Source organism: Bacteroides gallinarum DSM 18171 = JCM 13658 (assembly GCF_000374365.1).
GTDB lineage: Bacteria > Bacteroidota > Bacteroidia > Bacteroidales > Bacteroidaceae > Bacteroides > Bacteroides gallinarum.
In genome coordinates this window covers 341,993-399,663 of sequence record NZ_KB894115.1, presented here as the reverse complement: position 1 = coordinate 399,663, position 57,671 = coordinate 341,993, and the positions used below count along the sequence as shown (strand labels likewise).

Annotated in this window: 55 protein-coding genes and 1 tRNA gene (2 of these 56 running past the window's edge); 32 read left to right on the top strand and 24 right to left on the bottom strand. The window is 47.1% G+C overall.

The features are described 5' to 3' along the window. The 3 genes from C233_RS0101990 to C233_RS0101980 form a co-directional block, all read left to right on the top strand. On the top strand, window positions 1-188 hold the 3' portion of the coding sequence (locus C233_RS0101990; protein ID WP_018665805.1) for a glycosyltransferase family protein. The gene continues 2,323 nt to the left of window position 1, outside the view; only the last 188 of its 2,511 coding nucleotides appear in the window; the start codon falls outside the window, past its left edge; the stop codon is at window positions 186-188. Between the two features lie 577 nt (window positions 189-765). Continuing rightward, the gene (rbfA, locus tag C233_RS0101985) at window positions 766-1,098 is read left to right on the top strand and encodes a 30S ribosome-binding factor RbfA (protein ID WP_018665804.1); all 333 of its coding nucleotides are present in this window, start codon (window positions 766-768) and stop codon (window positions 1,096-1,098) included. 237 nt (window positions 1,099-1,335) lie between these two features. Next, entirely contained in the window at window positions 1,336-2,568 is a 1,233-nt protein-coding gene (locus C233_RS0101980) for an FtsX-like permease family protein (protein WP_018665803.1), read from the top strand. Between the two features lie 83 nt (window positions 2,569-2,651). Here C233_RS0101980 and C233_RS0101975 read toward each other — a convergent pair whose 3' ends face one another. The 3 genes from C233_RS0101975 to aroQ form a co-directional block, all read right to left on the bottom strand. Continuing rightward, complete coding sequence (locus C233_RS0101975) at window positions 2,652-3,284, bottom strand: O-methyltransferase (RefSeq protein ID WP_018665802.1); 633 nt, start codon at window positions 3,282-3,284, stop codon at window positions 2,652-2,654. 75 nt (window positions 3,285-3,359) lie between these two features. Then, complete coding sequence (gene pyk, locus C233_RS0101970) at window positions 3,360-4,817, bottom strand: pyruvate kinase (protein WP_018665801.1); 1,458 nt, start codon at window positions 4,815-4,817, stop codon at window positions 3,360-3,362. 123 nt (window positions 4,818-4,940) lie between these two features. Continuing rightward, window positions 4,941-5,360, bottom strand: coding sequence for a type II 3-dehydroquinate dehydratase (gene aroQ, locus C233_RS0101965; protein ID WP_018665800.1), 420 nt, complete (start codon window positions 5,358-5,360; stop codon window positions 4,941-4,943). 66 nt (window positions 5,361-5,426) lie between these two features. Here aroQ and xerD point away from each other — a divergent pair, with 66 nt between their 5' ends. The 4 genes from xerD to C233_RS0101940 all read left to right on the top strand — a co-directional run bounded on the left by xerD (window position 5,427) and on the right by C233_RS0101940 (window position 10,945). After that, the gene (gene xerD, locus C233_RS0101960; RefSeq protein WP_018665799.1) at window positions 5,427-6,377 is read left to right on the top strand and encodes a site-specific tyrosine recombinase XerD; all 951 of its coding nucleotides are present in this window, start codon (window positions 5,427-5,429) and stop codon (window positions 6,375-6,377) included. Window positions 6,378-6,512: 135 nt separating this feature from the next. Further along, on the top strand, window positions 6,513-8,204 hold the full coding sequence (locus C233_RS0101955) for a tetratricopeptide repeat protein (RefSeq protein WP_025068553.1): 1,692 nt from the start codon (window positions 6,513-6,515) through the stop codon (window positions 8,202-8,204). A gap of 114 nt (window positions 8,205-8,318) precedes the next feature. Continuing rightward, window positions 8,319-9,359, top strand: coding sequence for a TlpA disulfide reductase family protein (locus tag C233_RS0101945; protein WP_018665796.1), 1,041 nt, complete (start codon window positions 8,319-8,321; stop codon window positions 9,357-9,359). Window positions 9,360-9,406: 47 nt separating this feature from the next. Beyond that, on the top strand, window positions 9,407-10,945 hold the full coding sequence (locus tag C233_RS0101940; protein ID WP_018665795.1) for a YifB family Mg chelatase-like AAA ATPase: 1,539 nt from the start codon (window positions 9,407-9,409) through the stop codon (window positions 10,943-10,945). Between the two features lie 43 nt (window positions 10,946-10,988). Here C233_RS0101940 and C233_RS0101935 read toward each other — a convergent pair whose 3' ends face one another. From C233_RS0101935 to C233_RS0101925, 3 genes are all read right to left on the bottom strand, one after another. Then, window positions 10,989-12,059: a TIGR04133 family radical SAM/SPASM protein gene (locus C233_RS0101935; RefSeq protein ID WP_018665794.1), complete on the bottom strand. Its 1,071-nt coding sequence runs from the start codon at window positions 12,057-12,059 to the stop codon at window positions 10,989-10,991. 7 nt (window positions 12,060-12,066) lie between these two features. Next, on the bottom strand, window positions 12,067-12,522 hold the full coding sequence (locus C233_RS0101930) for a radical SAM-associated putative lipoprotein (RefSeq protein WP_025068552.1): 456 nt from the start codon (window positions 12,520-12,522) through the stop codon (window positions 12,067-12,069). Between the two features lie 83 nt (window positions 12,523-12,605). Then, window positions 12,606-14,669: an acetate--CoA ligase family protein gene (locus tag C233_RS0101925; RefSeq protein WP_018665792.1), complete on the bottom strand. Its 2,064-nt coding sequence runs from the start codon at window positions 14,667-14,669 to the stop codon at window positions 12,606-12,608. Window positions 14,670-15,016: 347 nt separating this feature from the next. On the opposite strand from C233_RS0101925, the gene metG reads away from it, so the two are divergent. The 3 genes from metG (at window position 15,017) to C233_RS0101910 (ending at window position 19,580) form a co-directional block, all read left to right on the top strand. Continuing rightward, complete coding sequence (gene metG, locus C233_RS0101920) at window positions 15,017-17,059, top strand: methionine--tRNA ligase (protein WP_018665791.1); 2,043 nt, start codon at window positions 15,017-15,019, stop codon at window positions 17,057-17,059. A 72-nt stretch (window positions 17,060-17,131) separates the two neighbouring features. Beyond that, entirely contained in the window at window positions 17,132-18,583 is a 1,452-nt protein-coding gene (locus tag C233_RS0101915; protein WP_018665790.1) for a lipopolysaccharide biosynthesis protein, read from the top strand. Next, complete coding sequence (locus tag C233_RS0101910; protein WP_018665789.1) at window positions 18,573-19,580, top strand: glycosyltransferase; 1,008 nt, start codon at window positions 18,573-18,575, stop codon at window positions 19,578-19,580. The genes C233_RS0101915 and C233_RS0101910 overlap by 11 nt, the downstream gene beginning before the upstream one ends. A gap of 35 nt (window positions 19,581-19,615) precedes the next feature. On the opposite strand, the gene C233_RS0101905 is transcribed toward C233_RS0101910, so the two are convergent. The 5 genes from C233_RS0101905 to C233_RS0101885 form a co-directional block, all read right to left on the bottom strand. Next, window positions 19,616-20,113, bottom strand: a complete 498-nt coding sequence (locus tag C233_RS0101905; protein ID WP_025068551.1) for a KdsC family phosphatase — start codon at window positions 20,111-20,113, stop codon at window positions 19,616-19,618. Window positions 20,114-20,148: 35 nt separating this feature from the next. Continuing rightward, the gene (locus C233_RS0101900) at window positions 20,149-21,012 is read right to left on the bottom strand and encodes a glycosyltransferase family protein (protein ID WP_018665787.1); all 864 of its coding nucleotides are present in this window, start codon (window positions 21,010-21,012) and stop codon (window positions 20,149-20,151) included. Beyond that, window positions 21,012-22,052 (bottom strand): N-acetylneuraminate synthase family protein, encoded by a 1,041-nt coding sequence (locus C233_RS0101895; RefSeq protein WP_018665786.1) that lies wholly within the window; start codon window positions 22,050-22,052, stop codon window positions 21,012-21,014. Before C233_RS0101895 ends, C233_RS0101900 begins: the two co-directional genes overlap by 1 nt. 186 nt (window positions 22,053-22,238) lie before the next feature. Continuing rightward, on the bottom strand, window positions 22,239-22,991 hold the full coding sequence (locus tag C233_RS0101890; RefSeq protein WP_018665785.1) for a cytidylyltransferase domain-containing protein: 753 nt from the start codon (window positions 22,989-22,991) through the stop codon (window positions 22,239-22,241). After that, window positions 22,988-23,839, bottom strand: coding sequence for a hypothetical protein (locus C233_RS0101885; RefSeq protein WP_018665784.1), 852 nt, complete (start codon window positions 23,837-23,839; stop codon window positions 22,988-22,990). The genes C233_RS0101890 and C233_RS0101885 overlap by 4 nt, the downstream gene beginning before the upstream one ends. A 202-nt stretch (window positions 23,840-24,041) precedes the next feature. Between C233_RS0101885 and C233_RS0101880 the strand changes: the two genes are divergently transcribed. Together C233_RS0101880 and C233_RS0101875 are read left to right on the top strand one after the other, a co-directional pair. Next, a complete protein-coding gene (locus C233_RS0101880) occupies window positions 24,042-25,307 on the top strand; it encodes a glycosyltransferase family 4 protein (protein ID WP_018665783.1) in 1,266 nt (421 codons plus the stop codon). Then, the gene (locus C233_RS0101875; RefSeq protein ID WP_018665782.1) at window positions 25,300-26,046 is read left to right on the top strand and encodes a glycosyltransferase family 2 protein; all 747 of its coding nucleotides are present in this window, start codon (window positions 25,300-25,302) and stop codon (window positions 26,044-26,046) included. The genes C233_RS0101880 and C233_RS0101875 overlap by 8 nt, the downstream gene beginning before the upstream one ends. A 77-nt stretch (window positions 26,047-26,123) precedes the next feature. Here the strand turns inward: C233_RS0101875 and C233_RS0101870 are convergent, their stop codons facing one another. Then, the gene (locus C233_RS0101870; protein ID WP_025068550.1) at window positions 26,124-26,822 is read right to left on the bottom strand and encodes an SIR2 family NAD-dependent protein deacylase; all 699 of its coding nucleotides are present in this window, start codon (window positions 26,820-26,822) and stop codon (window positions 26,124-26,126) included. Window positions 26,823-27,018: 196 nt separating this feature from the next. Here C233_RS0101870 and bamJ (C233_RS0101865) point away from each other — a divergent pair, with 196 nt between their 5' ends. The 5 genes from bamJ (C233_RS0101865) to C233_RS0101845 all read left to right on the top strand — a co-directional run bounded on the left by bamJ (C233_RS0101865) (window position 27,019) and on the right by C233_RS0101845 (window position 29,855). Continuing rightward, window positions 27,019-27,612: a BamJ family beta-barrel-assembly machinery protein gene (gene bamJ / locus C233_RS0101865; protein ID WP_018665780.1), complete on the top strand. Its 594-nt coding sequence runs from the start codon at window positions 27,019-27,021 to the stop codon at window positions 27,610-27,612. Window positions 27,613-27,625: 13 nt separating this feature from the next. After that, entirely contained in the window at window positions 27,626-28,489 is an 864-nt protein-coding gene (gene bamJ, locus C233_RS0101860) for a BamJ family beta-barrel-assembly machinery protein (RefSeq protein ID WP_018665779.1), read from the top strand. Between the two features lie 230 nt (window positions 28,490-28,719). Continuing rightward, window positions 28,720-29,184 (top strand): Lrp/AsnC family transcriptional regulator, encoded by a 465-nt coding sequence (locus C233_RS0101855; RefSeq protein ID WP_004291634.1) that lies wholly within the window; start codon window positions 28,720-28,722, stop codon window positions 29,182-29,184. A 194-nt stretch (window positions 29,185-29,378) separates the two neighbouring features. Next, the gene (locus C233_RS0101850) at window positions 29,379-29,690 is read left to right on the top strand and encodes a DUF4491 family protein (protein ID WP_018665778.1); all 312 of its coding nucleotides are present in this window, start codon (window positions 29,379-29,381) and stop codon (window positions 29,688-29,690) included. A 91-nt stretch (window positions 29,691-29,781) separates the two neighbouring features. Continuing rightward, window positions 29,782-29,855 (top strand) — tRNA-Ile (locus C233_RS0101845). 357 nt (window positions 29,856-30,212) lie between these two features. On the opposite strand, the gene C233_RS0101840 is transcribed toward C233_RS0101845, so the two are convergent. From C233_RS0101840 to C233_RS22120, 3 genes are read right to left on the bottom strand one after another with little or no spacing between them, the layout of a single operon-like run. After that, the gene (locus tag C233_RS0101840; protein WP_018665777.1) at window positions 30,213-31,130 is read right to left on the bottom strand and encodes a BT4734/BF3469 family protein; all 918 of its coding nucleotides are present in this window, start codon (window positions 31,128-31,130) and stop codon (window positions 30,213-30,215) included. After that, window positions 31,117-32,736, bottom strand: a complete 1,620-nt coding sequence (locus C233_RS23180; protein WP_018665776.1) for a DNA primase family protein — start codon at window positions 32,734-32,736, stop codon at window positions 31,117-31,119. Before C233_RS23180 ends, C233_RS0101840 begins: the two co-directional genes overlap by 14 nt. Continuing rightward, a complete protein-coding gene (locus C233_RS22120; RefSeq protein WP_025068549.1) occupies window positions 32,723-33,076 on the bottom strand; it encodes a helix-turn-helix domain-containing protein in 354 nt (117 codons plus the stop codon). The genes C233_RS23180 and C233_RS22120 overlap by 14 nt, the downstream gene beginning before the upstream one ends. Before the next feature lie 137 nt (window positions 33,077-33,213). Here C233_RS22120 and C233_RS0101825 point away from each other — a divergent pair, with 137 nt between their 5' ends. Next, a complete protein-coding gene (locus tag C233_RS0101825; protein WP_018665774.1) occupies window positions 33,214-33,888 on the top strand; it encodes a hypothetical protein in 675 nt (224 codons plus the stop codon). A 349-nt stretch (window positions 33,889-34,237) separates the two neighbouring features. Here C233_RS0101825 and C233_RS0101820 read toward each other — a convergent pair whose 3' ends face one another. The 8 genes from C233_RS0101820 to C233_RS0101775 all read right to left on the bottom strand — a co-directional run bounded on the left by C233_RS0101820 (window position 34,238) and on the right by C233_RS0101775 (window position 40,653). Next, window positions 34,238-34,840: a hypothetical protein gene (locus tag C233_RS0101820; RefSeq protein WP_018665773.1), complete on the bottom strand. Its 603-nt coding sequence runs from the start codon at window positions 34,838-34,840 to the stop codon at window positions 34,238-34,240. Between the two features lie 58 nt (window positions 34,841-34,898). Continuing rightward, entirely contained in the window at window positions 34,899-35,345 is a 447-nt protein-coding gene (locus C233_RS0101815; RefSeq protein ID WP_018665772.1) for a hypothetical protein, read from the bottom strand. 235 nt (window positions 35,346-35,580) lie between these two features. Then, window positions 35,581-36,279 carry a hypothetical protein gene (locus tag C233_RS0101805; protein WP_018665770.1) on the bottom strand — a complete coding sequence of 233 codons (699 nt, stop codon included), beginning with the start codon at window positions 36,277-36,279 and terminating at the stop codon, window positions 35,581-35,583. Window positions 36,280-36,348: 69 nt separating this feature from the next. Next, window positions 36,349-36,723, bottom strand: coding sequence for a hypothetical protein (locus tag C233_RS0101800; RefSeq protein ID WP_018665769.1), 375 nt, complete (start codon window positions 36,721-36,723; stop codon window positions 36,349-36,351). A gap of 7 nt (window positions 36,724-36,730) precedes the next feature. Continuing rightward, window positions 36,731-37,744, bottom strand: a complete 1,014-nt coding sequence (locus C233_RS0101795; protein ID WP_018665768.1) for a tellurite resistance TerB family protein — start codon at window positions 37,742-37,744, stop codon at window positions 36,731-36,733. Then, on the bottom strand, window positions 37,741-38,457 hold the full coding sequence (locus C233_RS0101790) for a hypothetical protein (protein WP_018665767.1): 717 nt from the start codon (window positions 38,455-38,457) through the stop codon (window positions 37,741-37,743). The genes C233_RS0101795 and C233_RS0101790 overlap by 4 nt, the downstream gene beginning before the upstream one ends. 343 nt (window positions 38,458-38,800) lie before the next feature. Next, complete coding sequence (locus C233_RS0101780; RefSeq protein WP_018665766.1) at window positions 38,801-39,214, bottom strand: hypothetical protein; 414 nt, start codon at window positions 39,212-39,214, stop codon at window positions 38,801-38,803. Window positions 39,215-39,429: 215 nt separating this feature from the next. Beyond that, a complete protein-coding gene (locus C233_RS0101775) occupies window positions 39,430-40,653 on the bottom strand; it encodes a tyrosine-type recombinase/integrase (RefSeq protein WP_018665765.1) in 1,224 nt (407 codons plus the stop codon). A gap of 278 nt (window positions 40,654-40,931) precedes the next feature. On the opposite strand from C233_RS0101775, the gene C233_RS0101770 reads away from it, so the two are divergent. The 14 genes from C233_RS0101770 (at window position 40,932) to C233_RS0101705 (ending at window position 57,460) form a co-directional block, all read left to right on the top strand. After that, window positions 40,932-41,285 (top strand): helix-turn-helix domain-containing protein, encoded by a 354-nt coding sequence (locus C233_RS0101770; protein WP_018665764.1) that lies wholly within the window; start codon window positions 40,932-40,934, stop codon window positions 41,283-41,285. After that, window positions 41,272-42,006 carry an ImmA/IrrE family metallo-endopeptidase gene (locus tag C233_RS0101765; RefSeq protein ID WP_018665763.1) on the top strand — a complete coding sequence of 245 codons (735 nt, stop codon included), beginning with the start codon at window positions 41,272-41,274 and terminating at the stop codon, window positions 42,004-42,006. The genes C233_RS0101770 and C233_RS0101765 overlap by 14 nt, the downstream gene beginning before the upstream one ends. After that, window positions 41,969-42,493, top strand: a complete 525-nt coding sequence (locus tag C233_RS0101760) for a hypothetical protein (RefSeq protein ID WP_018665762.1) — start codon at window positions 41,969-41,971, stop codon at window positions 42,491-42,493. The genes C233_RS0101765 and C233_RS0101760 overlap by 38 nt, the downstream gene beginning before the upstream one ends. 821 nt (window positions 42,494-43,314) lie before the next feature. Next, entirely contained in the window at window positions 43,315-43,740 is a 426-nt protein-coding gene (locus tag C233_RS0101755) for a hypothetical protein (RefSeq protein WP_018665761.1), read from the top strand. 160 nt (window positions 43,741-43,900) lie between these two features. After that, the gene (locus tag C233_RS0101750) at window positions 43,901-44,677 is read left to right on the top strand and encodes a LiaF transmembrane domain-containing protein (protein ID WP_018665759.1); all 777 of its coding nucleotides are present in this window, start codon (window positions 43,901-43,903) and stop codon (window positions 44,675-44,677) included. A 3-nt stretch (window positions 44,678-44,680) separates the two neighbouring features. After that, window positions 44,681-45,490 (top strand): LytTR family DNA-binding domain-containing protein, encoded by an 810-nt coding sequence (locus C233_RS0101745; protein WP_026314692.1) that lies wholly within the window; start codon window positions 44,681-44,683, stop codon window positions 45,488-45,490. Between the two features lie 178 nt (window positions 45,491-45,668). Beyond that, on the top strand, window positions 45,669-46,463 hold the full coding sequence (locus C233_RS0101740; protein ID WP_026314691.1) for a M15 family metallopeptidase: 795 nt from the start codon (window positions 45,669-45,671) through the stop codon (window positions 46,461-46,463). Window positions 46,464-46,504: 41 nt separating this feature from the next. Next, on the top strand, window positions 46,505-47,728 hold the full coding sequence (locus tag C233_RS0101735; protein WP_018665756.1) for a THUMP-like domain-containing protein: 1,224 nt from the start codon (window positions 46,505-46,507) through the stop codon (window positions 47,726-47,728). Between the two features lie 234 nt (window positions 47,729-47,962). Further along, entirely contained in the window at window positions 47,963-50,731 is a 2,769-nt protein-coding gene (locus tag C233_RS0101730; RefSeq protein ID WP_018665755.1) for a TonB-dependent receptor, read from the top strand. 42 nt (window positions 50,732-50,773) lie between these two features. Then, on the top strand, window positions 50,774-51,706 hold the full coding sequence (locus C233_RS0101725) for a metallophosphoesterase (RefSeq protein ID WP_018665754.1): 933 nt from the start codon (window positions 50,774-50,776) through the stop codon (window positions 51,704-51,706). A 251-nt stretch (window positions 51,707-51,957) separates the two neighbouring features. Then, window positions 51,958-53,091: a hypothetical protein gene (locus C233_RS0101720; RefSeq protein ID WP_018665753.1), complete on the top strand. Its 1,134-nt coding sequence runs from the start codon at window positions 51,958-51,960 to the stop codon at window positions 53,089-53,091. Window positions 53,092-53,371: 280 nt separating this feature from the next. Continuing rightward, window positions 53,372-55,297 (top strand): DNA topoisomerase IV subunit B, encoded by a 1,926-nt coding sequence (locus C233_RS0101715; RefSeq protein ID WP_018665752.1) that lies wholly within the window; start codon window positions 53,372-53,374, stop codon window positions 55,295-55,297. After that, a complete protein-coding gene (coaD, locus tag C233_RS0101710) occupies window positions 55,294-55,746 on the top strand; it encodes a pantetheine-phosphate adenylyltransferase (RefSeq protein WP_018665751.1) in 453 nt (150 codons plus the stop codon). The genes C233_RS0101715 and coaD overlap by 4 nt, the downstream gene beginning before the upstream one ends. Window positions 55,747-55,846: 100 nt before the next feature. After that, window positions 55,847-57,460, top strand: coding sequence for a S41 family peptidase (locus C233_RS0101705; RefSeq protein WP_018665750.1), 1,614 nt, complete (start codon window positions 55,847-55,849; stop codon window positions 57,458-57,460). A gap of 52 nt (window positions 57,461-57,512) precedes the next feature. On the opposite strand, the gene C233_RS0101700 is transcribed toward C233_RS0101705, so the two are convergent. Next, window positions 57,513-57,671: the end of a phosphatase PAP2 family protein gene (locus C233_RS0101700; RefSeq protein ID WP_025068545.1), read on the bottom strand. 447 nt of this gene lie beyond the right edge of the window; 159 of the gene's 606 nt are visible here — the last part of the coding sequence; the start codon falls outside the window, past its right edge — the gene reads right to left on this strand; its stop codon occupies window positions 57,513-57,515.

Here is a 57,671-nt window from a genome sequence, read left to right as displayed (position 1 = left end):
CCGCCGAACTGGGACGCGCGGATTACATACTGCGCACCATGTACGTCCCTGCCGGCAAGCACACTATCGAAATGCGCTTCGACCCTACAAGCCTGCATGTTACGGAAGGCATCGCCTACGGAGCACTGGCGCTGCTGGTTATCGGAGTGGCGGTTATCGTACTGATAGCCCGGAAAAAAGTCGCATAGCGGATACGGAACCGGGGATAAACGAGTGGATACAAAAACCGCCTCTGCCCTCGCAGGTAAAGGCGGTCTAAAGTCAATAATACATGAAAAAACGCTATTTAGAGAGAGTCTCTACATTTTAGAGTTCACAACAAAGGTAGGGTATAGCGATAACAACGGCAAATAAAATCTACGAAATAACCAATCTCGCCGACAAAACAGGGCGATATGCTTAATTCTCCCTATGGCAAAACCGCATTCTTCCCCGTGTATCTTCTTCATAAGCAACGGAGAAAAACCGGTTTCACCGTAGGGAGAATTATTTTTTCCTACGGTATAAACAGGATGTCGACTGCTGTCGACAGGGCTGTTGACTGCTGTCACTCAATCAAACGACTATTGCCAACCGGTCTGTTGACAACTGTCAACATCCGGTTTTCTCACGCCCGAGGGCGGTGAAGCACAGGGTAAAATACCGCCGCACAACGTTACCTGCCAAGTTCTACCATAAGGAAAAGAATGAAAAAAAAGGTATAAATAACCGGCAGAACGATATATTTCAGTAACTTTGCTTTTCAAATCAAAAAAACGATATAGTATGGAAACTACCAGACAAAACAAAATAGCCCGCCTGCTCCAAAAGGAACTGAGCGACATCTTCCTGTTGCAGACCAAATCGATGCCCGGCATACTGATTTCGGTAAGCGCCGTACGTATCAGTCCCGATATGAGTGTGGCACGCGCCTACCTCAGCGTTTTTCCTTCGGACAAGAGCGAGGAAATCATCAAGAACGTCAATGCCAACATGAAGTCTATCCGCTTTGAGCTGGGAACCCGCGTACGCCACCAGTTGCGCATCATTCCCGAACTGAAATTCTTTGTGGACGACTCGCTGGACTACCTGGAAAGAATAGACGAATTGTTGAAATAATGTTTAGCGATTAACGGTTGGTGATTAGTATTTAGTGATTAATGATTAGTAATTAGTATTTAGTGATTAGTGATTAATGGCAAATGAGTGGCTTTATCACTAAACACTAAACACTAAGCACTAAATACTAAATATACTATAAATACTAAATATGCTAAATACTAAATGCTAAATACTAAATACTAAGCACTAACCGCTAAACACTAATCACTAATCACTAAACACTAACCGCTAAACATGAGCCTTCCCTTCTTCATAGCCCGCCGCTACCTCTTCTCCAAGAAAAAGCACAATGCTATCAACATCATTTCCGGCATCTCGGTATGCGGGGTGGCGCTGGCTACATTGGCGTTGGTGTGTACCCTGTCCGTATTCAACGGCTTCCAGGATATGGTGGCGGGGTTCTTTACGGCTTTCGACCCGGAGCTGAAAATTACCGTCCGCGAAGGAAAGGTTTTCGACCCGCTCGACCCGCGCATACAGCAGGTACGTGCCCTGCCCGAGATAGATGTATGGACAGAGACGCTGGAAGAGAATGCAATGGTGCAGTACAAAGACCGCCAGGCAATGGCGGTTATCAAAGGGGTAGAGAACAACTTCGGGCAACTGACGTCCATAGACAGCCTGCTGTACGGTGCGGGTGAATTCGTACTGAACGACTCTGTGGTGGATTATGGCTTCATGGGTGTGGAGCTGGTATCCGAGCTCGGCACGGGCATCCAGTTCGTTGACCCGCTGCGGGTGTATGCGCCCAAGAGGAATGTGCGTGTCAACGTAGCCAATCCGTCGGCAGCCTTCAATCAGGATTATCTGTTCTCGCCGGGTGCGGTGTTCGTTGTCAACCAGCAGAAGTACGACGCACGTTATATCCTTGCCCCGCTGAGCTTTGCGCGGCGGTTGTTCGATTACGATACGGAAGTGTCGGCTATCGAGCTGAAACTGAAACCGGGTAGCAACACCGATGCCATACAAAAGAAAATGGAACGCATCCTGGGCGACGGCTTTGCGGTGCAAAACCGTTATGAGCAGCAGGCGGACGTGTTCCGTATCATGGAAATCGAGAAGCTCATCTCTTACCTGTTCCTTACCTTTATCCTTACGGTTGCCTGCTTCAATGTTATCGGCTCGCTGTCCATGCTGATACTGGATAAGCGCGAGGATACGGAGACGCTGCGCAACCTGGGTGCCGACGACCGGCTGATTGCCCGCATCTTCCTTTTCGAGGGGAGGATGATTTCGGTATCCGGAGCGACTGTCGGGATTGTCCTGGGATTGTTGCTGTGTTTCTTGCAGCAGCGTTTCGGGCTGATATCGCTGGGAGGAGGCAACGGGAGTTTCGTTGTGGATGCTTATCCGGTGAGCGTGCATGCAACGGACATTATCGTGGTATTCGTAACGGTTATCGCCGTAGGCTTTCTTTCCGTATGGTATCCGGTGAGGTATCTGAGCAAGCGGCTGCTTAAGAAATAGGCTTTTCCGCCTCCCCTCACACGCAGGTTCCTATGGATAGGACGATGCCGGGGGCTTATGAAAGGAAAGGGGGAGATGCCGGTTTATTGTTTCTTACGGATAATCGTCAGCCCGTCCCGCAACGGGAGTATCACTTTCTCCACGCGGTTGTCCGCAGCTACCCGGTCGTTGAAGGCTTTTATCCCGATTGTCTGCAAATCCGTGCGGTGCGGATGTTCTTCGAGCACGTGCCCGTCCCACAAAGTGTTGTCGGCTATGATATAGCCGCCTTCCGAGAGGCGTGCCAACACCATTTCATAATAATCGATGTAACGGCGCTTGTCACCGTCGATGAAAGCGAGGTCGAAGGTTATGCCCAACTGCGGTACGAGCTCCAGCGCATTGCCTATATAGAATTTTATCTTATCCGCATAGGGCGAGTTCTCCAGCCACGGACGGGTAAAGTCCTCCTGCTCGTCATTGATTTCAAAGGTATGCAGCATTCCGTCTTCCGGCAGCCCTTCTGCCATGCAAAGGGCGGAATATCCGCTGTATGTACCTATTTCCAATACCTGGCGGGGACGTATCATCCTGACAAACATTTTGAGCATACGCCCCTGCAAATGCCCCGAAGCCATGCGGGGATAGAGCAGCTTGAGGTGCGTATCGCGGTAGAGCGCTTTCAGGTAGTCGCCCTCGTCGTCGATGTGTTGCAGGATGTACTCGTCCAATGTCATATAAACCGGGAATCGGGAATTAAAAGGCAGATGCCTGTTGGCAGGCTGTTATCTTTTAATTCCCAATTTATAATTTTACAGGTATCTGTTGCTGTTAGGCAGCACGCTATCCTGGGCATGCTTCAAGGCGTCTTCCACTACGTTGATTTCGAGGAAGGAGGTTTGCGTACCGGCTTTACCGCTGCTCAGGTAGCCCACCATGTCGGTAGGTTGCAAGCGGCCTTCATGGAGCAGGCGGCGGAGAGCGGCAAAGTAATATTCCTGCCCGTTGGCAAGCTCCGGCATATAGATAGCTTCCACGCCGTAGGACAGAGCCAGGTGGCGCATCGTCTTTTCCTTATAGCAAATAGCGAGTACCGGGTATTTGCCGCGGAAAGCGGCGAGGTTGCGTGCCGTGCGTCCGCTATAACTGTCGGTAATGATAGCGCGGATTTTCAGTTTCGTAGTGGCCTTTACCGCCTGCTTGGCGAGGAATGCTGTTACGTCGTTGCTGTTCTCGTCCAGGGGAATGCGGATGTCGTTGTCTGCCAGCTTGTCTTTTTCTGCCTGGGCAGCCACTTTCGTCATAGTCTTGACGGCTTCTACGGGGTATTTGCCGTAAGCTGTTTCGCCACTCAGCATCAGGGCGTCCGTACGGTAATAGATTGCGTTGGCGATGTCCGTGACTTCCGCACGGGTAGGACGCGGGTTGGAAATCATGGTATGGAGCATCTGCGTGGCAACAATCACCGGCTTCTTGGCAAGGATGCACTTGCGGATAAGCAGGCGCTGGATACCCGGGATTCGTTCCTGCGGTACTTCGATGCCCAGGTCGCCGCGGGCTATCATGACGCCGTCGGCTACTTCGAGAATTTCGTCGATGTTGTCCACGCCTTCCTGGTTCTCTATCTTGGCGATAATCCGGATGTCGCTGTTGTGGGCATCGAGGATTGCTTTTATATCGAGCACATCTTGCCTGTTGCGCACGAAAGAGTGTGCTATGAAGTCGATGTCTTTCTCGATAGCGTAAAGGATGTTGTTGCGGTCTTTCTCTGTCAGCGAGGGCAGGTTGATGCGTACTCCCGGCACGTTGACGCTCTTGCGGTTGCCCAGGGTGGCTTCGTTCTGTACTTCGCAAAGCAAATGGTCGGCGTTCTTTTCTACCACCACCAGTTCCAAATCGCCGTCGTCGATAAGGATGTGGCCGCCTACATTCAGGTCGTGCACAAAGCTGGGGTAGGAAACGGAGATGCATTCGCGGGTAGTCTGCCGGTCGGGGTCGCCCACTACTTTTACCCGGTCGCCCACTTTAAAGGGAATAGGCTCGGCAAGCACGGTGGTACGCACCTCGGGGCCTTTGGTATCCATAAGGATAGCGATGCGGTTGGACACCGTACGCACATTGGCTATCAGTTTCTCGAACCCTTCGCGGCCTGCATGGGCAGTATTCATACGTACTACGTTCAGACCTGCGTCGAACAATTGTTTTATAAAATCGACATCGCAACGTTGGTCGGAAATCGTTGCAACGATTTTTGTCTGTTTCAATAGCATAATCTTATACCTTATTTAATGGTGAGCCAAGAACGAAGAACCGTACACTTGCCTGCGGGCAGGTTTCCGGCCTGGCATTCATAACTCATAATTTACAATTCATAATTCTCTCAATGCTTCCAGTCATGATTCTTTCAACGCTTCCAGCGCCAGGCGGTAAGAGTCCAGCCCAAAGCCGCAGATTACGCCCCGGCAGGCACAGGCTATCATTGATATATGGCGGAACGCCTCGCGGGAATGCACATTGGAGATATGCACCTCGATTACCGGAGCGGTGACCGACCGGATTGCGTCCTGCAGGGCAATGGACGTATGGGTGTAAGCACCCGCATTCAGGATGATGCCGTCTACCTCGAAACCTGCCTGTTGTATCTTGTCTATCAACTCTCCCTCGATATTGGACTGGAAATATTCTATCTGCACATCCGCATACCTTTCACGCAGCCCGGCAAGGTAATCTTCAAAAGTAACACTGCCGTAAATGGAAGGTTCGCGCTTTCCCAACAGATTTATATTGGGACCGTTAATAATTTGTATCCTCATAACACAATTTTTTATACCTTTGTCCACAGAGAACATTCTTTCAAGGTGCAAAGATACGAAAAAGTAATGAAAGTAGAAGGAAATTCAACGAATAAGGAAAAAGAAGCGTTGATAATCAGAAAGTATCAGCAATATCTCAAGTTGGAAAAGTCGCTTTCGCCCAACACGTTCGACGCCTATATGACAGACTTACAGAAGCTTCTGCACTTCCTGAAAGGAGAGGACAAGATGATGCTGGACACTACGCTGGAGGATTTGGAGCACTTTGCCGCAGGGCTCCACGACATCGGTATCCACCCGCGTTCGCAGGCACGCATACTTTCCGGCATAAAGTCGTTTTTTCATTTCCTCGTTGTCGCCGACTACCTGGAGGCCGACCCGAGCGAGCTACTGGAAGGCCCCAAGATAGGGTTCAAGATTCCGGAGGTTCTTACCGTAGAAGAAATCGACAGGATTATCTCTGCCGTAGACATGGACAAGAAAGAGGGACAGCGCAACCGGGCTATCCTGGAAACCTTGTACAGTTGCGGGCTGCGTGTGTCCGAGTTATGCAGCCTGAAACTGTCCGACCTCTATTTCGACGAAGGGTTTATCAAGGTGGAGGGCAAAGGCAGCAAGCAACGCCTGGTTCCTATTTCACCCCGCGCAATCAAGGAAATAAAGTACTGGTTTACAGACCGCAACCTGGGCAAGATAAAGAAGGGGCACGAGGACTATGTATTCCTGGCACGCTGGGGGAACAGGATTTCCCGCATTATGGTGTTCCACATGATTAAAGAGCTGGCACAGAAAGCCGGCATAACCAAGAACATCAGCCCGCACACGTTCCGCCACTCCTTCGCCACCCATTTGCTGGAAGGGGGTGCCAATTTGCGCGCCATTCAATGTATGCTGGGGCACGAATCGATTGCCACTACGGAAATTTATACGCACATAGACCGGAATGTGTTGCGAAGCGAAATTATCGAGCATCATCCGCGTAATATCAAGTATCGGAAAGAGCACGGAGTTTATTAAATTATAATAAATGTGATAGTATTATTAACAAATTGCCAAGAGAATTAATATCTTTGCAAAGCTATATATATAGGAGTATAGCAACCGATTGCGAATAGACAAATTTCAATTACAAACAATTAATTTATATCTAAAATGACTAAAAAATTGTATCTGCCTTTGTTAGTGGCACTTGTTGCTGTTTTGACATCATGCAGCAGCAAAATGGGTGAACTGTCTTCTGACTATTTCACAGTGACTCCGCAAGTATTGGAAGCCGTGGGTGGCAAGGTACCTGCTACGATTAACGGTAAATTCCCTGAAAAGTATTTCAAGAAAAATGCTGTAGTAGAGGTTACTCCGGTTTTGAAATGGGAAGGTGGCGAAGCTAAAGGTCAGCCGGCCGTATTCCAAGGCGAAAAAGTCGAAGGCAACGACCAGACTATCTCTTACAAGACTGGCGGTAGCTACACGATGAAAACATCTTTCGACTATGTTCCCGAAATGGCAAAATCCGAACTCTACCTGGAATTCAAAGCCAAGGTCGGAAAGAAAGAAGTTACTATCCCTGCCGTAAAAGTAGCCGACGGTGTTATCTCTACTTCCGAACTGGTAGGCCAGACTTTGGGCAGCGCCAATCTTGCTAACGGCAACGATGCTTTCCAACGCGTAATCAAAGAAAAATATGATGCCAACATCATGTTCCTGATTCAGCAGGCTAACGTTCGCGCAAGCGAATTGAAAACTGCCAAGGCATTCAACGAGGAAGTTAAGAATGTAAACGAGGCAGCCAACAAGAAAATCAGCAACATCGAGATTTCCGCATATGCTTCTCCGGACGGTGGCGTTAAGTTGAACACCGGTCTGGCTGAAAACCGTCAGGACAACACTGCCAAGATTATCAACAGAGACTTGAAGAAGGGTAAAATCGAAGCTGCCGTAGATACTAAATATACTGCACAGGACTGGGAAGGTTTCCAGGAACTGGTAAGCAAATCCAATATCCAGGACAAAGAATTGATTCTCCGCGTATTGTCGATGTACTCCGACCCCGAACAAAGAGAACAGGAAATCAAGAACATCTCTTCCGTATACAAGACGCTGGCTGACGAAATCCTTCCGCAACTGCGCCGTTCACGTCTGACATTGAACTACGACGTAATCGGTAAGTCCGACGAAGAAATCGCATCCTTGGCCGACAGCGATGCCAAGCAACTGAACGTTGAAGAACTGCTGTATGCAGCTACCCTGACCAACGACCCTGCCAAGCAGGAAGCTATCTTCACCAAAGCTACCCAGCTCTATCCGAACGATTACCGTGCATACAACAACCTTGGTAAGCTGGCTTACCAAGCAGGTAACCTCGACAAAGCCGAAGGTTATCTCAAGAAGTCCCTCTCTATCAAGGATTCTGCCGAGGCCAACATGAACATGGGTCTTATCGCTTTGAGCAAGGGTGACAAGGCTGCTGCCGAATCTTACCTGGGCAAAGCTTCCGGTACGAAGGAACTGAACGAGGCTCTGGGTAACCTGTACATCTCTCAAGGTCAGTACGACAAAGCGGTTAACGCATTCGGCGATACCAAGACTAACAGCGCAGCCCTGGCACAAATCCTGGCTAAGGATTACAACAAGGCTAAGAGCACACTGTCAAGCATCGCTAAACCGGACGCTTACACCGACTACCTGATGGCTGTCGTAGGTGCAAGAACCAACAACACTTCTATGGTAACTGAGAACCTTAAGAAAGCTGTTGCCAAAGATTCTTCATTAGCTAAGAAAGCTGCTTCCGACCTGGAATTCTCCAAATACTTCACGAATGCAGACTTTATGAATATCATCAAATAATAAAGGTTATAAGATGAAAGAGATGCCCGATATAGAAATATGTCGGGCATTTTTTTTTATTCACGGCAAAAAGAACTACTTTCGCAGCAACAATGTATCAGAAGAAGAATCCGTATGAAGAATATTTATCTTGTATATTTCCTGCTTATCATCATACTGTCTGCCTGCGGCGACACGAAATCCGATACAGTCAGCCTGGACGGAGAAATCAAGGGATTGGGAAATGACACCATTTATATTTATGGCGCAGACGCGATGTACGACCGCATGGATACTCTGCCCGTTAAAGACGGTAAGTTCTCGGCAACCCTCTCTCCGGATACTTTGGTAGCCGCCTGGCTGCTGTTCAGCGACGGCATCCGGTATCCTATCTTTATGGATAAGGGGAATAAGATACAGATAAAAGGTTCTGCCGCCGAGCTCAACAGCCTGGAAATAACGGGGAATACTCCCAATGAGGAGTTAAGTGCTTTCCAGAAAGAACTGAAAGGATTGGGAATACCCTCCGAAAAGGTGTTAGAGGAGAAAGCCGGTAAATTCATCAATACGCATCACTCCTCCTTAGCCAGCATCTATTTGCTGGACAAATACTTCGTACAGAAAGAAAAGCCGGACTATACCCAAATCGGAAAACTGACCGAACATATGACGGGAGAGCTGAAAGACCGCCCCTACATCGATGAACTGCTCGACCGTATCCAGGAAGAGGAGAAAACCGCTGTCGGGAAAACCGCCACCTACTTCCGCCTGCCCGATAGCACGGGGAAGCAGATAAGCCGCTCGGACTTCAAAGACCAATATTTGCTGGTACATTTTTGGGCTTCGTGGGATACGGTAAGCCGGGACAGCAATGCCGTGTACCGCAGAATCTATAAGAAAGGTCGGAAAAACAAGAAGTTTGCCCTTTTGGGAATTTCCTTAGATATAAATAAGGAGAACTGGCTAAAAGCGATAGAGGCGGATACCCTGAAATGGAAACAGGCATGCGACCTCTCCGGCTGGAATACAGAAATCGTAAAACAGCTTGCTATAAAGAGTTTACCGGCCAATGTGCTGCTCACCCCTTCCGGAAGAATAGAAGGCAAGAATATGAGTGAAGAAGCTATCGGCAAGAAGCTGAAAGAGATAGAGGAAAAAGAAAAGCGAAAACGGTAGGAATACCGGTCGTATCCCCCGAATCATTTAACCAACTATAAATTAACGTGCTCATCAAAGTTTTTGGAGCGGCTGTTCAAGGTATTGATGCAACCCTCATCACTATCGAAGTTAACAGCTCCAGAGGCTGTATGTTCTATCTTGTAGGCCTACCGGACTCCGCCGTCAAGGAAAGCCACCAGCGTATCATCTCCGCACTGCAAGTAAACGGCTACCGGATGCCGACCAGCAATATCGTTATCAATATGGCCCCGGCGGATATCCGTAAAGAAGGTTCCGCCTACGATTTGCCATTAGCTATCGGCATGTTGGGAGCCAGCGAAGTTATCCGCCCGGACAAATTACACCGTTACCTGCTAATGGGAGAACTCAGCCTGGACGGAACCCTGCAACCCATTAAAGGCGCACTGCCCATTGCTATAAAAGCCAGGGAACTCGGTTTCGAGGGGCTCATCCTCCCCAAACAGAATACACGGGAAGCCGCCGTAGTAAATAGTTTACAGGTTTATGGAGCGGAAAACCTGAAGGAGGTCATCGAATTCTTCAACGGCAAACTGGAATTAGAGCAGATACAGGTCGATACCCGTAAAGAGTTTTATATCCGGCAGAGCAGTTTCGACCAGGACTTCTCCGATGTAAAAGGCCAGGAGAACGTGAAACGCGCATTGGAAGTAGCCGCCGCAGGCGGACACAATATCCTTTTAGTAGGTGCTCCAGGCAGCGGGAAGTCCATGCTTGCCAAACGCCTCCCTTCTATCCTCCCGCCATTGTCATTAGGCGAAAGCCTCGAAACGACTAAAATACATTCCATTGCAGGAAAGTTGGGGCAGGAAGGCGGTCTTATCTCCCGGCGTCCATTCCGTGCTCCCCACCACACAATCTCTACAACTGCCATGACTGGCGGCGGTAGCTTTCCGCAACCGGGAGAAATCAGCCTGGCGCATAACGGTGTTTTATTTCTCGACGAACTGCCGGAATTCAACCGGAATGTGCTCGAAGTATTACGGCAACCCCTGGAAGACCGGAAAATTACGATTTCCCGTGTAAAATGCAATGTGGAATATCCTGCCAGCTTCACACTCGCAGCATCCATGAATCCCTGTCCCTGCGGGTACTACAACCACCCCACCAAAGCTTGCGTATGCAGCCCCGGACAGGTACAGAAGTATCTTAACCGCATTTCAGGACCTTTACTCGACCGCATCGACCTGCAAATCGAAGTTATCCCCGTCCCTTTCGAGAAGATGTCGGATGCCCGTCCCGGTGAATCGAGCGCCGATATCCGCGAACGCGTCGTACGTGCCCGTCAGGTTCAATCCGAGAGATATGCCGAAATTCCCGGCATATATTGCAATGCACAGATGAATAGCAAATTACTCGCCCGCTACGCCCGCCCCGACGACCGGGGGCTTACCCTGTTAAAGACTGCCATGAACCGCTTCAACCTTTCGGCACGCGCCTATGACCGTATTCTAAAGGTTTCGCGCACTATCGCCGACCTCGAAGGTTGTGAATCTATACAGCCTTCACACTTGGCAGAGGCAATCGGGTACAGAAATCTGGATAGGGAGGATTGGGCAGGATAAAGACCGTAGAAACAACCGGGAACAATAAACAGAAATATCAAAGTCAAGGATGAAGCCTGTCCAAATGACAGAAAAGCAACTCTCCCTTATCATCGCGCAAATGGATGCCGTTACCCTCGCAATAACGGAAAAAGCTGCAATCGGCGCACATGCCCTTCCTCATCCACTCCCGGTTACGGAAAGGCTGGAAACGGTTTTCCCATACATCCATAAAATCATCGCAATAAATATTTCCCTGATGAAAGCCGCTACGGATACTGGGGCAAGCAGATATGGAGCCGTCCGCCAAGACAGAGCCGACGCTGATTCCGGCATTACAAGCAAAAAAGCCGTCGCGCACCTCGCCCTCATAACCGCCCAGAAAGCCCTCACAACCGTAGTCCACATGTATCTTGCCCTCTTTGCGGGTACGCTTGATGTATTCCATTACACCTGCAAATTCCTCGTTACCCAACTGAAGCTCCGGATGTAATGCGGCACGCCCCATTGGAAAGATAGTGAACAAGCGCCACCGCCGGACGCCGATATGATAAAGCGAAGTTTTCAACTCGTCCAGGTACGGATAGTTGCGGCGGTTGACACAAGTCACTACATCCCATACCAATTCGGGCTCATGCACCAGCATCTTTATCGCTCCCATAGCCTTTTCGTAACTCTCCGGATGACCGCGCAACCAGTTATGCTCCTGCTCGAAACCGTCCAGGCTGACGGTAACGGAATGCAAGCCCGCAGCCATTAGCCGTTCCAGCCGTTTAGCAGTGAGATAAAGACCATTGGAAACAAGACCCCAGGGATAACCGCGTTTGTAGAATTCCAGCCCCACTTCTTCCAAATCCTCCCTCATCAATGGTTCTCCCCCGGTCATGATAACGCTCACCTCATTCGGATTTACATGCGGAGTAATGGAGTCGATGACCCGTAAGAAATCGGCAGCCGGCATATCCTCGGTATCCGGCATCCGCTTGCAGTCGCTACCGCAATGCCTGCAATGCAAGTTGCAACGCAGGGTACACTCCCAAAAGAGCTGCCTCAACGGATGCAGTTCCTTCAGGTTATTGCGCATTTTACGCGCAATCTCCAATGCCAGACGTTTACGAACAGAAAGGATTCCCACCGGTCTATTATTCTTTCTTTTTCAATTCAAAATTTACCTCTTTATTATCCTTGCCTTCATACCAACCGCTTCCACCTGTCGGATTCATCTTTACATTCATGGAATCGGCCTTGTATGTTCCGGTAAGGTCTTCGCAAATAACACGGAAGTCCTGATATCCGGTTATGGTGTTCTGATAAAGATACTCACCGTTCTCCTTCGTATAGACCGTATCGGACGAAATGGCACGGGCGTGCGAATCGCCAGGAGCCATATTCTTCACAAGAATCCTGGCATCGGATACCGTTTGCCCGTACTCGCCCGTCACCTTCCCCTTGATTTCGTATTTGGCGTAAGGAGTGCCGTACTCGCACCTCCCCGTTCCCGTACCATTCTCGTCACATGATGTAAAACCCAATAGAACCAATGCACCGGACATCATTCCATTACAAACACGGAGCCATTGTTTTTTCCCTTTCTTCATAGCGCGTTACAGTCTAAGTTACATCCCTATAAACGCCGGCCAGAACAAAATACTGCACAAAAGCCCCTACTTTTAACAAAAAGTTATTTCTTTTCTATTCTGATGCGGGCATCCACCGCTATCACATACTTCTCGGTTGCCAGCAACGGATTGATATCCATCTCCTTAATCTCCGTAGCAAAACGTAATAAGGTAGACAAGCGGACGATGATTTCGGCAAACTTATCCTCATTCACCCCCTTCTGCCCGCGCGTACCCTTTATAATCTTATAAGCACGCAGCGAATGAATCATGGAGTAAGCCTCCTCGTAAGACAAAGGAGCCAAGCCGGAGGACACATCCTTCAGCACCTCCACGAAGATACCGCCCAAGCCGCAAAGCACTACATGCCCGAACTTCTCCTCGTACTTCGCACCTACGAACAATTCCGTCCCCTTCAACATAGGCTGTACCATGATACCCGTAACCTCCGGAATCTGCATCATACGTTCGAACTCCAGGGCAAGATGCTGTTCACCCTTTATATTCAATACCACACCGCCCACATCGGACTTATGCACAGGCCCCACCACCTTCGCCACTACCGGGAAACCGGCGCGGCGGGCAAAAGCAAGCACCTCCTCCTTATTGGCGGACACGAATTCCTCCACCACCGGGATACCCGCAGAATGAAGCAAAGCCTGTACATAATGTGGTTCTATATACCCGTCCTCCGGAATGGAATCGATGATGCGGCGGATACGCGGTACATCCACCCCGAAAAGCTCTATCTCATTATTGGCAGGTTTCGACGCATTCATAATACGCGAAAGAGCCGTACCCAACGTCACCTCATCGGCAAAGTTCACATGCCCTTTGGCAAGAAAAGCGGCAACTTCGGCTCCCGCAGTATTTATAGAAGGAAGAATCGGAAAAATCGGTTTCTTGCAAGTCTGCATCTTCTCATGCAGCACATCGTACATCTCGAACATCGTAACCAGTCCCGGCGTACCGAAAATAGCCATTACCGCATCCACATTATCGAACTTCTCCTCGCAATATTCCAGGCAAAGGCGCAGATGTCCGGGCGTACCCGTAGCCAGGATATCTATCGGATTTCCCACGGCAGCCCCCGGATAAAGCTGGCTTTTCAGTTCCTCGGCAAGCGCCCCTTCCAGCTTCGGCACATTCAGCCCGCCCTTGCTCAAGGCATCGGTCAGCATCACCCCCGGCCCTCCCGCATGGGTAATAATGGCGAAATTCTTCCCCCTCAGCTCGGGCAAGGTAAAGATACACCCCACCGTAGTCAACTCCTCCCGCGAATGGCAGCGTACGATACCCGCCTTACGGAATAAAGCCTCCACCGCCGAATCGGAGCTGGCAATAGCCCCCGTATGCGAGGAAGCGGCGCGGCTGCCGCTCTCGCTGCTGCCAGACTTGATAGCCGCAATCTTACACCCCTTCTTTATCAGCGAAGAAGCATGGAACAACAGCCTGTCGGGGTCGCCGATACTCTCTATATAAAGCAGCTTTATCCTGGAATCCTTCTCAGGGTCAAAACGCTCGTCCATATATTGCAGCACATCCTCCACCCCTATCTGCTTGGCATTGCCCACAGACCATACAGAGTTGAACTGCAACCCTTTGGTAACCGCACTCTCCAGAATAAACACCGCAGTCGCCCCGGAGCTGGATATCAGGTCGACCCCCTGCGGATGCAGATTGGGAATAGGCTGGCTGAATACACTATGATGCCACGTATTCATCAGCCCGATACAGTTGGGACCTATCAACGAAGCGCCGTACCTGTTCACCGTTTCCAGGATACGGTCTTCCAACAGCGCACCCTCGTACGTCTCCTCGCCAAAACCGGCGGACAGGATGATGAACGCGCGCACCTGCTTCTCAGAGGCAAGCAACTCCACCGTATCGGGACAAAGAGCGGCAGGAATGGCAAGGACGGCAAGGTCTGTATCGGGAATATCCTTCACATCGGCATAAGCCTGTACACCCTGCACCTCGGTTTCCTTAGGATTCACCGCACGCAACTCCCCGGCATAACCACCGTTAATCAGATTTTTCAGGATAGCCCCGCCCGGTTTATGTACATTACTGGAAGCTCCCACCACTACGATACTGGCAGGATGCAGCAATTGACTTGTTATCATAGGCTGTTCATATTAGATTCATATAATGTACAAATATACGTTTTATATACGATAAACCAAGATTTATCGGCTTTTTATACGGCACAAGGCAAAGAAACCACGACACCGGTTTCAACGGCACTTCCACCAAAAGCCGCGAAACAGCAATCGGCAACGGCTACTGCGGCCGTTTTTCGAAGAACCCTTACGCACAGATATCCGAAAAAACAACTGTCCCGGCATTCCGGCAGGCAGACCATACCCCGGCAATACAAAAATTCCAGTAAAGTTGATTTTGTATTACACTCATTTTACGTTATCTTTGCACATCCTAAAAGCGTTCATAACAAAAGAGATACATATACACAATGGAAAAGAAATTCAAACGTACCACCGTGACATCGGCGCTGCCCTATGCCAACGGCCCTGTTCATATCGGACACCTGGCAGGGGTTTATGTGCCTGCCGACATCTACGTGCGCTACCTGAGACTGAAAAAGGAAGAGGTAGTATTTATCGGCGGCTCCGACGAGCACGGAGTACCTATCACTATCCGCGCCAAGAAAGAAGGCGTTACGCCGCAGGATGTGGTAGACCGCTACCATACACTTATCAAACAATCCTTCGAAGAATTCGGCATCTCGTTCGACATATACAGCCGCACGACCTCGAAGACACACCACGACACAGCCTCCGAATTCTTCCGCAAGCTGTACGACAAAGGCGAATTCGTCGAAAAGACCAGCATGCAGTACTACGACGAGGAAGCCAAGACATTCCTTGCCGACCGCTACATCACCGGCGAATGCCCCCACTGCCATGCGGAAGGCGCCTACGGCGACCAATGCGAAAAATGCGGCACGAGCCTCAGCCCTACCGACCTGATTAACCCCAAAAGCGCTATCAGCGGCAGCCAGCCCGTAATGCGCGAGACAAAACACTGGTATCTGCCGCTCGACAAGCACGAGGCATGGCTGCGCCAGTGGATACTGGAAGACCATAAAGAATGGCGTCCCAACGTATACGGCCAATGCAAAAGCTGGCTCGACATGGGGTTGCAGCCGCGTGCCGTGAGCCGCGACCTGGACTGGGGTATCCCCGTCCCCGTAGAAGGCGCCGAAGGCAAAGTGCTCTACGTATGGTTCGATGCACCTATCGGCTACATCAGCAATACCAAAGAGCTGCTGCCCGACTCCTGGGAGAAATGGTGGAAAGACCCCGAAACACGCCTGGTACACTTCATCGGAAAAGACAACATCGTATTCCACTGCATCGTATTCCCCGCCATGCTGAAAGCCGAAGGCAGCTATATCCTGCCGGACAACGTACCCGGCAACGAGTTCCTGAATCTGGAAGGCGACAAGATTTCCACTTCCCGCAACTGGGCAGTATGGTTGCACGAATACCTGCAAGACTTTCCCGGCAAGCAGGACGTACTGCGTTATGTACTCACCGCCAATGCCCCGGAGACGAAAGACAACGACTTCACCTGGAAAGACTTTCAGGCGCGCAACAACAACGAACTGGTAGCCGTATACGGCAACTTCGTAAACCGCGCCCTGCAACTCACCAAGAAATACTTCGACAGCGTAGTGCCCGCCGCAGGCGAGCTGAACGACTACGACCGCGAAACGCTGAAAGAGTTTGCCGACGTCAAAGAAGAAGTAGAGAAACTGCTCGACGTATTCAAATTCCGCGATGCACAGAAAGAAGCCATGAACCTGGCACGCATCGGCAACAAATACCTGGCAGACACCGAACCGTGGAAACTCGCCAAGACAGACATGCCGCGTGTAGCCACTATCCTGAACATCTCCCTGCAACTGGTTGCCAACCTCGCCATAGCCTTCGAACCGTTCCTGCCGTTCAGCAGCGAGAAGCTCCGCAAGATGCTGAACATGGAAAGCTTCGACTGGGCGGAACTCGGACATACCGACCTGCTGCCCGCCGGACACCGGCTGGCAACTCCCGAACTGCTGTTCGAGAAAATTGAGGACGATGTTATCCAGGCACAGGTAGACAAGCTGCTTGCCACCAAGAAAGCCAACGAAGCAGCCAGCTACAAGGCCAACCCCATAAAGCCCGTCATCTCCTTCGAAGAGTTCGAGAAGCTGGACATCCGCGTAGGAACCGTATTGGAGTGCGAAGCCGTGCCCAAGATGAAGAAACTGCTGAAATTCAAGATAGCCGACGGACTGGAAAACCGCACTATTGTCAGCGGCATCGCCCAGCATTACCGGCCGGAAGAGCTGGTAGGCAAGCAAGTGCTGTTCATAGCCAACCTGGCTCCGCGCCAGTTCAAGAACGGGCTGGTGAGCGAAGGCATGATACTCTCTGCCGAGAACTACGACGGCGCACTGGCTGTAACCTCCCTGCTGCGCGAAGTAAAGCCGGGCAGTGAAGTAAAATAAACGGCGAAGCAAAACAAGCGGTGAAGTACCGCTGGGACCTCCCTTGCGGGAAAGCGGGAAAATACGAACGTCATGAATGAACCGTCACTGAAACAGAAAACAATAGGAGCATTGCTCTGGAACTTGCTGGACCGTATGGGCCAGCAAGTTCTGTTGTTTATAGTCGGCATCCTCGTAGCCAACATCCTCTCCGTAGAGGACTACGCACTGGTAGGGATGCTCGCTATTTTCAGCGCGGTTGCCAATATCGTGCTGGACAGCGGGTTCAGCGCCGCCCTGATACAGAAAAAAGAGACTACGGAAGAAGAATTCAGCTCCGTATTCTGGTTCAACCTGGGCATGAGCATATTACTTTACGGGACACTGCTCGGATGCTCTCCGCTAATCGCCCGCTTCTTCAACCAACCCCGGCTGGTAGAGCTATCCGCAATCATATTCCTGGCACTTCCCGTTAACTCGTTGACGATAATACAAACCACCCTGCTGAACAAGCAAGTCCGTTTCAGGCAACTCACACGGATAAACCTGCTCTCCATGCTCTTTTCGGGAATCGCCTCGCTACTCATGGCAGTGGCGGGCTGCGGCGTATGGACGCTGGCATTCCAGCCGGTAATACTGGCCGGCGTACGCGCCCTGCTGCTGTGGAGCAGGGAAAGCTGGCGTCCGCAACCGGTATTCCGCCCCGCCCTTATACGGTCATTGTTCGGCTTTGCATCGAGCCTATTGGTGGCAAGCCTCATCAACACTTGTTTCCTGAATATCTACTCGGTAATCATCGGAAAACTGTTCCCGCAAAAACAACTGGGCTACTATACACAAGGCAATAAAATGTGCGACATGGGAGTGAGCCTGCTGTACGGAAGCATACAAAACGCCACATTCCCTATATTCAGCACCATACAAGACGAGCGTGAAAGACTGATAAGAGCCTACCGCAAAACGATACGCTTCACGGCATTCATCACCTTGCCCGTCATGGCAGGCCTGGCCGTTACGGCACGTCCTATCATCCAACTGCTGCTGAAAGAGGAATGGTGGCCTTCCATTCCCTTCTTCCAGTTGCTATGCATCGGCGGGAGCTTCACCATACTGACAGCCGTCAACAATAACTTCATCAAAGTAAGCGGACGCTCGGACGGCATCCTGAAAATGGAATATTACAAAATCGTCCTCACAGCCGCCGTTGTCCTGCTGACCTACCGGGAAGACGTACTGACTATGGTAGCGGGGCTGGTAGCCACCCGCCTGCTGATTTATATCATCAACATGCTATACACCGCACACTATACGGGCTACCGCTTTTTCATGCAGTTTACCGACGTGCTTCCCTACGCAGGCTTAAGCATACTGATGACTTTGCTAATCTTGCCCGTAGGCGGCTGGATAGAAAACAACTTCATGCTGCTCGTCGTGCAAACCCTTGCCGGCATGGGCATCTACCTCGGAACCGCCTATATCACCGGTTCCAGGATACTGAAAGAGTCCATAAAACTCATACGAAAGAAAAAAGAACATGGAGAATGATACGCATATCAAGGTCAGCGTCCTAATGCTCACCTACAACCAGGAGCGCTATATCGACGAGGCAATCCGCAGCGTCATGTTGCAGGAAACCGACTTTCCTTTCGAACTGGTCATAGGGAACGACGCCAGCAGCGACCGCACCGGCAAACTATGCGAAGCCTGGCAAAAGAAATACCCGCAGCAAATCGTCCTCCTCAACCGGAAAGAGAACTTAGGACTCCAGCAGAATTTCATCCAGACCTATGCCCGCTGCCGGGGAACATACATCGCCATTTGCGAAGGAGACGACTACTGGACGGACAAGTACAAACTCCAACTCCAGGCAGACTTCCTGGACAGTCATCCCGACTACTCCACCTGCTTCCACAGGGTAATCAACTACTACGAAGGCAAAGGAACGAAAAGCCTCAGCAACGGCGGTCAGAAAACCATAACTGACATATCAGACCTTGCCCGCAGCAACTACATATCCAACGTATCCGCCCTGTTCCGCCGGGGGCTATTCGGCACACTGCCCGAATGGTTCGCCCGCGTCAGCACCTACGACTACGCTATCCACCTGCTCAACGCGCAATATGGAAAGATATACTACATGAAACGCCCCATGGCGGTATACCGGCAGCACAGCAATGCAATCTGGAGCAAAGCCGGCATGGATAAAAAGTACAATATCTCGCTCGTTGTAAGGGAACTGCTTATGGACTACTTCAAAGACAAGCGCACGGACGTGTACGACGGGCTCCGGCAGACGTACACCGATATATGCCTGAATTTAATCCGTTACTACAACGCCTCCGGACAGACGGGACAAGCGGAAGAAACGGAAAGGCGCCTGCTGAAATACCAGCCGCAATGGACACCGGACGACGTGAAACAGCAGGCAACACCACCCCCGCCGCCAATCGGGGAAATGATAAAAATACAAATCAGGAAAATACTGACATGGGGCAGGGAAACCGTTTCGCGGTACATCCCCCTCCCCCGTATCGACAGTTGAAAACGGCACAGGGCGGCATCACGCACCCGCCCTGCCTATAAGAAACGCTCTATAACCGGCTGTAGCATCCCGTTATCCGCCAGCAACTTCTCCACAAACTCGCGGAAAGCCCCGTAACCGCCGTGTGCGGTCGTAACATACCCCACCTCGCGCTTTATGTACTCGGGCGTATTGGCGGGAGAAGCGCTGTACCCTACCAAGCGCAGCAGCGGCAAGTCGTTCAAGTCGTCGCCGATAAAAGCCGCCTCGCCCAGCGAGATACCCAGCTCGCGGCAAAGCTCCTGCGCCTGCGCCACCTTATCCCCCACTCCCAGGTAGCAATACCTGATTTTCAGCTTATCGGCACGCTTCCGGACAATCTCCGTATTCTCCCCGGTCATAATGGCTACGGGAATACCCAGCTCACGCAGGAAAATCACCCCCCAGCCGTCTTTTACGGAGAAACGTTTCATCACATCCCCCTCGGTAGTATAATACATCCCGCCGTCAGTCCATACACCATCGATATCGGTAATCACTAATTTAGGTAACATACTTATTCTTTTTTAAATTAAGAAACAGAAAATATCTATCGCCCGCGCTCGCCCAACCTGCCGCGCTTTCCGTCGCGATAACCGTCCCAAAGCGCCTGCCATTTGGCAACCTTCTGCTTTTCGTACAAAAGCACGAAAACAATCCGCTTGTACAAGTGGTAACGCAGGTGGGCTTTCAGGTTCAGGCATTCGGGATAGAGCTTATGAAGCACCATACCGTTCCGCACATTATAATAGGTACGCGCCGGAGGATACTCATTGGGAAAAACCTCCTTACCCAGCAGACGGTGCTTCCGCCTCTGATACCCCAAATCGTGCTGCAACAGAATATCCTTGAAACAAACGGTAGCCACCCCCCTCCGCGCCGCACGCCAGCAATATTCGCAATCGATACCCCATACGAACAGCTCCTCCATGAAACCGCCCAACTCCCCGAACAGCCCCACCGGGTAAACAGTGCCCGATGTCATGGCGGAAGATACCTCGTCCACCGTATCGGCAACGGGATAAAGAGGCGCCTGCCAGGACTTTATAAAATAATTCACGGAGAAAATAACCTGCCTGTCCTCTCCGTAATCCCGAATGGCAGCCAGGTAACGCCGGAAGTCGCCCTTCAGGAAATAGCTGTCCTGGTCTAATGTCAGCAGATGCGTATATCCATGCTCGCGGGCATAAGCCACGGCATCGTTCAGGGCGGCGCCGATACCCGTATTCCGCCCGCATCCCCTGTACTCCAGGCGCTCCGGGTGGCTTACGCCCGATAAAGGCAACCGCTCCCGCCCGCCTCCGGGCGTATTGTCCCACAGCAACAACTTATCTGTCTCCGGCAGATAACTCTCGATATTCCCCGCCAAATCCTTGCCGGGATAGTAGAGAACGACAACAGCAAGCAGCCTCATTACTCAATCAGTGAAGGGTAAATAATCTCGTTGCGGGGTATCTCCTTCCGTACCCGGCGGCCTATCACCTCGCCGCGTTCCGCCCACTTGAAGCCGTCGCCCGGGCTAAGCAGATGAATATCCTCCTCCGTAACGACATCTCCGGGGTGCAGCACCTTGTTCGTTGCAATGGAACGCTCCAACTTCACTTTAGCGGCAGAGACGGCAGGGTCGATATACAGCTCTTCCCGCCCCAGCCAATGCTCGGCGATGCGGATGTCGCGAATCATGCGGTTCACGCCGTCCGGCCCCAAAGAGCCTTGCTGGTCTGTGCCCTTCATACGGCGGTCGATAGTAACATGTTTCTCTATAATCTCCGCCCCCATGCCCACAGCGACCACCGGAGCGGCAATGCCGATAGTGTGGTCGGAGAAGCCGATGCTGTATTGCCCGTAATGCTGTTTCAGGTAAGTTATCGTTTTCAGGTTCAAGTTGTCGGGCTGGGTGGGATACTGCGATACGCAATGCAGTATGGATATGTCGTTGTGATAGCGGGTGATAACCTCCAATGCATCATCCAGCTCTTTCTTGCCTGCCATGCCGGTGGACAGGATAATGGGTATCCTGGTTTCTGCCATGACTTCCAGCAGCGGCAGGTTGGTAAGGTCGCGGCTGGCCACCTTCAGGCGGTCGGGCGTAAAGAGCTTTAGCAAAGACATGCAACCCTTCGAGCACAGGGTTTCCACAAAATCCATGCCTAATGACTTGGCGTGCTTGTAAACTTCGAAATGTTCCTCGTCCGTCAGCTCCAGGTAAGCGCGGTGTTCGCCGTAGGTGCGGCCGAAGGAGTGGGGAGAGTCGTACGGACGGTTCATCTGCGAATCGGTCAGTTCTTCATTCAAATCCCGCTTGGTCATCTTCACTGCATCCATAGGACGGAGCTCCAGGTTAAAGACCTCCTCGCGTACGGGGCGCGACACCAAATCGACAATCAGCTTGGCTATATCGACGGAGCCGTTATGGTTCTGCCCGATTTCTCCGATAATGTATGTACTCTTCATTCAGTAACTGTTATTTTTATTTACTTTCTTCAAACCTGCCAATATCCTTGCTACAACATGCTGTAGAGGGGAATTACAATCAGCATGGGAGTGAATGGCATTCAGTATACGGCTGAATAGCCCCTCTTAACGCTGTAATCTTTTTTTATCTTCCTGCCCGATACCTTTCCGATAAGGGAACGGGGCTTATTTTTCGTTCCTTGCAATATTCTCCAGCATCTTGGCACGATACTCCGGATGTGCCTCCACCAAACGGAGCAGGGCATGTATGCTCCGGTCGGTCTGTTCGTAGAAGGTAGCGTAAAGCTCTTGCAACAGGGTGAAGTCTTCCATGGTATCGAGCGTGAAGCGGAGGTCTAACCGTCCTTCCAGCTCGCCGGGCAGCGGAAGCAGGCGAATGCCGAACGCCTCGGGATGCGTATAGAGATAAATCGTAACGTGCTCTATATACAGTTTCTCCTGTGTGGCGGCGGCTACACGGCGAAGCGCATCGGCAGTCGTCAGCTCGGCGAACAAGCCCAAATGGGATTTGATAGTGGGGCGGCCGTCTGCAAAGCCATAGGCGATGTAGTCTGCCGGCCGGGCATCGTGCTCCTCGAAGAAAGTCCGAAAGCTGTCCGGGCGCAGGAAGGGATTGTCCGAGCAGACACGGATGAAGCGGTCGATACCGAATGCCGTAGCTGCGCGAATAAAGCGGTCGAGCACGTTGTCCTCGTCTCCCCGATAGCAGCAGATGCCCGCCTCACGGGCGATATCCGCCAGCACATCGTCCTGCGGACGGTCGGTAGTGGCAAGTACAATCGTTTTGCCGGCACATGCCTGCTTGATATTGCCGATTAGGATGTCTATAATACGCTGCCCGCCATAGAAAGGGAGCAGTATCTTGTTGTGTAACCGGGTGGAGCCGGTACGTGCCTGAATGATAATTCCGTCTTTCATAATTTCATCCGTTTAAAAGCGTCTATATAACTGCCCGGGGTAACATTAATCACTTCCTTACCGAGCCGGCGCGCATAGGCTTCGAGTACGAAGTACGATTTGAAGGCTACGTACATGTGGTAAAGTATCGTATAAAGCCGTGCGCTATGCAGGTTTTCCTGCGTCACCGTTGCCGCCTGCGACTTGTTCTGGTCATAGAAATGTTTCTGGTGCATCAGTACCACATTGTCGTCCGTCACCGTAATTTCCGGAAGCCAGGAGTGGTCTGCACCCACCAGGTATATCTTCCTGAAAGGCAGCCGCAGCCCGATAGCGATAGAGGGAATCAGCACATTGTGAGGGCGGGGTACACCCCAGCCTTTACCGAACACCCAGTTGCAGAATCCCTGTACGCCTTCTATCGGCGTGGTGTTGTAGATGCAGAGGCGGATATTCCGGTTGCCTGCCAGCATGGGCTGCCACTCTTTATTCTTCAAGGCGCGGGCAGGGACGAACAGGTGCATCGGCCAGGCGGTCTTTTCGGCGAGTGTCCGGAACAACTGTACGCGTTTTTCGGGGACAATCCAGAACAGGGGGTCGGCTATGAGGTAGATTTCCGGACGGAGCTGCTCGAACATGGGGGAGGTGACACAGAAGTTTACCGCCAGCAGTGTCTTTCCTTTTATAAAATCCGGGGCTTCCCGAACCGTGCGGTTCAGCGAAGGTCCGTTGGCCAATATCAGCAACTCGTCCGGATTGCTGAACGACGACGGCAGGTGTGTACGCCATTTGGACTGCAACAGTATCTTTACCACACTCAGAAAGGTTTGCCACAGTTGTTCCAACTTTTTCATTCCTTTATCTCCCATACTCTTTTATTTACTTCCGGACGGGGGCTGTTCCTTCCGCCGGGCGAGCTGTGTCCGCCGGCAATGTTTCCGTCTTTTCCGGCATTACCCGCTTTCAGCCTCGCAAAGATAGGGAGTTTAGCGGTTACAGACTAAAAAATAAAAGATTTTATAGAGTAGAAAACGGCAAAAACAGTACTTTTGTCCAAACATTCCGCAAAAAATGAGAGTACTATTAATCAATACATCCGAACGCATTGGCGGAGCGGCCATAGCTGCCAGCCGGCTAATGGAGTCGCTCAAAAACAACGGCATCAAGGCCAAGCTCCTGGTGCGCGACAAGCAGACCGGCCAGATTACCGTAGTTTCATTGAGTCATAACTGGCGCATGGTATGGAAATTCGTATGGGAGCGCATCGTCATATGGAAGGCGAACCATTTTAAGAGAGAGAATATTTTTGCCGTCGATATTGCCAACACCGGTACGGACATCACCTCGCTGCCGGAATTCCAGCAGGCGGATGTAATTCATCTTCACTGGATTAACCAGGGGATGTTATCTTTAAAGAATATCGAGCGTATCCTGGCATCGGGCAAGCCGGTCGTATGGACTATGCATGACATGTGGCCTTGTACCGGCATTTGCCACCATGCCCGCGAGTGTACCCATTACCAGCAGGAGTGCCACAACTGTCCTTTCATCGACGGCAACGGCGGCAGGAAAGACCTCTCTTACCGTACTTTCCGCAAAAAGCAGGATTTGTACAAAGGACGGCATATCTACTTCGTAACATGCAGCCGCTGGCTGGAAGGGCTGGCTAAGAAAAGCGCCCTGCTCGCCGGGCATACGGTGATGTGTATCCCCAATCCTATCAACACCAACCTGTTCAGGCCGCACAACAGGCAGGAGGCGCGCCGCAAGTGCATGCTGCCGCAGGATGCCAGGCTCATACTGTTCGGCTCCGTCAAGATAACGGACAAGCGGAAGGGCATCGACTACCTGATAGAATCGTGCAAGCTGCTGGCGGAAAAGCATCCCGAACTGAAGGAGCGGCTCGGCGTGGTGGTTTTCGGCAAGGAGTCGCAGCAGTTGGAGAACTTGTTGCCTTTCAAGGTATATCCGCTGGATTTCGTCAGCAACGAGCACCAGTTGGTGGATATTTATAATGCGGTAGACCTTTTCGTTACTCCTTCGCTGGAAGAGAACTTGCCTAATACGATAATGGAAGCTATGGCGTGCGGCATTCCCTGCGTGGGTTTCAATGTAGGCGGCATCCCCGAGATGATAGACCACCTGCACAACGGATATGTGGCGCAATATAAATCGTCCGAGGATTTTGCCAACGGCATCTACTGGACTCTGACCGACCCGGGTTATCCCAGTTTGTCCGAACAGGCTTGCCGAAAGGCGGTAGCCCACTATTCGGAAAGTACCGTAGCCAAGAAGTATATCGACTTGTACAATAAAGCCACCGGAAGAAATGCATAATCATCTTACTCCGAAATTCAGCGTCATTACCGTAACCTACAATGCCAGAGCGGTATTGGAGGATACTATTCAGAGTGTTATCTCGCAGACTTACCGCCACGTGGAGTATATCATCGTGGACGGGGCGTCCAAAGACGGGACGCTTGCTGTCATAGAGCGTTACAAAGAACGCATCGCGCGGGTGGTGAGCGAACCGGACAAAGGCTTGTACGATGCCATGAACAAGGGTATGCGGCTGGCCACGGGCGACTATCTCTGCTTCCTCAATGCTGGCGACAGTTTCCACGAGGACGACATCCTGCAACAAATGGTGCATACGCTGACGGGGCACTCGCTGCCCGATGTGTTGTATGGTGAAACGGCTCTGGTAGATAAAGAGGGGCACTTTGTGCGTATGCGCCGGCTTTCCGCTCCGGAAGTGCTGACGTGGAAAAGTTTCAAGCAGGGGATGCTTGTCTGCCACCAGGCGTTTTTCGCCAAACGTTCTTTAGCTGAGCCGTACAACCTGCAATACCGTTTCTCCTCCGATTTCGACTGGTGCATCCGTATCATGAAGAAAGCGCGGACACTGCACAATACCCGCCTCACGATAATAGATTATCTGGACGAGGGTATGACTACCCGCAACCGGAAGGCGTCGCTGCGGGAACGCTTCCGTATCATGGTGCGGCACTATGGCTGGCTGAGCACCGTAGCTTATCATAGCTGGTTTTTACTAAGGGCTGTACTGAAGAAGTAAACGAAAAAAGGTGGGTACGAGGTTTGCCCGCTAAAGGTATTAAGCAAGCCGGGAGCTTTTTCAAAGCAAACCTGCAATCATCTTAAGAATTGTTTCCGCAATTCTTCCACCCCTTCCGATGCACCTTTTTGAATTACGTGTATCTGCCGCATGGAATGGGTGTCTACCGGTTTAGGGTCAATCAGATAGACTTCGGCATTACGCGGCACGTAGTTCAGCAGTCCTGCCGCCGGATAGACGTTCATCGAAGTGCCGATAATGACAAAGATATCCGCTTTCTCTACGTAGCGGATAGCTGTTTCAATCTGGGGCACGGACTCGCCGAACCAAACGATGAAGGGGCGGAGCTGACTGCCGTCGCCTGCCTTGTCGCCCAACTTCACTTCATATTCATCCGGTTTCAGTTCTTTTATATAATGGGGGTTATAGGGGTCGCGGCTGGAACAGACTTTCGTCAGCTCACCATGCAGATGAATGACGTGCTTGCTCCCGGCGCGCTCGTGCAGGTTGTCCACGTTCTGCGTAACGACTGTTACATTGAAGTCTTTTTCCAACTCTGCAAGTCCGATGTGTCCGGCATTCGGCTTTACATCCAGCAATTGTTTGCGGCGCTCGTTATAAAAGCCGATAACCAGCTCCGGATTACGGGCGTATCCTTCAGGCGTCGCAACCTGTTCCACCGGATACTTATCCCATAGTCCGCCTGCATCGCGAAAAGTACTGATGCCGCTCTCGGCACTCATTCCCGCACCGGACAAAACAACCAAATTCTTCATCTTCATATCTCCTTAAGATTCGTATAACCACGCAAATGTATGAATAATGCACGAAAAAGAAAGAAGTTATTTTCACTTACTAAGATTTTTTAATCTCAAAAAAACAAAATCATTCAAATAAAAGACGTACTTTTGCCATTCGTTAATTTGCAATAGGCTGGAAAAGAAATCGTTTCGGCCGCCAACAAAATCTTTTATGGATAAATTCAGTTATGCTATCGGCCTCGGTATAGGTCAGAATCTTTTAAGTATGGGTGCTAAGGGCATTGCAGTAAATGACTTCGCACAAGCAATCACGGATGTATTGGAAGGCAACCAAACGGTTATCAGCCACACGGAAGCCCGCGAAATAGTAAACAAATATTTCGAAGAACTGGAACAGAAAATGAATGCTGCCAACATCGAGCAGGGCAGGAAGTTCCTCGAGGAGAATAAAAAACGCCCGGGAGTGGTAACTCTGCCCAGCGGACTCCAATACGAGGTTATCAGCGAAGGTAATGTAGGCACATATGCCAAGGCTACCGACCAAGTGCAATGCCACTACGAAGGTACGCTGATTGACGGGACGTTGTTCGACAGCTCTATCAAACGCGGACAGCCCGCTATCTTCGGCGTAAACCAGGTTATTCCGGGCTGGGTGGAAGCCCTGCAACTGATGCCCGAGGGCGCCAAATGGAAGTTGTACATCCCCAGCGAGCTGGCTTATGGCGCACAAGGGGCAGGTGAAATGATTCCTCCACACAGCACGCTTATTTTTGAAGTGGAACTACTTAAAGTATTAAATAAATAATCTTAAAAGCAAAATGAAAAAAGTAACATTTATCTTGGCTCTTGCAGCAGCAGCCGGCTTGGCTTCTTGTACTGCACAAAGTCCGAAAGCCGACTTGAAAACGGACATCGACTCATTATCTTACGCTATCGGTATGGCACGTACCGAAGGTCTGGAACAGTATCTTGCACAGCAAGGTATCGATTCTACCCAGATGACGGAATTCATCAAGGGTTTCAACGAAGGTGCAACGAAAATCGATAAGAAAGATGTAGCTTACATGGCCGGCCTGCAAATCGGGCAAATGGTGAGCAAGCAATGGGTAGAGGGTTTCAACCAGCAGATTTTCAGCGGGGACTCCACACAGACTATCAGCCGTGAGAACCTGTTGGCAGGTTTCGTTGCCGGAGTCGTGGGTAAAGGTATCATGACCAAAGAAGAGGCGCAGAGTTTCATGCAGACTCAAATGGATGTCGTAAAGACGAAGGCGCTGGAAAAGAAATATGCCGACAACAAAGCGGCAGGCGAGAAATTCCTTGCGGAAAATAAGGGCAAAGAGGGTGTGGTAACTACTCCGAGCGGCCTGCAATATAAGATTATCACTAAGGGAACCGGCGCAATCCCTGCCGATACCAGCAAAGTGAAAGTAAATTACAAAGGTACTCTGATTGACGGAACTGAGTTCGACAGCTCTTACAAACGTAAAGAACCCGCTACATTCCGTGCCAACCAGGTTATCAAAGGTTGGACTGAGGCTCTCACCATGATGCCCGTAGGTTCCAAGTGGGAGCTTTACATCCCGCAGGAGCTAGCTTACGGTGCAAGAGAAACCGGTAGCAAAATCAAACCGTTCTCTACTCTGATTTTCGAAGTGGAACTGGTAGGTATCGAGAAATAAAACGATAATACGATAAAGTGACAGGACGGTAAGGTAGCGTACTTTACCGTCCTGTTGTTTTATTATCCTATCGCCCCCGCCGCTTTGTCACTTTATCACCTTATTGTCCTATCACTTTATCTCCTTATCACTTTTATGCTTTTTTTCTTTCCATTTTATAGATAAATTAAAATAAAGCCCTATATTTGCTTACTATTTGATAACAACAAGAACTTTACTTATTTACTATTATGGAAAAAATAGACAATCTCGACCGGCAGATATTGGAAATCATTTCCCAAAATGCCCGTATTCCTTTTAAGGATGTAGCTGCCGAATGCGGTGTATCGCGTGCTGCCATTCACCAACGTGTACAGCGCCTGATTGATTTGGGGGTCATTGTCGGCTCCGGTTATCATGTAAACCCCAAATCCCTGGGGTACAGAACTTGTACTTATGTAGGAATCAAATTGGAAAAAGGCTCTATGTACAAGGCGGTCGTTGCCGAGATGCAAAAAATTCCCGAAATAGTGGAATGTCATTTTACCACCGGCCCGTACACCATGCTGACTAAAGTATATGCCCGCGACAACGAACACTTAATGGATTTACTGAACAACAAGATGCAGGAAATTCCCGGTGTTACTGCCACGGAAACTTTAATCTCGCTAGAACAGAGCATTAAGAAGGAAATCCCTATTTGTCCGGAAAAGTAAGATAGGTAAAACGGTAGAGTGATAAGGTGGTAGGGCGGCGACACAGCGTAACGTGCACTACCATTTTATCACTTTTCATATCTTGGGTACACCGTATCATATGTTTCTCTATCGTACCATGTACCTGCCCTTTTATTTATACCGGCAATTCAATCCCTTTATCATCCCGTAACTTCACCATTCTATATATACACATGGATTTCTTAAACGAATATCATCTCTCAGGACTTGTCATCGGCATCTGTACCTTCCTCATCATCGGTTTTTTCCACCCCGTCGTAGTAAAAGCGGAATATTACTGGGGAACCAAATGTTGGTGGTTCTTCCTATTATTGGGAATCGGCGGCGCCATTGCCTCAATCTGTACCGAAAACATTCTGATAGCCTCGCTTCTCGGCGTATTTGCCTTCTCGTCATTCTGGACTATCAAAGAAATCTTCGAACAGGAAGAACGGGTAAAAAAAGGCTGGTTTCCCAAAAATCCTAAGCGGACTTATAAATTCTAAACCGGGAGAAGTCGTATTTTTGCCCGAAATGCTTGCATATTCCAAGAGAAAATACTACTTTTGTCCCCGATATCCGACATAAGGATACACCGGACTTGTAGCTCAGTTGGTTAGAGCAACAGACTCATAATCTGGAGGTCCCAGGTTCAAGCCCTGGCTGGTCCACGAAATATAAAACAAAGAAAATCAAGCCGTTACAAATAGTTTTGTAACGGCTTTTTTCTTGCATACGGGAACTTCTTGCACACAATTTGCACACAGCCTCTGGAAATAGATGACAATCAATGACAAACATGACACACCGGTAAATCAGACTGGTTTTCATCCTGTTTCTTTCTCTGACAGTCATTGCCTCACAGGTTAAGGCTTTCATTGCAATGCAAGTACGAAGAAAAGGGATAACCTACACACCAGTAGTTATCCCTTTTCTTCGCGATAAAATCAGAGTGAAAGGTGTGTTCTTCATAATTTCCCCCTCGTTAGACTCAATACACCACATCTGAGTAATATCCATCATCATATTTACAGCATTCCATATTCTTTGCACCAATAATAGAATGTTCCAATGCTATAATTGTATTTATGACAATTCTTTAAGCATGAATCGTACAACTCGTCTGTTTCTTCTTTCGTGTAATAATAACCATCATTCTTGTAGAAGCGACTGACGGCATGAAAAATATCCCTTCCTTCTTCTCCATATTCATTGGCTAAAGCGCAACCAATGCCAAACCAGCGGTGCCGGTTTCCCGTTATGTCTATCTGATTTACCTCTATCATCTGTAATATAGGTGCCATAATCAATGGTATACTCTGAACTCCTTTTGTTACAAGTCCTTTCAGAGCATTTTCAGATGGAATATGCTTCTTGATTTTTTTGACCGCCTGCTCAATCTTTCCGGCAAAAGTTACTGCATCCGGATTCAAAAACGGATTGGCATCATAAGAAGCGCCTCTAAGCCTTGACACGTTTTTGCAGGAAGAGTCAATGACAATGCCTTTCTCTCGAAAGTATTCTTCCAAAGCGTAGAAATGCTCTTTGTGAAATTGCGGAGATTCTATCGGAATCAGACAGAACACACCGTTCCCGCTGATTGACAGGCCACAATATGCGACATATTCAATGCCGCTTATTACCTCCGACTTCAATCTCTCAAAATCCGTAATGTCCGGGTTGTCTTTGCCGCCGTCAATGTCAATGCAGATAAAGCCACTATGACAATCCAGATTTTTATCAGAACAATAGGAGAATATCCCACTTGGAGTAATGCAAGGCAATTGAGCCTTTAACTCCCGCTGTTCGTTTTTATTGAAGATAGACCGGATGTGTTCTGCCGCTCCTTTGTAAAGGTCGGAGCAGACCCAATCCAATAACCTTACTTGCCTGACAGGAAGTTTTTCCCTGTAATTTTGAAACAAGCTTACTTTAGGATTTTTCATTTTTCTTTTTTTGAAGATTATTTATTATACTTTTTACTGGGTCGCTTTCATCTTCCAAGTTTTCCAATTCCGGATAATTATATTTTTCCTGTTTCTTCTCACAGAACACCCACGTTGCATTGTTAGTACACTTGGATTGAACATAGAACATCTTCTTGATACGCTCATTAAATGTCCGGTTATTGGCACTGTGCATATGCTGCTTCTCGCAATATTCAGTATATTTTTCATACAAAAAACTGAGTTCAATATGTTGAATATTTGCATTTTTGCGTTCCGTGTTCGATGGAGGCACAGTTGCAATCCATCCTTCATCCTGAATAAATTGCAGAACGGTATTTGAGCGAACTTTATATTCCTCAAGCATACGGCTTGCCAATTCGGATTCTGTGAAATCCTCATTTTCAAGTAGCCGCTGAATACCTGCTATAACCCGGTTGAATATACCCGGCAATTCTTTTTTTAACTTGTCCGGCAGTCTCTTGTCACGTTTTTCTTTGGGGATAGTCACGTCAAAAGGAAGGATTATCCACCTCCTGAAAAATGCGACGTTAGCCTCCGTCTCCTTTGGCAAAGAGTTTGTGTTGAATATGAATTTGCAGGTATAGTCCCGCAAAATCCACACATCTTTATATAATGTTTTTACTTCAACATCTTCACCGCTTATGAGCTTCTTTATCATATCTGGGTTACACTTTCCACCCAATTCTGAGGAATAGTTCAGGAGTTTCCCGCTAAGCTGGGCTCGTGTATTGGCATCAAAAGACAATGCTGCCATAGAAAACCCCGTAACATGCTCCTTTCCGAGAATCTCCTTTACCAATTCGTAGATTACTCCTTTGCCATTTGCCCCTTCGCCATATAACATCATGCTTCTCTCTAATTTCAAGTAGCTTGTCGGGATAAAACAATAGCCAATCATTTCCATAAGTACGTCTTGTGCGGCCTTTTCCGGTAAAACCTCGTCAAGGAATTTATCAAACTTCTCACATGTGGCATCTGGGTCATATTTAAATGGAAGTTGGTATCTGATTAGGTCACCTTTTTGAAAATCCCTCAGTTTGAATTCTCCATTTTCATATTCAAGAGTTCCGTTTTTCATGTTTACGAGAATCTTCGGTTTATTCGTATCAACATTGCCTTTCTGGGGAGGACAATTATAATCGGAGACCAATTGGACGAGCAACTTTTTCTTATTCACTTCGCTTTCTGCTTCTATAGGTAGGAATCCTGCCTTTATTGCTACTAATGCAAGTAAATCGGAAGCGAGAGATTCCTCTATCTTTTCCCAATATGCTCCATTATAATAATGCAGAAAACCATCCAATACCAATAAGCCTGAACCTGTCTTGTCTGCAATACTTCTCAATATCTTGGAAATATATACAAATTTTTCTTTCAGAAGAACATTTACATGTGGATTCCCTGAATCATCATGTCGAATCAAGTCTTCTCTATTGTACATATAACATTCTTCCAATTTAATTTCTTCAAAAGGGATTTTAGGCATACTTTTTATAATTTGTCCAAGCATTTCTTTACCCCTTATGAACTTTTGCATGGGCGTTTCTTTAGCGCATATATTTATCAAATCATTTAGTTCCATATATTTTGGTATTTAATGTATATAATGTTTCTTTGTTATGAAGTTTGTTTATCTGCGATGATACCCAATTTTCCAATTCTTGCGGTTGGAAATATACCCGACTGTTTGACTTACTATGTGGAATATGGCAACCGGAAGTCAGTTTGTATAGTTTTGACTTGCTGATAGGGAATCCCAAATTTCTCATATAAGCCAATGCCTGGTCGATGTCCAAATACTTCGGTATGTTCTCCGGTTTGTCCATTTTACTCGAAAGCATACTCTTGATTTCTTCAATTTCCTGAATCAGATAGTCTATCTGTTCCGGCAGAGTATTGTAATCGGTCTTTTCTCTTGTCATGAGCTTTTCTTTTTTTTGTTTGATGCAAAGGTATGGAGTCTGAAACAGAGCATAAAAAGGCACGTTTGGGCACATTTAGGCACGATTCATATATCGTTAATAACCAATGTTTTGTATCTTTGCAAAAACATGATGATATGCCAAAGAAAAGAATACCGATAGACAAGGAACGCTTTGAAACTCTGAAAAATGAACTAATCAAAGTTTCAGGAATAGATTTAAGTTCGGACAATGCCTATTCCGATTTGTCCGAGTATATAAGGAAACAGAGCGAGAAGAATTTTCCGTCCCGAAAGTTTGAGGACGGGAAAGCAATCCAGCAATCGGAGACAATCAGCGTCGATACACTGCGAAGATATTGGGGTGATAAAGATTCGGAAAAGCGAATGACTCCGGACATTGGGAAACTGTCTTTTATGGCCCGTGCATTGGGATATAAGGACTGGGAAACCTTCTGTCATGGGTACAAGCAGACCAATACGGATTTCGATGTGGAGAAGGGATTTAGCGGAATGGACTATTTCAAGTTTTCTTCATTGTACAAAGGTGAAATAGTCTGTATAGGTTGGTATCCCCGGAAATATTGCCGGTTGAAGTTCTTGGGAGAATATTCTTTTGAGGTCATTGAATCTTGCGGGATGAGAAGTGAGGTCGGCCGCCGAATCGAAACTTCCGGTTTTTCTCTTGCCCCTGCATCAGACGAAACTTTTCCGGAAGTCATAATAGAGCCCTTGTATGAATATCAGGAAGAACTATGGGATGCCATAGAAAACTTCAATAAAGAAACCTGTCCTCACGAACTCTTTTTATAGGATAAAGCAAAAAGTGAACTAAGTGAATGAAGTGAAGCATATTTCTATATAATCTATTATAGACAAAATAATCAATATTGATTTCTCTATTTATACATTTATAAAAAAATACTTCACTTCATTCACTTAGTTCACTATGTAAAGATTTTCTATCCTACAGTTTATTCTTCCATATTCGAGTTTTTTCTGCTCCCTTATATTGGGTATAGGTGGAGGGTAGAAAACTCGGTGACGGAGACGAAAACGGCCTTATTTCAGGTATAACGGGATAAGACTTTACCCTGCCTTTTATGGGTGATTCTATTTGCAAAAAATCGTTGATAAATAATGATTTATGGTAGAATGCAACTTAAATATCGCGTTGTCTCTTGTATTCAAAGAACGGTTGTTTGAATGTTTTCTGTGAGAGTTCAATAAAGAAATTGTCATAAGGAGTTGCCTGTGGTAGCCGACCTATTATTTTAGAGACGAAATCATTTTCTTTTTTGTCGTAAGGTTGTCTTGATTCGCACTCATCCAATACCTCGTTAAAGGCGTTCAGTGCAAGTCCTGCTTCTCTCCAGACTTTTTCGGACTCATAATAAAAACCGCCATGATAACACGGAAAACTGTCCGGCGGCTTGATTCCAAGCGGGCAAGACGGATTCCATGCTACTTCCCGATATGCCCTAAGCCAGTTTCCTTTTTTGCCGAGCGTATCATCGAAGCCGAATTGTGTCGCCACATAAAAATCTCCGATTACCCGTTCCCCGTTTTCTTCCCTGAATCTTTTTAGACTCAGTTCCTCACAAGTTTCCATTATTGAGTCCATGCCCCAAGGATTCATTGCTCTCATTGGCGTACAGATTACTCCGTCATTCCAGCACCATTCCTCTGCATATTGCTTGGGAAAATACTGTTTCCCGATTTGTACGGGAGTTATCAGTTCGTAACAGTCTATTCTTATTGCCATTTGCTTATAACTTTAAGTGTAAAAAGACTCCCTTGCTTTTGAAAGCAAGGGAGGACGATTATTTTAAAGGTTTAACTTCCGCTGCCAGATTACGGCCTGATTGGGGGTCCGCTCCCGGATAATTTGCGCGAACCCAATCTTCCAGCGCTTCACGTCTTCTGCTTCCGGTGAACATCTGTGCCTGAAGCCTGTCTCCGATAAACGTTTTGCTTATGGGTTTTGGGCCGTTACATTGGATTGTGCCTTTTATTCGTATCTCATACAGTTGTTCTTTGTTTTCGTTTTCGTATTTGTGGGTGCTATCATTGCTGTGACGCCTATGGGTCTGATTTGTCTTGGAGTGTTTGCATCCAAATAGATTTTCTATAAATTCACGAATGGAATCGTAAATGGATTTTATTAATTTGTAAATTAAATACAACCCGTAAAGTGCTATTCCGGGAACCGCTATCCATTTTGCAATAAAATCTACGATAGGGTCGATAATAGAAACATCTTCTGTCATAATAAGCTTTATTTTAAACGTGAATAAACCTTGAAATCGTTGCGGTAAACCGTCTGTAATACGCTGTCAATTTTTCTTTGGGTAAGATAATGACGGCGGATGAAACTCCCAATACGATTATTCCAATTACATATATCATGATTGAGACGATGAAATCGAGCAGCGCGCCAAACATGATTATCCCTAATGCGGTCAGGATAATTATAAATATGATTTTAGGGTACAGCATAAAGATTTAATTGTTGATGTATTTTTTGATAATCAAAAATTCCGAGATGCCTGTCAATATTCCTATGCCTCCTAAATAGGTATGAAAGCCATTATCGCTTCTATATGAATCCCAAGACCAATTGATTAACGAATTCCAACTGCTTTGAAATATATTCTTGTCTTCAATGGTCAATATCATCATCGCAAGAATCAATGATATGATAGGCAATAGCAGTATCCATTTGCTGTAATTCTTGATTTCTCCCCAAAGTCTGAACATTTGGAAAAGGATAAATACCGGTAAGCATATTTTAAATATGGATAAAACTAATTGAACGGTTCCATAGATGTTTCCACCTCCAAAAATGAAGAATGCTAAAACATATCCCATTATTAACCATACTCCTTTCGTAGAGCGCATGAATGGGGGAATCAAACCGAAGAAAAGCAATGCGCTCCAAATTGTGTTTTGTTTCCAGTTCGCACTTTCTAAAAGAGCCGGGTCAATAATATTAATCCCGATTAATGAGATAAAACCTATTGTGACAAGGTAACAAGGCCAAAATAATGGGATAAGTTTTTCATTGTCTTTGGCCATTAGATTGATAATCCTTATAGAAGAGGAGCCTTGAATTTTTTGAATCATCGCAGTTTCTTTTTCTTGCGATGCTTCATCTGTTTGGGGGCATTGTTCTGTGGCAGAAATAACTTTATTTGTTTCCATTGTGTATTTTTTTATGTCGTTCGCATAGTAAGAGTGACGTTGCTTTAAACTATAAGGAAAGATACTTTTCTATTTCAAAGGTTTAACTTCCGCTGCCAGATTACGGCCTGATTGGGGTTCCGCTCCCGGATAATTTGCGCGAACCCAATCTTCCAGCGCTTCACGTCTTCTGCTTCCGGTGAACATCTGTGCCTGAAGTCTGTCTCCGATAAACGTTTTGTTTATGGGCTTGGGGCCGTTACATTGGATTGTGCCTTTTATTCGTATCTCATACAGTTGTTCTTTAGCATTACTACTGTGAGTCTGAGATGCAAATACTGCCTTCCTTTTTTTACCGTTTTCATAATGGCTTAATGCGAAGTCCGATTCTTGCTTTTCTTTAGATAATACTTTCTTGACTGCCAATCCTCCTACGATGGCCAGGGCTGCTAATTTCCAATTCATACAATAATCATTTTTTTATGTAACAAGATTCTATGATAGTTTCAACTTCTTCTTTATCAATGGCTACCTCTTTTGCTATTTCCATCAGGTATAATCTTTCAGAGGGATGTATCTTTCCGTCCGCATTCATTACAGAGGCTAAACCGGCAATGGTATTTATGGCGTACATCTTTTCCTCCTTAAATATGGAAAGGTCTGTTTTTAGAAGTGTCGATTTGCATATAAGCATTGACAATTCCGTTTTCTTTTCTATTGAAAGGTCTGATTCGTCGATAACCTGCTGAATCAAAGTTCTCTCTTCTTCGGCCAGTTCATCGTCAATATGAGCCATGTTTATCAATAATCTGACACGTTGTTCCTGTATTTCGCAGAAAAATTCTTGCTTGATTATATCTCCTAAGAATAAGTTTTGTGCGGCTTTTACGATGCTATAAGTAATCAAGGCATCTAAAGAAGAACCGATGACACCGCTGACGACCGGAATGCACTTTAGAAGTCCGCTTGTGCCCAGCATTTTTGGAGCAAGTTTTTCCGCTATTTTAGGAAGAAGCGACTTTAGTCCGCCTTCGAGCATTTTCTTTTTTGCGACACTCGAAGCTTGTGCGCCTAACAAAGAGATGAAAGCGAGTTGTTTTACTTCCTCATCTTCGGGGTCTCGACCGGCAAGGCAGGCTATGGCATTTACCAGACGCAATTGGAGAAAAAATACGGAGGCAACATTGGCCGGTAAGGACCAAAAGCCGCCTAAAGAGGTTAAAAGTCCGATTCCTGAAATCTTTGGCAATTCGTATTTTATCAGGTTATTGCTTGCTTCGGTGATGGATTTTGATGTCAAACGATATTCTTCGGAAAGTTGTATGGCGTTTGCAAGTCCCAATGGCATATCATTGCTCAAAGTCTGGTCGTACGCCCAGTTGAGTGAGGTTTCCAACGCTGCGCAGGTATTGATGCCCTTTCCTTGTTTGAGATTGGCAATAACAGGATTGTTCATTAATGTTTTCAATGATTCACTATAGTTCATATTGATTCTTTTCTGGGGTGAAGGAAATTTATTTGGTTTTCTTTAATCAGCTTACGGGCTTTTGAGATATATTCCTTTTCAGGCATATCCTCATATTGTATCACCGATTGATTCCAGTCCATGATGCGATTGGGATTGTATAATTCAAGGCTGATGGCTTTAAGTAGGTTCTTTGTCTGTTTCACTATTGTATTCGACTCCTCTTTTTTATCCGTAATGAAAGCACAATGAGCCGGGATTAAACAATAATTCCATAACAGGCCAAAGTATAAAGGATTGTCTGTTTTATCCCAAATATGCGCTATTATGTAGTTGATGATATTACTTTGTGCCCCACAGCTGACTTTATACTTTGTACTGTTGAAAATCATTTGTTTGGGATAATAATTTCCGTCCCGGTCGAAACAAATCCTTATTTTTGTTTCCTTGTGGAATAAAGCGTTTTCCGGATTGTCGGTAAAACGGACTGCTTCACTTCTTCCTTTGAAATTAGGGGTCGTGGTTTTTACTTTATGCTGAAGGAAGAATGCCGTGTTTGAAGTGTATCGTACCGGAACAGCTTGTCCCATACGGATATTAGTCCTGAGGTTTATAGCCTGTTTCCTGACAGCTTCTTTCTCAAAAAACAGAGTGTGCTTAAGAATATGTTTTATTAATTCATCTTCAGAGGGAAAAAGCCCTTTGAATGCTTCAAGCCCGTCTATAATGTCCATATCGGCAAGATTCATTCTTCCCAACCCCCGAAAGAAGAATTAATAAAATGCGAAAGCGTGAGGGCTGTAACTTATTTTAAGAGATGGGCGTCTGGAAATGCCTTGAACTAAAACAAGCAACAGTCCCCCACGCCATATACGGATATGACGCGAGAGATGCTAACTTATTCCCGTTCAATAGTAGTTTTCCAGACTTTATCTCTGAGAATCAGTTAAACACTTTCGTGTACCTTAAATTCTAAATATGTCCGTCATGCTTCCACGACATGGCAAAGTTAGATAAAATAGAGTACATCGCAAAGCTTTTCATCTCCGAAAGAGACTGTTGCGGTTACAAAATTAACTAATCTTCTTCATTCAGGAGCTTTTCAATCAGGGCTTCGCTTTCCTTTTTTTCCTGTTCCCAATCTTCAAGCTCTTTTTCAATCTTCCGGAAATAGTCTTCCCCGAGTCCTTTTTCTTCAAGTGTCCTGTCATATTGGGCAAGTATTTTATCCGCCCATGAATCGTCGGTTTCCGGTTCGTCGTTTTCGTCGTCGATGATTGCTTCCAGCAATTCTTCAACCGTACAACTTTCTTGTTCCCGGTTGGATTCTTCAGGAGATGCAGATTCTTCCACCGGAAGATTCTGTTCGGGTTCCGGTTGTGGGATTTCCACAGTTTCCGCCTTTGCTTTTGACTTTGCCCTTTTGGCTTTGGCCGGTCTGGATTCCGTTTTCACGGCTTTTTCAGTCCGGGTTTTCTTTCTTTGTGTCATAATGTATCATTTAATGTTTTGTTTAGATGCCGAATCATTCGGTTAATACATATATCCCCGTTCCTGTCAGAATATAAGGGAACAGGCTTTTTTAACAGCCGCTTTTCGGGTTTCAAACTCTCGCACCGGGTATTTAGCAACGAGAAAAGCCCGAATTCCCCAAACAAGGGAATCGGGCTGAATGGCGAAGTATTGACAATATAAGGCATATATGTTTATAAGAATGAGGTTAATAAGTTAGTATTCTTAGCTCGTTCTTCTTTCTCGAAACTCGCCAGATACGCTTCCGTAGTCCTTAGGTCTGTATGCCCCAAAGATTCGCTGATATAGGAAATGTTCGCTCCGCTACGTTTCAATACGGTGGCGTATGAATGACGTGCCGTGTACGTGGTGATATTTCCTATGCCCAATTCTTTTCCTATCAGTTTCATGCGTTTGTTGATTCGTTTGACCACATCACGGGTTACAGCTTTCTTTTCAATGGCAGTTTCTCCTCCTTTCAAATAAGGGAATATGTAATTTCCTGGTAAAGGTTTGTTGCCCCATTTATCGATTATGGCTTGCAGTTGGGAAGAAACGGTTGCACGGATTTCTTTCCGGTTTTTTGTTGTGCGTTCAGTTTTCTGTCTTACGAAACATATTTCACCGTCTACAATATCCGAAAACTTTAACTTCAGCATATCTGTCGGGTTTATTCCGTTGCATAAGTAGATGAACAGCCAAAGGTCTTTATATCTGTTCGTGGTTTCATTTTCACTTTTATAATTGAATATTGCTTTTAACTGTTCCTTTGTCAGTCCCTTCTTTCTTCCGATACCCGTTTTTATTTCAAACAGTCCTTTTCCAAAAGGATATTGTGATTCTTTGATGATACCGGCCCTTTTTGCTTCGTTCATTAAAGTCCGAATATTTCTCATGTGCATCCCAATAGTTGAAATACTTCTTGTTTTCAGCCAGGCTCTTTCGCATTTTTGCAGCCATTCGACGGTAACGGCATTGAACGGGATTTCTTTGCCGCCCACTTCTTCGACCATGACAAGGGTACATTTGAAGAATTGCATTGTACCGATTCTTTCTTCGTTTTTCAGTTCCTCTATTTTGGCACGTATGGCATTGTTTAAAGTGTCACCGGTAGCTTTCCCCAAACGCAGGTTAAGCGTATTGAAAGAAAATGTTCCTTTTTCCGCCAATGTTTCGACATTCATACGGACTAAAGAAAAACTGCTTTCAATGGCTTGTTTGATTTTCCGGCTTTCGGAAGATTTACTTTCCGGCAGTTTGTGCCATTCTTCACGTGTCATGCAAATACCAATGGAATAATACTTTGGTTTCTTTTGATAATACACCTTGACTTTGACAGGAAATTTGCCCTCTTTATTGGGGGTACGGGCATCAAGTACCGTAGATACTACGATACCATCTTTCAAATATGTGAACATAATTTTTTAGGAATTACCCGCAAGCGGAATTGCTTACGATAGTCTATATATCCCCGATTTCCGGGAAATATAAATTGAAAGACTGTTCTTAGCGGGTATTGATATTATTATCAAATGCCTTTAAAGCGGGGTATAGCAAGAGATATAAGCACAAGATTGTTATAAGATATTTCGGAAGATATAGCCTAAACAGCTGTAAATAAGCAAACTTTTTGTGGCAATATTTGTTTTTATAACAAATTAGAGGTAATTTTGCCACAGAATTAAAGGAGGAACTCATGAGAACGATAAATCAAACTATTGGAGAGAATCTAAGGAAGATTAGAGAGTTGTCCGGTTTCACGCAAGAACAGATAGCCAAATCTATCGGGATTGAGCGTTCTGCATATAGTAATTATGAAGGGGGCACAAGGGAAGTTCCGTATGATATTTTAGAACGAATCTCAAACATGTTCGGTTGTGAACCTTTCATTTTGTTTGAAGATAATATCCAAGCCGATAATGAAATTATGGCTACCGCTTTCAGAATCTCTGATTTGGAGGATAATGATTTAAAAGAAATTGCAAATTTCAAGGATATTGTGAAATCATATCTTAAAATGGAACGAATCGCACAGGATGAAGCCGAATAAGTTTATCATAGAAAAACAAGTATCAGCATTTCGCGCGGACAACGGACTTAGCGCGTCCGAACCGGTCACATTGAAAAGCCTGCTTTTGAAATTAAACATACTTACGGTATTCAGACCTCTGTCTGATAATTTCTCAGGCATGTGTTTGAAGGACAATTCCGGGCATCGTTTTATGCTTATCAATTCCAATCAGCCACGTGGAAGACAGCATTTTACAATTGCCCACGAATTATACCACTTGTTTATAGAGGAAAAACCGACACCACACAAATGCAATCCCGGATATAACAAGAACATTGTAGAACAAAGTGCCGACATGTTTGCTTCTCTATTATTAATGCCTGAATCCGGAATTTGCCAACTGGTACCGGAGAATGAATTAAAGACTAAAAACATTTCTATGGCAACAATTTTGAAACTCGAACATTACTTCTCTGTTTCTCGTTCAGCCTTGTTGTATAGATTGTTGAATATAGGTCTCATGTCAGAAAGCACACGTTCCCGATTTGCTGAAATGGGAGTGAAATACTCTGCAAGGTGTTTCGGATATGATACGGCCTTATACGAAGCCGCAAATGAAGGTTTGGTTATCGGTGATTTTGGAGAAAAGGCACGCAATTTATTCGATAAAGAGAAAATCTCGGAAAGCCATTATATGGAGTTGCTCGGTAAAATAAATATCAATGGGACACAAGAAAACGAAAATAGTACTCGATGCTGATGTGATTATCCATTTTATAGAAGCGGGTAACTTTTCACTATTGCCGGATATATTCCCCGAATATGAATATATAATATTGGATGTGGTTTATAATGAAGTTTCAAAGAACAATAAAACGAAAAGCTTCATAGATAACTATCTTCATCATTTCCCAAAACTGAAACAAGAAACATTTGCTCCAAAAGGAGAATCAATGAAAGAATATTTTTCATTGCAACGAGTATTGGGAAAAGGAGAAAGTGCCTGTATGGTATATTGTAGGGATAATAGAGATGTATTGGGGAGTAGTAATTTAAGAGATATAAAGGAGTATTGTTCAAAGAACGGCATAACTTATTTAACCACTCTTGATTTTCTATATTATGCTTATTGCAGAAAGAAAATGACCCGGCAGGAATGTACGGAATTTATGCAAGCAGTAAATGATGCAGGCAGTAAACTTCCTGTCATCGATATAACCCAATATATATGTACCGTGCAAATCTAATTGCACACAATTTGCACACATCTCAGGAAAGCAGAAGAAATAAAGAGATACCATTTGAAAAAGAAATACTATCTTCGGCATTGGTTGTCAGGCTCTAAGGATAAAGGAAGAAATGCTGTGCAAAGGGTTGAAAATAAAATATTTGCGACTCATAATCTGGAGGTCCCTGGTTCAAGCCCAGGCTGGTCCACAAACTAAATGGCTCATCTCTAACGGGATAGAGCCTTTTTTAGTTCGTAGAACCTCCGGATAGGAGTCTGTTGTTTTGGCATATTTAGTGCAGTCTTAGGTATTTGTTGACTAATTAAAACATTACTAATATACTGACTATCAAAGCAGAGATTAAGAAGAGTGAACTTAAAACTGACGGAACGTACAATATTAAGATTAGATTTACTTTAGACCGTAAAATCAAAAAGCTATCAACTAATCTATTTGTAATATCAAAAGACCTCTCCAAATCCCTAAAAATTAAAGATGATACCCCTATTAAGAGAGAAATAGACAGACTTGCTCTCTATTATATAGAGCTGTGTCTAAGCCTAAAGTTAGACCAAAACATCGAACACTTGGCGACATTTTCGATTATTTGAATGATGAATGAGAGAAAAAACAAGTAATAGACTTCATTAAGTTTAGCAGTGAATGGATAGTCTCAACCACTTATAAAGGTTCAAAATAAAATACAGCCTGACATAAATAAAGGAAGGATTGCACGGAATTACACGTTTTTTTCTTAAATTTATCCGTGATTTCCACCTAACCCATACTTTAAAATAGAAAGGTATATGATACCTTTTATCACAAGAAAGATTTATATTATGAAATACGGAGTAACTCGACATACATTGCTTATCACCGCCGGAATAATATGGTTGCTGGCGGGAGCAAATATTCTGCGTATCGGTTTGACCTGTTGGATAGGCGATGACCACTACTGGCTGTTCAAAGTCTGTGAAACAAGCCTTATTTTCCTTTTATTTTTCGGCATCATCTTTCATAAGTTATATAAAAAACATACTCTCCGCATTTCACAGAAGAAAGGAAAACACTGTCCTTTTTCTTTCTTCGACATTAAAGGTTGGATTGTTATGGTATTCATGATTACCGCCGGAGTAGTCGTACGTACCTGCCACCTGCTTCCGGACTCTTTCATCGCCATTTTTTATACCGGATTATCCCTGGCACTTATCGGAACCGGGGTGCGCTTCATCAGATATTGGTGGAAAAACAGAAACTTGGAGTAGTCCCGCTCTCCCCAATATAAACAAGTACGGCTTATTCTTCCGGATTCACCGGTTCATACCCGGAATTCACCGGTTTTCCAACTGTAGCCACCCGGAAAGTATTGAGCAGGATAAAGATTCGGCCTACTTTTGCATCATCAATCATAAAAAAACAGAAACAATGGAAGACAAACAAAAATTTCCTTTTCGCAAAAGTTACGGCAAGATGCTGACAGCTTCACTCTTCATCCTTGCAGGATTATTACTGTTTGCCCGTAATGCGGGTATATTGGCAGAAGAATGGTTCGACCTTCTAATGGCATGGCATTCACTTCTTATCATAGCAGGGGTATATACAATTACGCGCCGACGCTATCTGCCGGGTACTGCCTTACTATTGGCAGGTATCTATCTCTTAGGCGGTAAACTCATGCTATTCCCCGACAACTCCCAGGCAATGTTCTGGCCTTTGATTCTTATTCTTACCGGTGTATTCGTTATCAGCCCACACCGGAAGCACCGGGAAAGACATGGAATGCGATATGCCAAAGCAATGTCGAATACGGCAAATGCAAGAATGAGAGCTCAAGAGGGACGGAAATGCCGGTCGGAAGACGGTTTTCTATATTCGGACAGTTCATTTAGCGCCGTACGCCACGTTGTGTTGGACGAATTGTTTAAGGGGGGCGACATACATGCTTATTTCGGCGGTGTCGTTATCGACCTGCGCCACACGCATATAGCCCCCGGCGAGACTTACATAGACCTGGACTGCAACTGGGGAGGAATAGAGTTATTCGTTCCTTCCGAATGGGAAGTACAGACAGCATGCAACTGTTTCTGCGGCGGTTGCGAGGACAAACGTTGGAAAGGGACAGGGACAGAGCCGGAACAAGGAGAACGGGTGCTTGTTATTCGCGGAAACGTATCGTTCGGAGGTATAGAAATTAAAGACTGACGTATGGAAACACATCCAATAACAGCTTATTCTTATCGCCGGATTCCGATACTCGCCCTTGCGCTCCTTCTGGTAATCGTTCATACCGCACTGTTGCGGTACTATGTCGGAGCAGATTGGATACCAGCCTTGATAGACGGGATTACGACAATCGGGTGGTTTACGGCATTATCTTATCTGGCATGGTTTATAGTAGGTACGGTTTCCATATACAAGACAAATCTCATTACATCCGTAACCGTCCTCTTATTGTGGCTGGCAGGTAGTTTCATGGTTTGCGATGTCATGGCGAGGATAGCAGGCATGCCATACATTCCGTTTGCCTATACCGTACCTTTCCGTCTTTTATTCGGCATACCTGCCTGGACAGCCATACTTTTGTGGTATCACCTGCAACCGGCGGCCTATGCATCTCCGGAAGATACGGACTTTCCGGCTCCCGGACAGAAAGAAAGCCCTGCGGAGGCGTTGCCACAAGAAGAGCTTATCGACCGCATCACCGTAAAAGACGGTTCACGCATACATATTATCAAAATAGAAGAACTGCTCTACGTGCAAGCTTGTGGAGATTATACCACTCTGGTAACCTCTCACGGAGAATACATCAAAGAGCAAACAATGAAATACCTCGAAACGCATCTGCCTGCAGACAGGTTTGTCCGTGTCCACCGTTCGAGTATCGTAAATATAACACAAATTTCCCGCCTCGAACTTTTCGGGAAAGAAACATACCAACTGATATTGAAGAATGGAACAAAACTACGGGTAAGCCTCACAGGATACCGATTGCTGAAAGAACGGTTAGGAATATAAACCGGAAGTATACGTCTTTTTCAAAGCCACTACAAACGGGTGTATCCTTCCGACCGGACAAGACAGCTGTAACCCGATTCTGGCATTACAACAGCCGGCCGTATCATTTTCCCCATCTGCAATGAAGCGGGCTTTGCCATATTTCGATTATCTTTGTACGCACAAGGATAACCAGAATATGATAAAGTTTATAAAATATCTGTTTTTTGTTTGTATGCCAGCTATCGTCCTAAGCGGATGCCGCCGGCAGCCTTCCACACAAACCACCGCCACAAGATACGGACAAGTGGAACAGCAAAGCACCTCTACGCAACAGCGGAGAACGGACAGTATAGCAAGCGTCGTATCCTCCATACTCCCCGCCAAGAGTGAAATGGCCTGTTACCTGGACTCACTCGGTTTCGTCAATATTGCCGAAGCAGACAGCAGCATCGCGATAGACCTGATGTACACCCGTGCAGACAATTTCACAGGGCAGGTACTTTATGAGGACTTTCACGAAGCCTACCTTCACCCCGAAGCAATGGCAAGCCTGTTGAAAGCTCAAAAACTACTGAAAGAATCGCATCCCGGTTACAGCCTCATCGTTTACGATGCGGCACGCCCCATGTCCGTCCAGCAAAAGATGTGGGATGCAGTAAAAGGAACATCCCGATATATATACGTATCCAATCCTGCTCGGGGCGGTGGCCTGCATAACTACGGAATGGCCGTAGATATCAGTATCCTCGACGCACAGGGACGGCCGTTGCCAATGGGCACTCCCGTGGATTATCTCGGCAAAGAAGCCCACATCACCGGAGAGGAACGGTTAGTACAAACCGGCAGGATAACCGCGCAGCAATTGGAAAACCGCCGGCTCCTGCGTAAAGTAATGAAAGAAGCCGGTTTCCGCCCGCTTCCCAGCGAATGGTGGCATTTCAACCGTGTCAGCCGGCAGACTGCCAAAGAGAAATACCGGCTTATTCCATAGATTATTTCTATCTTTGTACCCACCACATTCGACCGACACCTATGACACTGACTGAAGAAACACTCCGCTTTATCCGCGAGCACCGCAAAGACGATGTACGTAACCTTGCCCTGCAGGCACGTAAATATCCGACAGTAGACATGCCTGCCGCTATCACCCAAATTGCAGGACGCCAGGCAGCTGAGAAAAAAGTGCCTACTTGGGCAGGGAGGGAAGACATCCTTTACCCAGCACACCTTTCCATGGAACAATGTTCCTCGGAGGCCACGGCGCGCTACAAGGCAGAAGTGGTCTTAAAATCAACAGATAGCGATTACGAAACGTTTACCGACCTCACAGGCGGATTCGGCATCGACTGCGCTTTCTTATCGGCCTGTTTCAAACGGACTACCTATGTGGAATGCCAGGAGATATTATGTGAAATCGCCGCCCACAACTTCCCCCTTTTAGGCCTGGAACACATCACCGTTTGCCATGAGGACAGTATCCGGTATCTACAAACAATGCCACCTGTCGACTGGATATTCATAGACCCTGCCCGCCGCGACGGACATGGCGGCAAGACAGTAGCAGTCAACGATTGCGAGCCCAACGTATCCTCTCTGGAAGAAACGCTACTGGGAAAAGCGCGACATGTCTTAGTCAAATTATCTCCCATGCTGGACCTGACCCTTGCCTTGCACGATTTAAAACATGTACAAGCCGCCCACATCGTTTCCGTCAACAACGAATGTAAAGAACTGCTCCTTGTACTGGAACGTACGGCAGATTTATCTGCGGATGAAATCCCTATCCATTGCGTCAACCTCACAGCATCGCAAACCTCCTCAATCATCCGGTTCACCCGGCAGCAAGAGAAAGAATATCCATGCCCATACACTTCCACACTGAAAACATATCTGTACGAGCCTAACGCCTCTATTCTGAAAGCCGGAGCATTCCATAACATTTCCCATATCTATAAGGTGGAAAAGCTACATCCCAACAGTCATCTTTACACTTCCAACGAATATATACCGGATTTCCCCGGGCGTAAGTTCCGCATTACCGGTAGTGGCGGCCTTAATAAGAAAGAACTCCAAGCATTGGCAGGCACCGAAAAAAAAGCCAATCTCACCATACGCAATTTTCCCGCCAGCGTAGCGGAGCTGCGTAAACGGCTGAAATTAGCGGAAGGCGGAGACACCTACCTGTTCGCCACTACTCTTGCCGACAAAAGAAAGTTGCTGATTGCCTGCAAACCACCAACTGCCGACGGACTTTGACCCCATTGCCCCGGCGCGCAGCCAAGACAGTCCTGACATATGACGAGGATATATCCGGTATACGGTAAAAGTACATCCCGTACACGATAAAAGTGTATCCGACGCACAGTAATACTTCCCTCTCCCGTAACAGGATTGTAACTACATTGTTACCCGTTCTTCAATTCTCCGTAAAATCGACGTAACCGCATACCTGTACTTTTGCGGCAAATCATTAACAGATAAACGACAGGTATGAAACAGATTGTAAGGACATTCTTAATTTTGTTCTTATTCGCCACAGCCGGCAACACGGCTATGGCGGATGAAAAGGAGAATATCGTCAAGCAAGGTGCGATACGCGGCCGTATCATCGATGTTGCCAAACAGACCCTTCCGGGCGCCTCAATCTATATTGAGAAATTACATACGGGTGTAACGAGCGATGTCAACGGTTTCTATACATTTCCCAACCTCGCACCGGGAACCTATACGATAAAAGTAAGCTATGTGGGATACGCACCCGCCGAACTCAAAATCACAGTTCCCGCCGGACGCACATTGGAGAAAGACGTAGTGCTGAACGAAGGAATCGAACTTCGGGAAGTAGTTGTAGGCGGTGCTTTTCAGGGGCAGCGCCGCGCCATTAACGCGCAGAAAAGTAATCTGGGGATTACCAATGTGGTATCTGCCGACCAGGTAGGCAAGTTCCCCGACTCCAACATCGGCGATGCCCTGAAACGCATCTCCGGAATCAATGTACAATACGACCAAGGCGAAGCCCGCTTCGGACAAGTACGCGGCACAAGCGCCGACCTCAGCTCAGTAACAATCAACGGCAACCGTATCCCCTCTGCCGAAGGAGACACACGTAACGTGCAGCTCGACCTGATTCCGGCGGACATGATTCAAACTATTGAAGTGAATAAAGTGGTAACCCCAGACATGGATGCCGATGCTATCGGCGGTTCTATCAATTTGGTAACGAAGAATTCGCCCTACAAACGTACCATTGCAGCAACCGCAGGAAGCGGCTACAATTGGGTCAGCCAAAAAGCACAGCTTAATCTGGGATTCACCTACGGCGACCGTTTCTTCGATGACAAATTAGGATTAATGGTGTCCGCTTCCTATCAGAACTCACCTTCCGGTTCCTACGACACCGAATTTATGTGGGAACAAGACGAAAACGGCAAAGTGTACGTCAACGACTACCAGATTCGCCAATACTATGTTACCCGCGAACGGCAAAGTTATTCCGCCGCTTTGGACTGGGACATCAATGCCGACCACAAACTTACCTTCAAAGGTATCTTCAACAACCGCAATGACTGGGAAAACCGTTACCGCACCACGCTGAAAGACCTCGAACCGGACGGCAGCGCCACCGTACGCGTGCAAACCAAAGCCGGTACACCGGACAACCGGAATGCCCGCCTGGAACGTCAGCGCACTATGGATTTCGCTTTCGGTGGCGAACACCTGTTCGGTGCACTATCCATGGACTGGCATGCAAGTTATGCCAAAGCCAGCGAAGAGCGTCCCAACGAACGCTATATCGACTTCCAACTCAAAAAGCAGAAGTTCAACATGGATTTGAGTAATGAACGCCAACCGTTCGCCTCTCCCGAATCCGGCTATACGATGACCCTGAACGACGAATTCAGCCTAAAAGAACTGACCGAACAACAGGAGGACATCAACGAGCAAGACCTGAAATTCTCCGCCAACTTCAAACTCCCGCTCAAGAACGGAAACAAACTGAAATTCGGTGCAAAGGTGGTACGCAAAACAAAAGACAAAGAAGTGGACTTCTACGAATACACCCCGTTGGACGAAGATGCCTTCATGGAAAACAGCCTCAAAAATAGCGTAGACCAGTCCAGCAGACATTTTATACCCAACAACAAATACCAGGCAGGGAGCTATGCCAGCAAAGAATATACCGGTTCGTTAGACCTCGACAATACCTCGCTGTTTGAAAAAGAACAGGTACAAGAGGAACTGGCAGGTAATTTCGAAGCCCGCGAAACAGTTAGCTCCGGATACATCCGTTTCGACCAGAAAATAACAGACCGTGTGGAACTGATGTCCGGCCTGCGTATCGAAAACACCGATTTGGCCTACACAGGACGTACTTATGATGCCGATGAAGATATGACCGGCAAAACCGAACGTCAGTACAACAGCTACATCAACTTCCTGCCGTCCCTACTCGTAAAATGGAATGTGAACGATGATTTCAAAGTGCGCGGTTCCTTTACCCAGACCTTGTCGCGCCCCAAATACTCGGCTCTTGTGCCGAGCGTAAACATCAAACGTTCCGACAACGAAATCTCTATCGGCAATCCCGAACTGAAACCGACCCTATCCTATAATTTCGACCTGAGCGCCGACTATTATTTCCGCAGTATCGGCTTGGTGAGCGCCGGCATCTTCTACAAGAAAATCGATGACTTCATCGTAGACCAGGTCAGCACCAACTACGAGTACCAGGGTAATGTATATACCAGCTTCACGCAGCCCAAGAATGCGGGCAATGCCAACCTGCTCGGTGTAGAACTCTCTTATCAGCGCGATTTCGGTTTCATCGCCCCTGCTTTGAAGTGTATCGGTTTCTACGGTACTTACACCTATACATACTCCCGTGTGGAAGACTTCAACTTTGAAGGACGTGAGAACGAAAAAGGTCTTAGCATGCCGGGGTCACCGGCGCATACCGCCAATGCCTCGCTCTATTTCGAAAAAGCCGGATTGAACATCCGCTTAAGTTATAACTTTGCCTCCGCCTTCATCGATGAAATGGGCGAAAGTACTTTCTACGACCGTTATTACGATAAAGTGAACTACATGGACGCCAACGCAAGCTATACCTTCGGTAAAAAAATCAAGACCACCTTTTATGCCGAGGCCAACAACCTGCTGAACCAACCGCTCCGCTATTATCAAGGTACTAAAGACCGCACTATGCAAGCCGAATACTATGGTGTAAAGGTAAACGCCGGCGTGAAAATCAATTTCTAACCCCATGATATTATTTGATAATCCTTAATATAAAAAATGACAATGAAGAAAATATTCCTTTTATTATTCGCCACCCTGTTGGGTATTCCGTCAATTGCCCAAATCAGCGATTATTCCGTATTCGACGAAAAATTCAATTTCTACGTAGCCAATGACCTGGGACGCAACGGCTACTACGACCAAAAACCTATTGCCGAACTAATGGGGACTATGGCGGAGAATGGTACAGACCCGGAATTTGTGCTCGCCGCCGGTGACATCCACCACTTCGAAGGCGTACGTTCCGTCAATGACCCGTTGTGGATGACCAATTACGAACTGATTTACAGCCACCCCGAACTGATGATAGACTGGTTTCCCCTGCTGGGTAACCACGAATACCGCGGCAACACACAAGCGGTGCTGGACTACTCGGACATCAGCCGTCGCTGGACGATGCCTGCCCGCTACTACACCAAAGTATTCGAGGATAAAGGAATGACTATCCGCGTAGTCTGGGTAGACACCGCCCCGATAATAGACAAATACCGCAATGAAAAGGAGACTTATCCCGACGCCTGCAAACAGGACTACCGGCAACAGCTCGCATGGGTTGACTCCGTGCTGACTGCAGCCCGGGAAGATTGGGTAATCGTTGCCGGCCACCACCCTATATATGCCGAAACGCCGAAAGACGAAAGCGAGCGCCAAGACATGCAGGCACGCCTCGACCCGATACTCCGCAAGCATAAAGTAGATATGTACATCTGCGGACACATCCATAACTTCCAGCACATCCGCATACCGGGCAGCGATATAGACTATATCACCAACTCATCCGGTTCGCTCAGTCGCAAGGTAAATCCCATTGAAGGTACTGTATTCTGTAGTCCCGAACCTGGATTTTCCATTGTATCCGCCGACAAAAAGACACTGGTATTGCGCATGATTGACAAGAAAGGCAATGTACTGCACACGGTGACACGCAACAAATAACCGCCGGCTGTTTCAAGACACCGGAATCCCCACCCCTGCCCTTTGCCCTCTCCGGTAAAGGGCAATTCCGTTTATTGCTTACTGTCCCCTTACCAGCAGAGAAACTGCAAAACCGGAACCTGCCTCCACTACCGAATCCGGACATACGAAACATTTAGCACCTCCTCACCCGACACTCCTCATTTATAACCGTCAGAACACTGTATTTTAAAGATTTTCATGTATCTTTGCTCCCTCAATACAGAACAACTATGGCAATTACAATTAAAAAAGTCTCCACGAAAAAAGAGTTGAAACAGTTTATCCGCTTCAACTACAAATTATACAAAAATAATCCGTATTCGGTTCCCGACCTATACGACGACATGCTCAATACCTTCAACAAGAAGAAAAATGCCGCTTTCGAGTTCTGCGAAGCCGATTATTTCCTCGCATATAAAGACGATAAAATCGTAGGACGCGTAGCCGCCATTATCAACCGGAAAGCCAACGAAACATGGAACAAGAAGGAAGTACGCTTCGGTTGGATTGACTTCATCGACGACCCCGAGGTATCGGAAGCCCTCATAAACACTGTCGAGGAATGGGGCAGGGAACGGGGCATGACTCACATACAAGGGCCGTTGGGTTTTACCGACTTCGATGCGGAAGGCATGCTTATCGAAGGATACGACCAGCTCAGCACAATGGCAACCACCTACAACTATCCATACTACCCGCAACACATGGAACGTATGGGATTCGAGAAAGATGCCGACTGGGTGGAATACAAAATTTACATCCCGGATGCCATACCCGACAAGCATAAGCGTATTTCAGACCTTATCCAACGTAAATATAATCTCAAAATCAAGAAATATTCTTCTTCCAAGAAGATTGCCCGCGATTACGGACAGGCTATTTTCGAACTGATGAACGAGGCATATAGCCCGTTATACGGTTACTCCGCCCTGTCGCAACGCCAAATCAACCAATACATAAAAATGTACTTGCCTATCCTCGACCTGCGTATGGTGACATTGGTTACAGACTCCGAGGATAAACTGATAGCCGTAGGTATTTCCATGCCCTCCCTTTCGGAAGCTCTGCAAAAATCCCACGGACGCCTGTTGCCTTTCGGTTGGTATCATCTGCTGAAAGCCCTGTTTATGAAACGCCGTGCCAAGATACTGGACTTATTGTTAGTAGCCGTGAAGCCCGAGTATCAGAACAAGGGTGTGAATGCCCTGCTGTTCTCCGACTTAATCCCGGTCTATCAGAAATTGGGCTTTGTATTCGCGGAAAGCAATCCGGAACTGGAGCTGAACGGAAAAGTACAGGCACAATGGGAATATTTCAAAACCGAACAGCATAAACGTAGAAGGGCGTTTATCAAGGCAATCTAAAAAACAACCCGTAACTACCGTACCGGCAAGTCGTTTGCCGGTACGGTAATTTTCAGTATAACATCCCGTTTTCAGAAACCCGTTTTACTTCTCAAACTATCTCCCCTCCGCTTTCCAACCGGGGTATAACGGCATTTCCAACCTTGCTTCTCACCGTTAGACAACCGGTAAACCCAAAAAAGTTTCAAGGCATATATTTGTTTACACAGGCATTTTATATTGATTTTCTTATTAACTTTGCGAAATATCAATGCTTACATTACAAAACAAGAGGTTTTCTATGGAAGATAATAATATGACCTTGCCATTGGATAACTCCGCCGATTACGATGTAAAAAAGACCGGTACGGACACCGGCAACAGCGGTGGAGTGGAATATAACGAAGACAATATCCGCCATTTGGACGACATGGAACATATCCGTGTCCGTTCGGGTATGTACATCGGCCGTCTCGGCGACGGTTCGCAAAACGACGACGGCATTTACGTATTGCTGAAAGAGGTAATGGACAACAGCATCGATGAATTTAAAATGGGAGCCGGTAAACGCATCGAGGTCAACATCGAAGATAACCTGCGTGTAAGTGTGCGCGACTACGGACGGGGCATTCCTCAGGGAAAACTGGTCGAAGCAGTCAGCAAGCTCAATACCGGCGGCAAGTACGACAGCAAGGCGTTCAAAAAGAGCGTCGGCCTGAACGGTGTCGGTATCAAAGCGGTCAACGCACTCAGCAGCCGTTTCGAGGTGCGCAGTTACCGCGACGGTAAAGTACGTGCCGTGATTTTTGAAAAAGGCGTACTGCAAAGCGACATTACACAAGACAGTACGGAAGAAAACGGAACTTATATCTTCTTCGAACCGGACAATACCCTTTTCCTCAACTACTCCTTTCAGAACCAGTTCGTAGAAACACTGCTACGCAACTACACCTACCTGAATACGGGATTGACCTTCATCTACAACGGACAGCGGATTATCTCTCGCCACGGACTGGAAGACCTCCTGAAAGACAATATGACCAGCGAGGGACTATACGACATCGTCCACCTGAAAGGAGAAGACATCGAGATAGCTTTTACGCACACCAACCAGTACGGAGAGGAATACTACTCTTTTGTAAACGGACAGCATACCACACAAGGCGGTACGCACCAAACAGCTTTGAAGGAGCACATTGCACGGACTATCAAGGAGTTCTATAACAAGAACCAGGAGTATGCCGACATCCGTAACGGGCTGGTAGCCGCTATCGCTATCGATGTGGAAGAACCGATGTTCGAGAGCCAGACCAAAACCAAGCTGGGCTCCAACAACATGTGGCCCGACGGTCCGACCGTGAACAAATACGTAGGCGACTTCATCAAGACGGAAGTGGATAATTATCTTCACAAAAACCCGTTGGTGGCAGAAGTCATGCTGCAAAAAATACAGGACTCCGAAAAAGAGCGCAAAGCCATTGCCGGCGTCACCAAATTAGCCCGCGAACGGGCCAAGAAAGCCAACCTGCACAACCGTAAACTGCGTGATTGCCGCTTCCACCTTAACGACGGAAAGGGCAAAGACCAGGAGACGGAATCGTGTATCTTCATCACTGAGGGTGACTCTGCCAGCGGTTCTATCACCAAAAGCCGCGATGTAAACACCCAGGCAGTATTCAGCTTGCGCGGCAAGCCGCTCAACTCCTACGGGCTGACTAAAAAAGTAGTTTACGAGAACGAGGAGTTCAACCTGTTGCAGGCGGCACTGAACATAGAAGACGGTATCGAAGGGCTGCGCTACAATAAAGTGATTGTCGCTACCGATGCCGATGTAGACGGTATGCATATCCGTTTGCTGATTATCACCTTCTTCCTGCAGTTCTTCCCCGACCTGATAAAGAAAGGACACGTATATATCTTGCAGACCCCGTTGTTTCGCGTACGCAACAAGAAGAAAACAAACTATTGCTATACGGAGGACGAACGGGTCAAGGCTATCGAAGAATTAGGTCCCAATCCGGAAATAACCCGCTTCAAAGGTTTGGGAGAAATCTCACCGGATGAGTTCAAGTACTTTATAGGCAAGGACATGCGCCTGGAACAAGTGTCACTGCGCAAAACCGACTTAGTAAAGGAACTGCTGGAATTCTACATGGGCAAGAACACTATGGAACGACAAAACTTTATCATCGACAACTTGGTTATAGAAGAGGATTTAGCATCATGAGAAGAGCAATCTTTCCGGGCACATTCGACCCGTTCACTATCGGTCACTCCTCGGTAGTGCGCCGCGCGCTGACTTTCATAGACGAAATCGTCATAGGAATAGGTATCAACGAGAACAAGAATACGCATTTCCCCATTGAAAAGCGCGAGAAAATGATACGGGACTATTACCGGAACGAGCCGCGTGTCAAAGTACAGTCGTACGACTGCCTGACTATCGACTTCGCCAAAGAGGTAAATGCCAATCTTATCATACGCGGCATACGCACGGTGAAAGATTTCGAATACGAGGAAACGATTGCGGATATCAACCGCAAGCTGACCGGAATCGAAACCATTTTGCTCTTCACAGAACCGGAACTGACTTGCGTAAGTTCGACTATCGTACGCGAACTATTGCAATTCGGGAAAGACATAAGCATGTTTCTTCCGGAGGGAATGGAAATTTAAAATCGCTACGGATTATACGGAGCAACACGGACTATCTCTTACATTCCGGCTTGTCCGTGTCCGCCTGTACAATCCGCAGTAAATAAAATCAATATCAACAATGAAGAAGATTTTCGCTATCATACTATGTATGTATGCCATAACGGTGCAAGCGCAAAAAATAGGTAACCAAGCCATTCGCAAGTTGCAAATGGCAGAATATGCAATAGCCAACCTCTATGTGGATTCCGTCGATGAAAACAAACTGGTAGAAGAGGCTATCATCAAGATGTTGGCACAGCTTGACCCGCACTCCACATACAACGATGCCGAAGAAGTAAAGAAAATGAACGAACCCCTGCAAGGCAACTTCGAAGGCATCGGTGTACAGTTCCAAATGATAGAAGATACGTTGTTCGTGGTGCAACCCGTCAGCAACGGGCCGTCGGAAAAAGCAGGTATCCTTGCCGGCGACCGTATCGTGGCCGTCAACGATTCTGCCATTGCCGGAGTTAAAATGAGTACGGAAGACATCATGCGCCGGCTGCGTGGTACAAAAGGTTCCGAGGTTCAATTGACAGTCATACGCCGTGGAGTGAACGAGCCCCTGTCCTTCACCGTAAAGCGCGATAAAATACCCATTCTCAGCCTGGACGCCGCGTATATGATACAACCCCGTACCGGCTACATCCGTATCAACCGCTTCGGAGCGACTACTTCCGACGAGTTTCTCAAAGCCTTGAAAGACTTGAAGAAAAAAGGAATGAAAGACTTGATACTCGACCTTCAGGGTAATGGCGGAGGCTATTTAAATGCCGCTATCGACTTGGCCAACGAGTTCCTGCAACAGAAAGACCTTATCGTCTATACCGAAGGCAGGGCAGCCCGCCGCAGTAACTTCTATGCAAAAGGAAACGGGAATTTCAAAGATGGCCGCCTTATCGTCTTAGTCGATGAATATTCCGCATCTGCCAGTGAAATCGTAACCGGAGCCATTCAAGACTGGGACAGAGGGGTAGTCGTAGGCCGCCGTACTTTCGGCAAAGGGCTGGTACAACGTCCTCTCGACCTGCCGGACGGTTCCATGATACGCCTGACCATAGCCCGTTACTACACCCCCTCCGGCCGTTGCATCCAGAAGCCTTACAACAGTACCGCTACCCCGGACGGTAACCTCACCGGAGAGGACAGCCAGCAGAAATACAACCGGGAACTGATAGACCGCTTCAATCACGGCGAGTTAATGCATGCCGACAGCATACACTTCCCGGATTCCCTAAAATATCAGACCAAGAGATTAGCGCGTACGGTCTATGGCGGCGGTGGTATCATGCCCGACTTTTTCGTCCCGATAGATACTGCTCAATACACTGATTATCATCGGAATCTTGTAGCAAAAGGGGTAGTTATCAAGACTACGACGAAGTTTATAGAAAATCACCGGAAAGAGCTGCAAAGCAAATACAAAAAGTTCGATACATTCAATGACAAATTCGAAATCAGCGATGAAATGTTAGCAAACATGCGTACCCTTGCGGCTCAGGAGAAGATTAAGTTCGATGAAAAGCAGTACCAGAAGTCTCTGCCCCTCATCAAGACCCAACTAAAGGCACTAATCGCCCGTGACCTATGGGATATGAATGAATACTTCCAAATAATGAATACCACGAATAACAGTGTAATACAAGCCTTGAAAGTACTGAATGAAGGAGCATATGAAAAAGTGGTAAGGTAATAAAGCGACAAGGTGGCAATGATAGAAAAAATTCTTATAGCCTATCATTTTTTTACTTGCTCCCGAACAACCATTGATTCAACCAACGGTTGATATAAATGTTTACTACTGCACAACCGGCTCCTATGACTGCACCGGCCAGTACATCCGAAGGATAATGCACGCCCTCGTTCATACGCGATACTCCGACGGAACACGCCCACAAAGCAGA

What these genes read in the sequence shown, in the direction of transcription:
- rbfA (WP_018665804.1), top strand. Translation starts at nt 766, where the DNA reads ATGGAAACTACCAGACAAAACAAAATAGCCCGCCTGCTCCAAAAGGAA.
- C233_RS0101980 (WP_018665803.1), top strand. Translation starts at nt 1,336, where the DNA reads ATGAGCCTTCCCTTCTTCATAGCCCGCCGCTACCTCTTCTCCAAGAAA.
- C233_RS0101975 (WP_018665802.1), bottom strand. Translation starts at nt 3,284, where the DNA reads ATGACATTGGACGAGTACATCCTGCAACACATCGACGACGAGGGCGAC.
- pyk (WP_018665801.1), bottom strand. Translation starts at nt 4,817, where the DNA reads ATGCTATTGAAACAGACAAAAATCGTTGCAACGATTTCCGACCAACGT.
- aroQ (WP_018665800.1), bottom strand. Translation starts at nt 5,360, where the DNA reads ATGAGGATACAAATTATTAACGGTCCCAATATAAATCTGTTGGGAAAG.
- xerD (WP_018665799.1), top strand. Translation starts at nt 5,427, where the DNA reads ATGAAAGTAGAAGGAAATTCAACGAATAAGGAAAAAGAAGCGTTGATA.
- C233_RS0101955 (WP_025068553.1), top strand. Translation starts at nt 6,513, where the DNA reads ATGACTAAAAAATTGTATCTGCCTTTGTTAGTGGCACTTGTTGCTGTT.
- C233_RS0101945 (WP_018665796.1), top strand. Translation starts at nt 8,319, where the DNA reads ATGAAGAATATTTATCTTGTATATTTCCTGCTTATCATCATACTGTCT.
- C233_RS0101930 (WP_025068552.1), bottom strand. Translation starts at nt 12,522, where the DNA reads ATGAAGAAAGGGAAAAAACAATGGCTCCGTGTTTGTAATGGAATGATG.
- C233_RS0101925 (WP_018665792.1), bottom strand. Translation starts at nt 14,669, where the DNA reads ATGATAACAAGTCAATTGCTGCATCCTGCCAGTATCGTAGTGGTGGGA.
- metG (WP_018665791.1), top strand. Translation starts at nt 15,017, where the DNA reads ATGGAAAAGAAATTCAAACGTACCACCGTGACATCGGCGCTGCCCTAT.
- C233_RS0101915 (WP_018665790.1), top strand. Translation starts at nt 17,132, where the DNA reads ATGAATGAACCGTCACTGAAACAGAAAACAATAGGAGCATTGCTCTGG.
- C233_RS0101910 (WP_018665789.1), top strand. Translation starts at nt 18,573, where the DNA reads ATGGAGAATGATACGCATATCAAGGTCAGCGTCCTAATGCTCACCTAC.
- C233_RS0101905 (WP_025068551.1), bottom strand. Translation starts at nt 20,113, where the DNA reads ATGTTACCTAAATTAGTGATTACCGATATCGATGGTGTATGGACTGAC.
- C233_RS0101900 (WP_018665787.1), bottom strand. Translation starts at nt 21,012, where the DNA reads ATGAGGCTGCTTGCTGTTGTCGTTCTCTACTATCCCGGCAAGGATTTG.
- C233_RS0101895 (WP_018665786.1), bottom strand. Translation starts at nt 22,052, where the DNA reads ATGAAGAGTACATACATTATCGGAGAAATCGGGCAGAACCATAACGGC.
- C233_RS0101890 (WP_018665785.1), bottom strand. Translation starts at nt 22,991, where the DNA reads ATGAAAGACGGAATTATCATTCAGGCACGTACCGGCTCCACCCGGTTA.
- C233_RS0101885 (WP_018665784.1), bottom strand. Translation starts at nt 23,839, where the DNA reads ATGGGAGATAAAGGAATGAAAAAGTTGGAACAACTGTGGCAAACCTTT.
- C233_RS0101880 (WP_018665783.1), top strand. Translation starts at nt 24,042, where the DNA reads ATGAGAGTACTATTAATCAATACATCCGAACGCATTGGCGGAGCGGCC.
- C233_RS0101875 (WP_018665782.1), top strand. Translation starts at nt 25,300, where the DNA reads ATGCATAATCATCTTACTCCGAAATTCAGCGTCATTACCGTAACCTAC.
- C233_RS0101870 (WP_025068550.1), bottom strand. Translation starts at nt 26,822, where the DNA reads ATGAAGAATTTGGTTGTTTTGTCCGGTGCGGGAATGAGTGCCGAGAGC.
- bamJ (WP_018665780.1), top strand. Translation starts at nt 27,019, where the DNA reads ATGGATAAATTCAGTTATGCTATCGGCCTCGGTATAGGTCAGAATCTT.
- bamJ (WP_018665779.1), top strand. Translation starts at nt 27,626, where the DNA reads ATGAAAAAAGTAACATTTATCTTGGCTCTTGCAGCAGCAGCCGGCTTG.
- C233_RS0101855 (WP_004291634.1), top strand. Translation starts at nt 28,720, where the DNA reads ATGGAAAAAATAGACAATCTCGACCGGCAGATATTGGAAATCATTTCC.
- C233_RS0101850 (WP_018665778.1), top strand. Translation starts at nt 29,379, where the DNA reads ATGGATTTCTTAAACGAATATCATCTCTCAGGACTTGTCATCGGCATC.
- C233_RS0101840 (WP_018665777.1), bottom strand. Translation starts at nt 31,130, where the DNA reads ATGAAAAATCCTAAAGTAAGCTTGTTTCAAAATTACAGGGAAAAACTT.
- C233_RS23180 (WP_018665776.1), bottom strand. Translation starts at nt 32,736, where the DNA reads ATGGAACTAAATGATTTGATAAATATATGCGCTAAAGAAACGCCCATG.
- C233_RS22120 (WP_025068549.1), bottom strand. Translation starts at nt 33,076, where the DNA reads ATGACAAGAGAAAAGACCGATTACAATACTCTGCCGGAACAGATAGAC.
- C233_RS0101825 (WP_018665774.1), top strand. Translation starts at nt 33,214, where the DNA reads ATGCCAAAGAAAAGAATACCGATAGACAAGGAACGCTTTGAAACTCTG.
- C233_RS0101820 (WP_018665773.1), bottom strand. Translation starts at nt 34,840, where the DNA reads ATGGCAATAAGAATAGACTGTTACGAACTGATAACTCCCGTACAAATC.
- C233_RS0101815 (WP_018665772.1), bottom strand. Translation starts at nt 35,345, where the DNA reads ATGACAGAAGATGTTTCTATTATCGACCCTATCGTAGATTTTATTGCA.
- C233_RS0101805 (WP_018665770.1), bottom strand. Translation starts at nt 36,279, where the DNA reads ATGGAAACAAATAAAGTTATTTCTGCCACAGAACAATGCCCCCAAACA.
- C233_RS0101800 (WP_018665769.1), bottom strand. Translation starts at nt 36,723, where the DNA reads ATGAATTGGAAATTAGCAGCCCTGGCCATCGTAGGAGGATTGGCAGTC.
- C233_RS0101795 (WP_018665768.1), bottom strand. Translation starts at nt 37,744, where the DNA reads ATGAACTATAGTGAATCATTGAAAACATTAATGAACAATCCTGTTATT.
- C233_RS0101790 (WP_018665767.1), bottom strand. Translation starts at nt 38,457, where the DNA reads ATGGACATTATAGACGGGCTTGAAGCATTCAAAGGGCTTTTTCCCTCT.
- C233_RS0101780 (WP_018665766.1), bottom strand. Translation starts at nt 39,214, where the DNA reads ATGACACAAAGAAAGAAAACCCGGACTGAAAAAGCCGTGAAAACGGAA.
- C233_RS0101775 (WP_018665765.1), bottom strand. Translation starts at nt 40,653, where the DNA reads ATGTTCACATATTTGAAAGATGGTATCGTAGTATCTACGGTACTTGAT.
- C233_RS0101770 (WP_018665764.1), top strand. Translation starts at nt 40,932, where the DNA reads ATGAGAACGATAAATCAAACTATTGGAGAGAATCTAAGGAAGATTAGA.
- C233_RS0101765 (WP_018665763.1), top strand. Translation starts at nt 41,272, where the DNA reads ATGAAGCCGAATAAGTTTATCATAGAAAAACAAGTATCAGCATTTCGC.
- C233_RS0101760 (WP_018665762.1), top strand. Translation starts at nt 41,969, where the DNA reads ATGGGACACAAGAAAACGAAAATAGTACTCGATGCTGATGTGATTATC.
- C233_RS0101755 (WP_018665761.1), top strand. Translation starts at nt 43,315, where the DNA reads ATGAAATACGGAGTAACTCGACATACATTGCTTATCACCGCCGGAATA.
- C233_RS0101750 (WP_018665759.1), top strand. Translation starts at nt 43,901, where the DNA reads ATGGAAGACAAACAAAAATTTCCTTTTCGCAAAAGTTACGGCAAGATG.
- C233_RS0101745 (WP_026314692.1), top strand. Translation starts at nt 44,681, where the DNA reads ATGGAAACACATCCAATAACAGCTTATTCTTATCGCCGGATTCCGATA.
- C233_RS0101740 (WP_026314691.1), top strand. Translation starts at nt 45,669, where the DNA reads ATGATAAAGTTTATAAAATATCTGTTTTTTGTTTGTATGCCAGCTATC.
- C233_RS0101735 (WP_018665756.1), top strand. Translation starts at nt 46,505, where the DNA reads ATGACACTGACTGAAGAAACACTCCGCTTTATCCGCGAGCACCGCAAA.
- C233_RS0101730 (WP_018665755.1), top strand. Translation starts at nt 47,963, where the DNA reads ATGAAACAGATTGTAAGGACATTCTTAATTTTGTTCTTATTCGCCACA.
- C233_RS0101725 (WP_018665754.1), top strand. Translation starts at nt 50,774, where the DNA reads ATGAAGAAAATATTCCTTTTATTATTCGCCACCCTGTTGGGTATTCCG.
- C233_RS0101720 (WP_018665753.1), top strand. Translation starts at nt 51,958, where the DNA reads ATGGCAATTACAATTAAAAAAGTCTCCACGAAAAAAGAGTTGAAACAG.
- C233_RS0101715 (WP_018665752.1), top strand. Translation starts at nt 53,372, where the DNA reads ATGGAAGATAATAATATGACCTTGCCATTGGATAACTCCGCCGATTAC.
- coaD (WP_018665751.1), top strand. Translation starts at nt 55,294, where the DNA reads ATGAGAAGAGCAATCTTTCCGGGCACATTCGACCCGTTCACTATCGGT.
- C233_RS0101705 (WP_018665750.1), top strand. Translation starts at nt 55,847, where the DNA reads ATGAAGAAGATTTTCGCTATCATACTATGTATGTATGCCATAACGGTG.